66 protein-coding genes (2 of these 66 only partly in view) are annotated in these 57,671 nt (G+C 45.2%); 7 read left to right on the forward strand and 59 right to left on the reverse strand.

The annotated features are described in order from the left end of the window. Positions 1-576, reverse strand: the 5' end (the start) of a protein-coding gene (locus ACYP03_RS13835; protein WP_459780440.1) for an ABC transporter substrate-binding protein. Its footprint begins 1,083 nt before the window's first position; the window shows 576 of its 1,659 coding nt (coding positions 1-576); its start codon is at positions 574-576; the stop codon falls past the left edge of the window. 83 nt (positions 577-659) lie between these two features. Next, entirely contained in the window at positions 660-1,271 is a 612-nt protein-coding gene (locus ACYP03_RS13840; protein ID WP_330959363.1) for an outer membrane beta-barrel protein, read from the reverse strand. A 416-nt stretch (positions 1,272-1,687) separates the two neighbouring features. Between ACYP03_RS13840 and ACYP03_RS13845 the strand changes: the two genes are divergently transcribed. The 4 genes from ACYP03_RS13845 to ACYP03_RS13860 all read left to right on the forward strand — a co-directional run bounded on the left by ACYP03_RS13845 (position 1,688) and on the right by ACYP03_RS13860 (position 4,893). Next, complete coding sequence (locus tag ACYP03_RS13845) at positions 1,688-2,395, forward strand: CDP-alcohol phosphatidyltransferase family protein (protein ID WP_248140496.1); 708 nt, start codon at positions 1,688-1,690, stop codon at positions 2,393-2,395. Then, on the forward strand, positions 2,388-3,320 hold the full coding sequence (locus ACYP03_RS13850; RefSeq protein WP_459780443.1) for a phosphatidate cytidylyltransferase: 933 nt from the start codon (positions 2,388-2,390) through the stop codon (positions 3,318-3,320). Before ACYP03_RS13845 ends, ACYP03_RS13850 begins: the two co-directional genes overlap by 8 nt. Positions 3,321-3,327: 7 nt before the next feature. Beyond that, on the forward strand, positions 3,328-3,990 hold the full coding sequence (locus ACYP03_RS13855) for a lysophospholipid acyltransferase family protein (protein ID WP_248140498.1): 663 nt from the start codon (positions 3,328-3,330) through the stop codon (positions 3,988-3,990). Between the two features lie 138 nt (positions 3,991-4,128). Further along, positions 4,129-4,893, forward strand: coding sequence for a DUF4344 domain-containing metallopeptidase (locus ACYP03_RS13860; RefSeq protein ID WP_248140499.1), 765 nt, complete (start codon positions 4,129-4,131; stop codon positions 4,891-4,893). A gap of 104 nt (positions 4,894-4,997) precedes the next feature. Here the strand turns inward: ACYP03_RS13860 and ACYP03_RS13865 are convergent, their stop codons facing one another. The 11 genes from ACYP03_RS13865 to ACYP03_RS13915 all read right to left on the reverse strand — a co-directional run bounded on the left by ACYP03_RS13865 (position 4,998) and on the right by ACYP03_RS13915 (position 13,496). Continuing rightward, a complete protein-coding gene (locus ACYP03_RS13865; RefSeq protein WP_459780445.1) occupies positions 4,998-5,549 on the reverse strand; it encodes a GNAT family N-acetyltransferase in 552 nt (183 codons plus the stop codon). Positions 5,550-5,847: 298 nt separating this feature from the next. Continuing rightward, positions 5,848-6,204, reverse strand: a complete 357-nt coding sequence (locus ACYP03_RS13870; protein WP_459780447.1) for a hypothetical protein — start codon at positions 6,202-6,204, stop codon at positions 5,848-5,850. A 145-nt stretch (positions 6,205-6,349) separates the two neighbouring features. After that, positions 6,350-6,814, reverse strand: coding sequence for an EthD domain-containing protein (locus tag ACYP03_RS13875; protein WP_459780449.1), 465 nt, complete (start codon positions 6,812-6,814; stop codon positions 6,350-6,352). A 314-nt stretch (positions 6,815-7,128) separates the two neighbouring features. After that, positions 7,129-7,488, reverse strand: coding sequence for a ribonuclease E inhibitor RraB (locus ACYP03_RS13880; RefSeq protein WP_459780451.1), 360 nt, complete (start codon positions 7,486-7,488; stop codon positions 7,129-7,131). Positions 7,489-7,665: 177 nt separating this feature from the next. Then, the gene (locus ACYP03_RS13885; protein WP_459780452.1) at positions 7,666-8,265 is read right to left on the reverse strand and encodes a rhomboid family intramembrane serine protease; all 600 of its coding nucleotides are present in this window, start codon (positions 8,263-8,265) and stop codon (positions 7,666-7,668) included. Between the two features lie 68 nt (positions 8,266-8,333). Continuing rightward, entirely contained in the window at positions 8,334-8,666 is a 333-nt protein-coding gene (locus tag ACYP03_RS13890) for a hypothetical protein (protein WP_330959355.1), read from the reverse strand. Positions 8,667-8,793: 127 nt separating this feature from the next. Continuing rightward, the gene (locus tag ACYP03_RS13895) at positions 8,794-10,419 is read right to left on the reverse strand and encodes a hypothetical protein (RefSeq protein ID WP_459780454.1); all 1,626 of its coding nucleotides are present in this window, start codon (positions 10,417-10,419) and stop codon (positions 8,794-8,796) included. Positions 10,420-10,962: 543 nt separating this feature from the next. After that, the gene (locus tag ACYP03_RS13900) at positions 10,963-11,331 is read right to left on the reverse strand and encodes a VOC family protein (RefSeq protein ID WP_459780456.1); all 369 of its coding nucleotides are present in this window, start codon (positions 11,329-11,331) and stop codon (positions 10,963-10,965) included. 193 nt (positions 11,332-11,524) lie between these two features. Then, a complete protein-coding gene (locus ACYP03_RS13905) occupies positions 11,525-12,151 on the reverse strand; it encodes an RraA family protein (protein ID WP_459780459.1) in 627 nt (208 codons plus the stop codon). Between the two features lie 113 nt (positions 12,152-12,264). Next, positions 12,265-12,714 (reverse strand): hypothetical protein, encoded by a 450-nt coding sequence (locus ACYP03_RS13910; RefSeq protein ID WP_459780460.1) that lies wholly within the window; start codon positions 12,712-12,714, stop codon positions 12,265-12,267. Positions 12,715-12,878: 164 nt separating this feature from the next. After that, a complete protein-coding gene (locus ACYP03_RS13915; RefSeq protein ID WP_248140510.1) occupies positions 12,879-13,496 on the reverse strand; it encodes a class I SAM-dependent methyltransferase in 618 nt (205 codons plus the stop codon). A 439-nt stretch (positions 13,497-13,935) separates the two neighbouring features. Here ACYP03_RS13915 and ACYP03_RS13920 point away from each other — a divergent pair, with 439 nt between their 5' ends. Continuing rightward, positions 13,936-14,250, forward strand: coding sequence for a YceK/YidQ family lipoprotein (locus tag ACYP03_RS13920; protein ID WP_248140511.1), 315 nt, complete (start codon positions 13,936-13,938; stop codon positions 14,248-14,250). An 89-nt stretch (positions 14,251-14,339) separates the two neighbouring features. Here the strand turns inward: ACYP03_RS13920 and ACYP03_RS13925 are convergent, their stop codons facing one another. The 21 genes from ACYP03_RS13925 to ACYP03_RS14025 all read right to left on the reverse strand — a co-directional run bounded on the left by ACYP03_RS13925 (position 14,340) and on the right by ACYP03_RS14025 (position 33,792). Then, positions 14,340-14,753 carry a GFA family protein gene (locus tag ACYP03_RS13925; RefSeq protein WP_459780463.1) on the reverse strand — a complete coding sequence of 138 codons (414 nt, stop codon included), beginning with the start codon at positions 14,751-14,753 and terminating at the stop codon, positions 14,340-14,342. Between the two features lie 257 nt (positions 14,754-15,010). After that, positions 15,011-15,550 carry a SanA/YdcF family protein gene (locus ACYP03_RS13930; protein WP_459780465.1) on the reverse strand — a complete coding sequence of 180 codons (540 nt, stop codon included), beginning with the start codon at positions 15,548-15,550 and terminating at the stop codon, positions 15,011-15,013. A 37-nt stretch (positions 15,551-15,587) separates the two neighbouring features. Beyond that, entirely contained in the window at positions 15,588-16,031 is a 444-nt protein-coding gene (locus ACYP03_RS13935; protein ID WP_459780466.1) for a hypothetical protein, read from the reverse strand. Positions 16,032-16,596: 565 nt separating this feature from the next. Next, on the reverse strand, positions 16,597-16,938 hold the full coding sequence (locus ACYP03_RS13940) for a hypothetical protein (protein ID WP_459780468.1): 342 nt from the start codon (positions 16,936-16,938) through the stop codon (positions 16,597-16,599). 526 nt (positions 16,939-17,464) lie between these two features. After that, the gene (locus tag ACYP03_RS13945) at positions 17,465-17,884 is read right to left on the reverse strand and encodes a GNAT family N-acetyltransferase (protein ID WP_248140515.1); all 420 of its coding nucleotides are present in this window, start codon (positions 17,882-17,884) and stop codon (positions 17,465-17,467) included. A 341-nt stretch (positions 17,885-18,225) separates the two neighbouring features. After that, positions 18,226-19,485, reverse strand: coding sequence for a DegT/DnrJ/EryC1/StrS family aminotransferase (locus ACYP03_RS13950; RefSeq protein WP_459780471.1), 1,260 nt, complete (start codon positions 19,483-19,485; stop codon positions 18,226-18,228). A gap of 12 nt (positions 19,486-19,497) precedes the next feature. Beyond that, positions 19,498-20,856, reverse strand: a complete 1,359-nt coding sequence (locus ACYP03_RS13955; protein WP_459780473.1) for an NAD(P)-binding protein — start codon at positions 20,854-20,856, stop codon at positions 19,498-19,500. Between the two features lie 38 nt (positions 20,857-20,894). Then, the gene (locus ACYP03_RS13960; RefSeq protein WP_459780475.1) at positions 20,895-22,085 is read right to left on the reverse strand and encodes an MFS transporter; all 1,191 of its coding nucleotides are present in this window, start codon (positions 22,083-22,085) and stop codon (positions 20,895-20,897) included. A gap of 455 nt (positions 22,086-22,540) precedes the next feature. After that, entirely contained in the window at positions 22,541-23,035 is a 495-nt protein-coding gene (locus ACYP03_RS13965; protein WP_459780477.1) for a GNAT family N-acetyltransferase, read from the reverse strand. A 37-nt stretch (positions 23,036-23,072) separates the two neighbouring features. Next, complete coding sequence (locus ACYP03_RS13970) at positions 23,073-23,510, reverse strand: GFA family protein (protein ID WP_459780479.1); 438 nt, start codon at positions 23,508-23,510, stop codon at positions 23,073-23,075. A gap of 85 nt (positions 23,511-23,595) precedes the next feature. Beyond that, entirely contained in the window at positions 23,596-24,021 is a 426-nt protein-coding gene (locus tag ACYP03_RS13975; protein ID WP_459780481.1) for a hypothetical protein, read from the reverse strand. Positions 24,022-24,220: 199 nt separating this feature from the next. Beyond that, a complete protein-coding gene (locus tag ACYP03_RS13980; RefSeq protein WP_459780483.1) occupies positions 24,221-26,863 on the reverse strand; it encodes a hypothetical protein in 2,643 nt (880 codons plus the stop codon). A gap of 121 nt (positions 26,864-26,984) precedes the next feature. Further along, positions 26,985-27,911: a hypothetical protein gene (locus ACYP03_RS13985; protein WP_459780485.1), complete on the reverse strand. Its 927-nt coding sequence runs from the start codon at positions 27,909-27,911 to the stop codon at positions 26,985-26,987. Positions 27,912-28,184: 273 nt separating this feature from the next. Then, positions 28,185-28,721 carry a 2'-5' RNA ligase family protein gene (locus tag ACYP03_RS13990; protein WP_330959336.1) on the reverse strand — a complete coding sequence of 179 codons (537 nt, stop codon included), beginning with the start codon at positions 28,719-28,721 and terminating at the stop codon, positions 28,185-28,187. 271 nt (positions 28,722-28,992) lie between these two features. Continuing rightward, positions 28,993-29,280 (reverse strand): hypothetical protein, encoded by a 288-nt coding sequence (locus ACYP03_RS13995; protein ID WP_459780488.1) that lies wholly within the window; start codon positions 29,278-29,280, stop codon positions 28,993-28,995. 27 nt (positions 29,281-29,307) lie between these two features. Next, positions 29,308-29,565 (reverse strand): hypothetical protein, encoded by a 258-nt coding sequence (locus ACYP03_RS14000; RefSeq protein WP_459780490.1) that lies wholly within the window; start codon positions 29,563-29,565, stop codon positions 29,308-29,310. A gap of 76 nt (positions 29,566-29,641) precedes the next feature. After that, the gene (locus ACYP03_RS14005) at positions 29,642-30,238 is read right to left on the reverse strand and encodes a DUF6624 domain-containing protein (RefSeq protein WP_459780492.1); all 597 of its coding nucleotides are present in this window, start codon (positions 30,236-30,238) and stop codon (positions 29,642-29,644) included. Positions 30,239-30,296: 58 nt separating this feature from the next. Then, positions 30,297-30,854, reverse strand: a complete 558-nt coding sequence (locus tag ACYP03_RS14010; RefSeq protein WP_459780494.1) for a nucleotidyltransferase domain-containing protein — start codon at positions 30,852-30,854, stop codon at positions 30,297-30,299. 215 nt (positions 30,855-31,069) lie between these two features. After that, on the reverse strand, positions 31,070-31,828 hold the full coding sequence (locus ACYP03_RS14015) for a hypothetical protein (RefSeq protein WP_459780496.1): 759 nt from the start codon (positions 31,826-31,828) through the stop codon (positions 31,070-31,072). A 247-nt stretch (positions 31,829-32,075) separates the two neighbouring features. After that, positions 32,076-32,558, reverse strand: coding sequence for a hypothetical protein (locus tag ACYP03_RS14020; RefSeq protein ID WP_459780498.1), 483 nt, complete (start codon positions 32,556-32,558; stop codon positions 32,076-32,078). A 736-nt stretch (positions 32,559-33,294) separates the two neighbouring features. Continuing rightward, positions 33,295-33,792, reverse strand: a complete 498-nt coding sequence (locus ACYP03_RS14025) for a hypothetical protein (RefSeq protein ID WP_459780500.1) — start codon at positions 33,790-33,792, stop codon at positions 33,295-33,297. A 335-nt stretch (positions 33,793-34,127) separates the two neighbouring features. On the opposite strand from ACYP03_RS14025, the gene ACYP03_RS14030 reads away from it, so the two are divergent. After that, positions 34,128-34,364, forward strand: coding sequence for an RNA recognition motif domain-containing protein (locus tag ACYP03_RS14030; protein WP_036747821.1), 237 nt, complete (start codon positions 34,128-34,130; stop codon positions 34,362-34,364). A gap of 828 nt (positions 34,365-35,192) precedes the next feature. On the opposite strand, the gene ACYP03_RS14035 is transcribed toward ACYP03_RS14030, so the two are convergent. The 8 genes from ACYP03_RS14035 to ACYP03_RS14070 all read right to left on the reverse strand — a co-directional run bounded on the left by ACYP03_RS14035 (position 35,193) and on the right by ACYP03_RS14070 (position 46,549). Next, positions 35,193-35,858, reverse strand: a complete 666-nt coding sequence (locus ACYP03_RS14035; protein WP_459780501.1) for a hypothetical protein — start codon at positions 35,856-35,858, stop codon at positions 35,193-35,195. Positions 35,859-36,434: 576 nt separating this feature from the next. Beyond that, positions 36,435-37,028, reverse strand: coding sequence for a hypothetical protein (locus ACYP03_RS14040; RefSeq protein ID WP_459780503.1), 594 nt, complete (start codon positions 37,026-37,028; stop codon positions 36,435-36,437). Positions 37,029-37,261: 233 nt separating this feature from the next. Next, on the reverse strand, positions 37,262-38,779 hold the full coding sequence (locus ACYP03_RS14045) for a hypothetical protein (protein ID WP_459780505.1): 1,518 nt from the start codon (positions 38,777-38,779) through the stop codon (positions 37,262-37,264). Positions 38,780-39,175: 396 nt separating this feature from the next. Beyond that, positions 39,176-39,709: a copper-resistant cuproprotein CopI gene (gene copI / locus ACYP03_RS14050; RefSeq protein ID WP_459780506.1), complete on the reverse strand. Its 534-nt coding sequence runs from the start codon at positions 39,707-39,709 to the stop codon at positions 39,176-39,178. 112 nt (positions 39,710-39,821) lie between these two features. Continuing rightward, the gene (locus ACYP03_RS14055) at positions 39,822-42,950 is read right to left on the reverse strand and encodes an efflux RND transporter permease subunit (RefSeq protein WP_459780508.1); all 3,129 of its coding nucleotides are present in this window, start codon (positions 42,948-42,950) and stop codon (positions 39,822-39,824) included. Continuing rightward, on the reverse strand, positions 42,947-44,656 hold the full coding sequence (locus ACYP03_RS14060; protein WP_459780510.1) for an efflux RND transporter periplasmic adaptor subunit: 1,710 nt from the start codon (positions 44,654-44,656) through the stop codon (positions 42,947-42,949). The genes ACYP03_RS14055 and ACYP03_RS14060 overlap by 4 nt, the downstream gene beginning before the upstream one ends. A gap of 19 nt (positions 44,657-44,675) precedes the next feature. Then, positions 44,676-45,983: a TolC family protein gene (locus ACYP03_RS14065; protein WP_459780573.1), complete on the reverse strand. Its 1,308-nt coding sequence runs from the start codon at positions 45,981-45,983 to the stop codon at positions 44,676-44,678. Positions 45,984-46,138: 155 nt separating this feature from the next. Beyond that, positions 46,139-46,549: a hypothetical protein gene (locus ACYP03_RS14070; protein ID WP_330959324.1), complete on the reverse strand. Its 411-nt coding sequence runs from the start codon at positions 46,547-46,549 to the stop codon at positions 46,139-46,141. A 228-nt stretch (positions 46,550-46,777) separates the two neighbouring features. Here ACYP03_RS14070 and ACYP03_RS14075 point away from each other — a divergent pair, with 228 nt between their 5' ends. Then, complete coding sequence (locus ACYP03_RS14075) at positions 46,778-47,311, forward strand: hypothetical protein (RefSeq protein WP_459780512.1); 534 nt, start codon at positions 46,778-46,780, stop codon at positions 47,309-47,311. 36 nt (positions 47,312-47,347) lie between these two features. On the opposite strand, the gene ACYP03_RS14080 is transcribed toward ACYP03_RS14075, so the two are convergent. From ACYP03_RS14080 to ACYP03_RS14160, 17 genes are all read right to left on the reverse strand, one after another. Next, complete coding sequence (locus tag ACYP03_RS14080) at positions 47,348-47,761, reverse strand: DUF6559 family protein (RefSeq protein WP_248140541.1); 414 nt, start codon at positions 47,759-47,761, stop codon at positions 47,348-47,350. Between the two features lie 123 nt (positions 47,762-47,884). Continuing rightward, positions 47,885-48,364, reverse strand: a complete 480-nt coding sequence (locus ACYP03_RS14085; RefSeq protein ID WP_459780514.1) for a PaaI family thioesterase — start codon at positions 48,362-48,364, stop codon at positions 47,885-47,887. 147 nt (positions 48,365-48,511) lie between these two features. Next, a complete protein-coding gene (locus tag ACYP03_RS14090; protein WP_459780516.1) occupies positions 48,512-49,216 on the reverse strand; it encodes an aspartate/glutamate racemase family protein in 705 nt (234 codons plus the stop codon). A 133-nt stretch (positions 49,217-49,349) separates the two neighbouring features. Continuing rightward, positions 49,350-50,000, reverse strand: coding sequence for a glutathione S-transferase family protein (locus ACYP03_RS14095; protein ID WP_459780518.1), 651 nt, complete (start codon positions 49,998-50,000; stop codon positions 49,350-49,352). Between the two features lie 151 nt (positions 50,001-50,151). Beyond that, on the reverse strand, positions 50,152-50,571 hold the full coding sequence (locus ACYP03_RS14100) for a DUF6174 domain-containing protein (RefSeq protein WP_459780520.1): 420 nt from the start codon (positions 50,569-50,571) through the stop codon (positions 50,152-50,154). 143 nt (positions 50,572-50,714) lie between these two features. Continuing rightward, positions 50,715-51,209: a GNAT family N-acetyltransferase gene (locus tag ACYP03_RS14105; protein WP_459780522.1), complete on the reverse strand. Its 495-nt coding sequence runs from the start codon at positions 51,207-51,209 to the stop codon at positions 50,715-50,717. 52 nt (positions 51,210-51,261) lie between these two features. Then, positions 51,262-51,549 (reverse strand): contact-dependent growth inhibition system immunity protein, encoded by a 288-nt coding sequence (locus ACYP03_RS14110; RefSeq protein WP_248140546.1) that lies wholly within the window; start codon positions 51,547-51,549, stop codon positions 51,262-51,264. Positions 51,550-51,639: 90 nt separating this feature from the next. After that, complete coding sequence (locus ACYP03_RS14115) at positions 51,640-52,023, reverse strand: hypothetical protein (RefSeq protein ID WP_459780524.1); 384 nt, start codon at positions 52,021-52,023, stop codon at positions 51,640-51,642. Between the two features lie 85 nt (positions 52,024-52,108). Continuing rightward, positions 52,109-52,666: an SRPBCC domain-containing protein gene (locus ACYP03_RS14120; RefSeq protein ID WP_459780526.1), complete on the reverse strand. Its 558-nt coding sequence runs from the start codon at positions 52,664-52,666 to the stop codon at positions 52,109-52,111. A gap of 65 nt (positions 52,667-52,731) precedes the next feature. Next, positions 52,732-53,103: an MmcQ/YjbR family DNA-binding protein gene (locus ACYP03_RS14125; protein ID WP_459780528.1), complete on the reverse strand. Its 372-nt coding sequence runs from the start codon at positions 53,101-53,103 to the stop codon at positions 52,732-52,734. Positions 53,104-53,240: 137 nt separating this feature from the next. Further along, complete coding sequence (locus ACYP03_RS14130; protein WP_248140550.1) at positions 53,241-53,651, reverse strand: LIC_13387 family protein; 411 nt, start codon at positions 53,649-53,651, stop codon at positions 53,241-53,243. A gap of 217 nt (positions 53,652-53,868) precedes the next feature. Continuing rightward, on the reverse strand, positions 53,869-54,429 hold the full coding sequence (locus ACYP03_RS14135) for a hypothetical protein (protein ID WP_459780530.1): 561 nt from the start codon (positions 54,427-54,429) through the stop codon (positions 53,869-53,871). 300 nt (positions 54,430-54,729) lie between these two features. After that, the gene (locus ACYP03_RS14140) at positions 54,730-55,038 is read right to left on the reverse strand and encodes a hypothetical protein (protein ID WP_459780531.1); all 309 of its coding nucleotides are present in this window, start codon (positions 55,036-55,038) and stop codon (positions 54,730-54,732) included. Positions 55,039-55,265: 227 nt separating this feature from the next. Then, positions 55,266-56,165 carry an MBL fold metallo-hydrolase gene (locus ACYP03_RS14145; protein WP_459780533.1) on the reverse strand — a complete coding sequence of 300 codons (900 nt, stop codon included), beginning with the start codon at positions 56,163-56,165 and terminating at the stop codon, positions 55,266-55,268. 234 nt (positions 56,166-56,399) lie between these two features. Continuing rightward, positions 56,400-56,588, reverse strand: coding sequence for a hypothetical protein (locus tag ACYP03_RS14150; RefSeq protein ID WP_459780536.1), 189 nt, complete (start codon positions 56,586-56,588; stop codon positions 56,400-56,402). A gap of 135 nt (positions 56,589-56,723) precedes the next feature. Then, on the reverse strand, positions 56,724-57,245 hold the full coding sequence (locus ACYP03_RS14155) for a hypothetical protein (protein WP_459780537.1): 522 nt from the start codon (positions 57,243-57,245) through the stop codon (positions 56,724-56,726). A gap of 210 nt (positions 57,246-57,455) precedes the next feature. Next, positions 57,456-57,671 carry the 3' end of a hypothetical protein gene (locus ACYP03_RS14160; RefSeq protein ID WP_459780539.1) on the reverse strand. 240 nt of this gene lie beyond the right edge of the window, so only the last 216 of its 456 coding nucleotides appear in the window; its start codon lies beyond the right edge, outside the window — the gene reads right to left on this strand; the stop codon is at positions 57,456-57,458.

The raw sequence follows: 57,671 nt of genomic DNA on the forward strand, positions 1-57,671 counted from the left end.
ATGGCGTCTGATATTTCTGCGGATCCACAGCGTCACGTCGTTGTCTTCAGTCTCCCAGGCGTGAGCAATCCCCGGCAGCAGTCTGCCCTGCTGATCCTGAATCAGTAAGGTGTCATACACACTTTTGATGACTTGCAGTTCAGCAATCCGGTAGGTTTTTGCCGGATCAATCGTATCAACCCAGGGATAACGTGTAATGAGCAGCTGGTTATTGGCTTCATTCCAGGCGTTCTGTTTCTCGGTCACCTGGGATAACGCCCGCACGGCTGTAGCGCCATAGAGCGACAATAACTTAGACACAGAGCCAAAGTGACCACTCGCAATTTCCGGTTGCAGAACGCTGCAAATCGCCTCCTGCAACGACACTTTCACCATGAGTGTACTTGCTTTGCTTCTTCCGACAGAAGGGAACCAGTCGATCCAGCCGGCTTCGCACAGCTTGCTCATGATGGTCGACGTATTGCGTCTTGACGTGGACAGCACGGCCTCTAATTCTTCAACGACAACAGAATAGACCGTCCGATATTGATATTTGGAAAGGAGTTGGTTCAACCTTCTGAGATTCGCTTCACTCACAACATTCTCAGCCAGAGATACTCAAGGGGAATGCATCATAAAGCAAAAAGCCCCCAATGGGTATGGGGGCTCTTAACCGATGATCAGAAATGGTAGCTTAAGCCCAAAGACAATTGCTGAAACTCAGGCTCAACTGACAGTGATGCACCGGCAACATTCAGCACCTCCAGTTCCGGCTTCAGATAATCCCAGTTCGCACGGACTTTCAGATGCTCATTGAAAGCATATTCAGCACCCAGACCAAACATCAGTGTCGTGTCACTGGTGGAAACCGTTGTATAGCCAGAATAACCATACACGCTGTTTGATGCCGTAAAATCGGCACTGAAGTGCGCAAGGCCTGCTTTTGCAAACACAGCAAACTGCTCGGTCAGCGGCAGTGACAGTTTCGGCTGAACCGCGAAATAGGCCATGCGGTCAACGGTGAGGGTTTCCTCTTCAAGCGCGTCAATACCACCAACCGTCACTTCTACCCCAATATACGAATTGAAGTTATAACCGGCGAACAGGCTGCCGCTCACCATGCTTTCATCTGCATCGTACGACTGAGAGCCCGACATTCCGAGAATATTGCCGCTGATATCAACGCTGTTGATTTTTGTCTGACCGAGACTTGCCCCGATATAAGTTTCTGCCTGTGCAGAAAAAGAAGACACACAAACTGCAAACACTGCGAAAGGAATAATTTTTTTCATTTTTCATTGCCCTGTTTATTTTGATGTCTATCCACTGCGCTTCCATGGGCAATTCAATGACAAAGCTCCGTTTGCTGAATAGGGGCGCAATCATGCAGAAAATGAACAGGGGAAAACAGGAAAAGATACGGCGTTTTTTTTCTCGTTTTTGTCAGTATCCTTTTCATAATGAAACAAAAGGTTGCGGAAATTTTTTCTGCCTGGGGATCACTTCCTCTTGAAACCAGATCAAAAAAGCTTACTCAATCGCTTGATATTCAATCCGGTTAATTTATGTTGTTCTCTTACTCTCAAAATCCGAGCCATACGTTTCTTTGTGAGGCTCACAGCGCTTCCGCCGGGATGTACCGCCATGATTCTGCATTTGGCTGAGTTCATTTCCAGGCAATTGAAACTTTTACAATTATGATGGATTTATGAATCTCAAAAATCAGCCTGAATCCGAAGCGAACCGTCGTCCGTTAGCGGTCCGGGACGTCGCACTGACCAAACGTATTGCGGTGTGGTTAAGCCGTAAAAACATCACGCCGAATCAAATTTCACTCATGAGTATTGGTTTTGCCGTGATCGGGTTCGCCGCCCTGCTCTGGTATCAGGACGCATCCAACGCTGTGCTTTTACTGCTGGCGGCTGCCTGTATTCAGCTTCGTCTGCTGTGCAATCTGTTCGATGGCATGGTCGCTGTTGAAGGCGGCAAAAAAACACCCGCCGGAGAACTGTTTAATGATGTACCGGACCGCATTGCCGATCCGCTGTTTATCATTGCAGCCGGATTCGCAACCCATTCAGATTTCGGGATGACGCTGGCCTGGAGCAGCGCTCTGATTGCAGTACTGACCGCCTACGTCCGTGTCTTAGGTGTCAGCATGGGTTGCCCGGCCGATTTCCGTGGCCCGATGGCCAAACAACACCGGATGGCACTGCTCACGGGCAGTTTCATTCTGCTGTTTATCAGCCGTATCTTTGACTGGCTGCCGGATATCCTTGGCTATACGCTCGATGCCGCACTGGCAGTGATGCTCATCGGCACCGTGATCACCACCTGGCGCCGTCTGGCAGGCATCTATCACTTTAAAGCCAGTGAGCACCGCGCTGAAATGACCGGAGACACGCATCATGACTAGTATTCCTCCGCATTCGCTGCATCTGATGATCGCCATTCTTGGCGTGCTGGTCCTGGGCACGCTGGTGTATTTATGGAAATCCCGCGCCCATCCGGACCGGGATTATCTGGAACTCAAACTCCGTATCCGATCCTGGTGGTGGATGATTGGCATCGTCTTCTTGGTGCTCTATCTGCCCCTCACCTACACCCTGTTTTTTGTCGGTTTTCTCAGCTTCATGGCACTGAAAGAGTTTCTCTCAATCGTGCCGACCCGAATGACCGACCGCCGGGTGATTTTCTGGGCATATTTGTCGATACCGTTTCAGTACTACTGGCTGTCCATTGGCTGGTACGGCATGTTCATTATTTTTATTCCGGTCTATGTCTTCCTGTACCTGCCGATGATGATGGTCCTCATCGGAGATACCAAAGGCTTTATCCGCTCGGCTGGGATCATTCACTGGGCGATGATGCTGACCGTATTCTGTATCAGCCACATGGCTTATCTGCTGGTCCTGCCGAGTAAAAATCCGGATGCCGGTTCAATGGGGATGCTGCTGTTCCTGCTGGTCTTTACGCAGTTCAACGATGTTTGTCAGTATGTCTGGGGGAAATCCTTCGGCAAACACAAAATTGTGCCCAAAGTCAGCCCGAACAAAACCTGGGAAGGTTTTCTCGGCGGCAGCGCTACCGTGATTCTGGCTTCTTACTTTGTTGCACCATATCTGACTCCCCTGACTTCGTTCCAGGGACTGGTGGCCGGGATGATCATTGCGCTCAGCGGATTTATCGGTGATCTGGTGATTTCTTCTGTAAAACGAGATCTGCAAATCAAAGACACCAGCCAGTTCATTCCGGGACACGGCGGCATTCTGGATCGCATCGACAGCCTGATGTTCACAGCACCGCTGTTCTTCCATTACATCTACTATCTCTATTACTGAGGAAGCTATGGCTCACTTACTCAAGGTGTTGTTCGTTTTTTTCATTGTAAAGCCCCTTGTGTTTGTGGGCTTAGGGCTGAATATCATTCAACGGCAGAACCTGCCGGCAGACGGTCCGGTTGTTGTCGCAGCCAACCATAACAGCCATCTGGACACACTGGTTCTGCTGGCCCTGTTCCCGATTTCAATCATCCACAAAGTCCGCCCGGTTGCCGCGGCGGACTATTTTCTGGCAAACAAGTTGGTAGCCTGGCTGTCACTGAATGTCATTGGCATTATCCCGCTGCGCCGCTCTCCCTCCCCCAGCCAGCGTGAAGCGGTTTTACAGGAATGCCATCAGGCACTGGAACGCGGTGAAATTCTGATCATCTTCCCCGAAGGCAGCCGGGGCGAACCGGAAATCATGAGCGGACTGAAGAAAGGCATCTACCATCTGGTGAAAGACCATGAGCATTGCCCGGTCACACCTGTGGTCATGCGTGGACTGGGCCGCTCCCTGCCCAGAGGCACCGCAATGTTCGTGCCCTTCAATTGTGATGTCGTGATTGGCGAACCCATCGCACATTTCCAGGATGCCGACGACTTTGTCAGCACGATGCAGAATCAATATCAGGCCCTGGCGAAACATTGCATCACACAAACTGGCGAAGATCATGAGAATGCGGAATAAACCACGCAACAGACTGGCAGGCTCTGATTGCTTTTTGAACTAAATTCGGGAAAAATCTGGCGCCTGCCCCTGTCAGAATCAGAACACCAAACGGTTTGTGTTCTGGGATAACTTCTCCGATATCAATAAGGAAAAAGCGTGAAACTCCCCGTTGCCGCAGTACTGGCCTGCTTATGTACCACGCAAGTGATTGCAAAAGAAAACATTCATATCGAACTGCAGCCACCGCAAACACGAGATGAAAAACAAGCGGCCAGTGAAATCAAGACCAGTCATGTGAACCAGACGCTGACCGAACTTTCCGATCACTTTTTTCCATTCGAAAAAACATTGAATATTGTCTACGGCAAAGATGAAGGGCCTTTATACAACCCGGAAAATCATACGATTTATATTCCCTATGATTTTTATACAGAGTCCCGCAGCTATTTTTCTGAAAATAAGTACGAGAAGAAATACGGAAAATCTGCACAAGAAGGTGCACTGGATACACTGTTGCATACCCTGCTGCATGAAGTGGGACATGCCTATATTGAGGACAAGCAGATCCCGGTACTGGGTAAAGAAGAGGACGCCGTCGATAATTTTGCGACAATCATTTTGCTGAACTATGTCGATGACGGTGATGAAATTGCTATCAGCGCCGCAGACATGTTCGCATTCGAGTCGGCGGATCGCCCCGATTACTATGATTTTGGTGAGTATATTGATGAGCATAGTTTTGACTTACAGCGTTATTTCTCAACACTTTGCTTAGTCTATGGCAGCAACCCGGAAAAATTTCAGTATTTACTGGACGAAGTCGAAAAGGATTACCTGAAAGACCGGAAAGAATTCTGCGTCGAAAATTTTGAGGTGGTGAACGATAACTGGCATCGCTATTTACCGTCAGACGAGCAGTAGTCTGCCAATCATTGTCTCCGAGTGAACAACAGCATGTGACCCTGTCTCTTCCTTCCGGGCAAAGACGTGGTCACCTGCTGGAAAAACATAAAATAGTTCATTGACTAACTTTCAAAAGAGACACACGAGCCACGCTGTTCCCATTCACTTCGAAGCACACCATACTTCACAGAATCATAATATTCCCCCTGGAAGTAACGCACTTTACGCAGTCTCGCTTCTTGCTGAAACCCAAGCTTTTCAGCACAAGCCATCATCCGGGGATTTCCGGACCAGGTTGTCAGGCCGACCCGTTCAATTTCAAGCGCTGAAAACAAATGGCTGATCCATTGAGGTAAAGCCAGAGCAGCCAATCCTTTTCCCCAGTCATCAGATTGATAAATGATCACACCCATTTCCAGCCAGCGCGTCAATTCACATTCCCAATAATAACTGACAGAACCGACAGGCCTACCACTCATTGCAATTAACTGCATGGTCTTTCCCTCGCACATGCGTGAAAAGGTACTTTGGGCAAATTCAGTGAAGGATGGCGTGGTATAAGGAAAATATGGCCCGTTAAACTGTGTCCAAGCTTCATCTGAAGTCACTAAATGATACAGCTCATCTAATTCACTGAGTCTTGCCGGTCGAATCGTCACTTCGTTCTGTGTCATTTCACGTCCTGTTTCATCAAATTAAGCTGATATTGCAGATGTCACAAATATTACCAGCGCTATTTCGCCGCAGTATTCAATCCTGACAGCGGCATGGCGTAGCACAAATTCTGTTCATTGCATGGCCTTTGCTCAGCGTCTCAGCAATAACAGTACTACTGATGTACCAGCCACCAGAGAATTCACAGCAATAGAAAATACTCCGTCCTTGGGCTTTATCTGAAACATACTGCGCCAAAGTAAGCGCTTTCACGGGATTGGAAGGAATACCATCACCACGGAGATAAATATTCGCCAACTAAAATTTAGCGAACAGTGCGTCACTATTTTGATTAAAGTACCCCAGTTTCCCCATGGCCCCAACTTGCAAGCTGTTCACCCACTCTCCTTCAGACTCCTGAGCCGCAACTTTTTCATACCGCTGAATCGCAACCGGTATATCTTTCTCTACACCTGAACCCAGTTCATAAGCAACTCCCATACGAAGTTGTGCCCAGGGTTCACCGCGTTCTGCTACCGGTTTTAACACTTCAAACACCGTCTCGTAATCATACTTTTCCCAAGCGACATCCACAGTACGCTCACCCGGGTTGGGATTTGAACCGGCACAGGCAGTCGGGCCAAGTATTGCAGTCAGCATGCAGATAATTTTCATCAATGTCCTTATTGATGGAAAAAGTAACTGAAAGAAATGGACGTTCGTTTCCTTATCGGCTCAACGTGATTCACAAAAACACGCCAGGAATTCAAATGCAGCGGAAATCGCCCCTGAAGCATCCGCTGCATGTCAAACCGATGGCTCAGAATTCGTGTTCTTCAACAATAAATGCTGAAGATTTATCATGGTCAATGAAGTTTTTCTCATCTTCAAGCAAAGCCGCACTTAACTTCTGGCCTTCGGGTGAACTCATCCCCGCCATCAGCGCGTCAATCGACTCAAACCAAACCTCGGCAACCCCGTCGTACTCAGGCCGCATCCCTCTGGAATCTCTGAGCATCTCATTGAGTGGTGTCTCTAACAAATGTGATTGCACGTATCGTTTGGCGCCCATCGCATCAGCATTTTTCATAAAGAACGGACCATGCTGATTCATCCAGTAATCCCTGAATGCCTCCCGGGTCATCTCTGGATGTCTGGTAATACACATCACAAACTTAATCATCGTCTCCGACTCCTCTGCGGATAAGATATGGATACGCAAGCTTGCTGCAGGAAGTATCACAATAAGATCCGGCATACAGCGTGAATCACGACCGTCATCCACCGCGATTTATCCATGGCTTCCATGACTTTTCAGGCAGTCCAATCGTATTAACTCACCACACTAAACGATGCGCGTGACCTGCCAGGTCGCCGTCCCACAAGTCACATCAAGTATAGTGAACGTGATTTGAACATTTCAGAATGAGCCTGTTGCTTATTATCTACAGCCTCGGAACGACGATGCTGCAAACTAGCCTGATACATCATCATTGCACTTTCTGCCTCCTGAGCACCGCACATGTCATGAATGATCCTTTCCGTAGCCCAGATTTAAGCCATGTGTTTTACCTGTCAGGCTCTGGCAGGTTGAACACGCTATTTCCCGGCAGGCCCAACGTCCATACCGTCATATGAGTCGAGACCAAAATCACTGGCGAACCGGTAAAACTCATGGTTACGCTGAAGCAAACTCTCGGGGGTATGCGTTTCTACTTTCTCAACATGAAGCCAAAACAAATCCGGCTCGCTCGGTTCTCCTTTCTCAGAAAGATAAATGCCAACGAAACGATATCCTTTTGCAGCGAGAGCATCCTTCGCCCTCTCAAGGCCGGATGGTTCATGATGTGTAAAATAATATCCCCACAACATGTCGCCAGAGATATCCCAATCCGTTTTCTCTGAAATATCGGAGAACATTGCCTCCAGCTGTCCGAATTGAATCCGCTGATCCGGCACGCCTTCACTTCCGGGAATGCGTCTATTGAGCAACTGAGAATGAACAAGGCAATCAAGGTTTTCATCAAGTTGTCAGCAAATAACATGCATTTCCTGCCTTCATAGCAATGAGCAAAACAGATTTCTCTCAACCGGTTACACCAGTTTTACGCAATCTCAGAGTGCCTGGCGTTTCGTTCACTTCACTGGAGGTTTTCGGACATAAATGGCGGCAATCATCAGTCCCGAAACGAAACTGACAACATGTCCCAGTTTTGGGAGGTGATTTTCTGCGTAGATTATATCTAAAACAAATGCCGGGAAAATCACCAGACCCAGCACGAAAGCCGTCATTTTATGTCTCAGCTGACCCGACGCATACAGCACTGTTCCAACAGCTGCGAGGGCCAAGATCCCCTGAGAACCGCCAGTTCCAAGATTCCAGGGAGCTGGTACCGTCAACGTGCTGACAAACGTACCTGCAGATCCCCCCAGAAACCAAACGAGTGCCAAAACAAAACGTCCCACCCGCGATTCAAGTAAACAACCTAACGCAAACAGTGAGAGCACATTGTAAAACATATGAAACTGCTTCACATGAATCAGCTGTGATGCGAATAGCCGCCATAATTCAAAATTGACAAGATGCTCAAGCGTATAACCACCAAAGGGTTCCAAATCAGGCACTTTTATCTTTCCGATGAGAGTGCCTGAAATTGTATAGTTCACCGCTAAAGACACGACAAATGTCAAAATGCACAGAATGACAGTGAGGTATGGGAATCGGTGTATCTGCATCTGTTATTCCATTCTGACAAAAGCTCAATAAGCTTATTTACTGAACACTGTCTGCTCAATCACAGCGTCTAGCAGGCCACATCACCCACACAGATATAGTCCACATCGGCTGAATTTCCCCATGCATTACATGTATCCAGGTAATTCACTCTGATGGGTGATTTCGAATGATAAGCAGCAAGAACCGCAGATAATGTCGCCGGATATCTCGGTGATGTACTGTCCATTGCAAACCGGCCTGTTGTATTACATCCCTGAGCAACATTATTATTCAATTGGAAAATAATAATTTCTTTTTGCTCATGTGAATATGGGATATACCCGGATATTACACCGGATTGAACAGATGCATTCACCGAAAATGATGTCAATGCAATGAGTGTTGCAATTCGTTTTTTCATCTCAATTCCTTTTAAAGTCATGATACACAAATAAAAAAAATAAAACGGAATCAATATATTCCGTTTTATTTAAATGTCATGTTAACTCATACTCAGACAATTGAGCATCATTTTGTATTGCGTCATCTTACTTCTTAAAGATAACTTCATCTATGACAGCATCTTCAATCGATTCCCAGTTCCATCCCCATGGTGACTGAAGATACGCAATGAAATCTGGTATTTCAGTGTTCACTTCAATTTGACCAGAACCACCAGCACCAGATGATTCATGGAGATAAAAATCCGTTCTGGGATAATCTGTACACACAGATTTCATACTGCCACAATTGAAGTTTAAATTTGTCCAATGTAAAGTTTCTGATGCATCCAGCTGAAGTGATTTACCGGTATAATCTTTGCCTTCATATAAGGTCACACAGTTTGTATTATTATTTTCGTTCATCATTAGTGTTGGTGCATCTTCTCCAACTTTTAAAAAAGTAAACGCAAAACTTTCAATTGCTGTTTGTGTAAGACTCCGGTACGCAGCCATACCAACGATGGCATACCCTTCTCTTTTGTATGAACAGACAAGACTTCCATAATCATCGTGTGTTCTGATAATCTGATCATTGCTTAACACAAATAATATATTCTGACTCTCTCCATCAAGAGTCATCCCTTTATGTACTCTGATCTCTTTAATATATAAAGGGCTGATATTCCCAGAACCATTTGTAGGTTTACCGGCTTCCGCTTCCCCCGGATAGCCTGTTGTTGCTTGCTCAGTATTCACCCAAAATAAATTATAAACAGCCGGGTTATCAAAATCGTGCATCATCTGCCAACGAATGTAGTCAATATTTGAAACAGGCGTATTCATACTCCCTTTGTTCACACAGAGTGTTTTATGAATTTCGCTGTTCGGTGCAAGTAGAGAGTCTACATAATATGATTCAAGTGAACCTTGAATTGCTGACCGTCCTGAGACAAGATCGTGTACATAAGCAACAGGGAAATTCGCCACATCTACACTATAATCGTGACCATAGAAATCACTGAAGTTTCCATTCAAAGCATATGCAATCTGATTAACAACTTCGCGTAAGTTTAAGCTCACCCACATTCTAAGCTGTTGAAATTCGTTGATGTCATTGATAGTAGAAAAAATGCTGTGCATATTTTCTTCAATAAACAAACAATAATCATTTGCGTTTATTAATAAGCTTTGTAAATTGGTTAACTGACCTCTTAAAAATGACTCTTCAAGAGAAAGGGTTTCTGTATATTTCTGGTTAATCCAATAAGATGCCACCATTGATATCCAAGTAGAATAAAACCCAGCAGTGTATGCAGCCGATCTGATGTCATTTTCAAAACTAAATTCTTGTGCAACCCCAACCATTTCCATTGAAATATCTTTATACCTGACATAAGCCTCTTGAATATTCCCATCAGCGATTAAGGCATCAATAGACTTGAATTTTTCTTCGTATTTATTGATTTTGTTATCCAGGGACTGACAAATGGTGTCTAATATTTCTTTTTCTATATAGTTTTTTGCTCTACATAAAAATAAATTATATAAATTACTATAATCTGGATTACTCTTAGGCCATATAATGTTAATGATTTCTGATAGTGGTTTACCGACTTCTGGGATCGCGCCTGCAGAAATGACGAATACCTTTTTCAAGGCATTTAAAGCATCGTAGTGAGCATCAACATTTATTTGTTCACATCCTAAATCATAACTGTATTTTTCATTCATAATTTTAACCTAGCTTTATGTTTGATGATGTCAGTCAAGTTTTGTGAAGAATTTTGAATCTGCTGTGATGAAAAATGTTAAAAGATTAATTACAGAAAACGTTTTTACAGTAACTGAGCGAGAGAACAATTAAACTTTCGCTCAGATAGTTCTTTATTCATCACTAACTTCACAAAATTTATGGTAAATCTAAATTGCAAAACAGAGCATACCTCTGCAGATTCATGATTACAACCACATCAGATCTCATTATATAATTGTTGATTCACTAGATAGCCATGCCAACAGAATTAAAAATTCATTCATCAATAATATTACTCAAAAGTCAGAACATGAACGGTGTTAACTCTGTTTAAATTGAACCTTCAATATCAGGTTATGGCTTCTCAATAAGTCCAGTGATATTTTTTATTCTCTTCATTTCAAACATTCAATAAACCCAACTCATGAGAACATGCGTCACAATTCGTCAAACTCTCAGCCTCTATTTCTTTTCTCAACTTTCAGCATGAAAAATTGCGACGCTTGCTTCAAATTGAAGGGTTAAGCTTCAGGGCTGTGACAAACCACTTCGATGTTATGCCCGTCAGGACCAATGACAAAAGCAGCATAGTAGTTCGCGTGATAATGCGATCGCAGACCTGGCTCACCATTATCTTTGCCGCCTGCCGCCAGCGCAGCCCGATAAAAATCTTCAACTTGCTGACGGTTTTCAGCCGCGAAAGCTAAATGCAGATGTGACGGTTTCTCATCCGTCTGAAATAAGCACAGTGACGTTTTATCGTCTGCACTCAGCTCAATTCCAAGCTGGTTCTCTGCAACAATGACGACACCAAGCGGTTCAAGTGCCTTGAGGAAGAACGCTTTACTCTCATCATAATCACTGACGCCAAACACAACGTGGTCAAACATAAGGTCTCCTTACCCTTGAAAAATCCTAATCAACCGATAACCATGCTCGCTTAGCGAGCGCAGCCATTTCATTTACTTCAACTTCGCGAAAGACGAAAAGTCATGTCTTCAACTGGAAGCTTTCACTGTCTTCCTGATTAAACTCATCCCTCATCGCACTGATGTCACTTTTGATAACTTTGCGGAATCCAGCTCAGACAGAGTGATTACGCTTTTGGGCCACTTCAAGCGCTTTTTGTATTTTGATTCGATGATTCGCTTCCCATTCGGCCAACTGCATACCACGTTCTGCATCCAGTTTTTCTTTTGCCATCTGGTACACTTCATTTGCTCTGGATTCCGGAATCGCAACAATGCCTTCCATATCAGCGACAATCATATCCCCGGCACTAACCCTCACCCCACCACAAACAATCGGCATGCCTGGCTCAAAAAACTGCTGCTTTTTACCCGGGACAGGAAACACGCCTTTGGCATACACAGGAAATACCATCTTGGTTATCTCACCCAAGTCTCGGATCACACCGTCAATAATGAAGCCCTGAATACCGCGTTCTTTTGCCACTGCACAGACATTCCCGCCCGCGACTGCATACTGACAGTCAACACCGTCTACAACCACAATGGAGCCTTCAGGTGCACTGTATATGGCTGAATGCAACATCAAGTTATCACCAGGCGCCAATTGCACTGGGTAAGCGGGTCCGGAAATTCGCTTCATATGCTGCCAAAGCGGACGAATCGAGAGATCAAAAAAGTGTTCGCGACTTAACACATTTCCATAATCAGTCGTCGCCAAATCAGAGAAATTCAGTTCCATCTTTTCTTCCTTTATGTCCTTCAGTTCAGACAAGACGAGCATTTCCAGAAATAGATCTAATGCAATCGCCCAATCTTTCTCCGTTTTATCAATACAAAAATGAATTCATGTGTTCATTCATGACGGGCTTGCCATGTCGCTCTTCGGCCAAAGCCAGCTTCGCTTTCATGAACCGAGAAACGCTGCCCACAAGCTGAACATTGACAGTCAATCTCTGATTCAGATGTCTTTTGATTTGAATTACATGCTCGTATTTTCACCCATCCCCGCTCTGCTTCAGCATAAACAGAATACGAGCAAATGAAATACTTTGAGCAGCGGCATCCTGTTTTCTGAACCCGCTCTAAGAAGCGCACGATTCGGTCAACTGAAATAAGGATTTTCTGCTTCTCTGCAAGTCCATCCCAAACGGATGACCTCGACAATGACACAATATTGACCAGATGATGGGCAAGTTCAACAAGAACTTGATTATCCGGTATATTCAAAACCCTGTATGACAAATCCGAGATTTCTCTTTCATTGCCAGAATTGAGAGACAAGAGCAGCGATTCAATATTCACAGACAAAACCTGATATGAATGAGGTTAATGCAACTAAATATAGTTTCACTCCCGTGCCAGCAAGTATCAGCGCTGTCACTTATTTGTGATTTTCAAACATCAGATCATTTGGAAAATAAACACTTTCCTTCTGAATGGTGAACAATCAAAACCTGCCCCATGGATCAATACAGGTCTCTTACACGACGCAAACAATACCAATGCTCGTCCGGACGAAGGACCCATTCCAGTAAGGGCGGCAGCTTGAAGAAAGACGGCTCAACGCTGGTGATCTGCCAACCGGCAAATGCAGTCTCGATTTCTTCACGATCGACGCCACGAATCAACGGACGAATACGTCGCGGCCAGCATAACAGGATCACAGTGGCATCCGGGGTAGCCAAAGCATCCACACATCGAGCCATATCGCGCTGCTGTTCAGTGTTGAAATCGTGAAACGTACCGGTGTCCAGAATCAGCCGGAAGCCAGAACCCACGTCAGTTTCTGAAAGCCGGGTGACGTCTCCCTGTACTATCGTCATCTCCACACCCTCAGCCTGAACCCGCTCACGTCCTCTTTCCAGCGCCTTCTCAGCAAAATCCACACCGGTCACCTCCCAGCCACGCTTGGCCAGTTCAATTCCCCAGATAGCACTGCCTGTGCCAATATCCAGGGCACGCCCGTATGGCGGCTCACGATCCTGCTCTGCGCGAACGAGCTGCAAAGCTAAAGATTGAAAAAATTCCTGATCGGTATCCTCCCAGGGATGAAAGCCGATCGCATATGCAAATTTCCAGTTCATGTGCCCTTCCTTACACCGCCAGAAATCACATGTGCCAGCGCAGAGGCAGACGGTCACTGTCGAGCGTCTGGTCAAACAACATGTGAGGCATTGCCCTCTGGGCTCAAGGTGATTTCGGATAGAGATGGAGCAGCAACTCCGGTTCCAGAATTTGTCGCGCAATGCCGCTGTAATGATAGTAGTCGTTTTTTAACCGCCACTCATTCAATCGGTTCATTCACCGCCCATGGCATGCAAAAGAAGGATTGGTTCGTTACAGCTCCCTATTGCTGAAACCGCAAAGGTAACCGGATCACAATTCATGCTACCTGTTCATTGCTGTCTGAAACTGAGCTTAAATAAAACTTAAACTTATCAATAAGTTTGAGGCTTTACATTTCACTAAATATCTGTGTATAAGAGTCGCCTTTAATCAGCAGTCCTCTTCAAAAATAAAACCATGAAAATACTTTATATCATCATACTCGCCATTTCGATTTCAGGCTGTTCCAGTATCATTGCCCGAGTGGGTGAGAATCATCAAAATGGGAATGAATATGCTGGCTTTGATTACGCACTGGAAAATGCGGCTAATTGCAATTTTTCGTTATTTGTAAATGCTCCGCCGGCAATCGTCCTCATGCTCCCGATATCAATCGCTGATATCCTTTCGTCTGCAATTCTGGACACATTGCTTTATCCGATAGATGCCTTAATTGAAAATAATAACCGGTACAAATCAGCACTATGCCGGGCGTCTCTGCACTCAAGATAATTTGGTTTATTCACCAGATAAAGTCAGTTGACTCCGTTTAAGTTCACCGAAAGATGGAGCATCAGTGGCATAAATCTGGCCCCCGATGCTTACGATGATCTTTTGCTGCCCGGGGCTCGCGTTTCCAATTGGGGAAGCGAATCGGTGATTTGATACCAGGGCGCTTTAGACGATACGAAAATATGAGACTGAGGCGTTATTCCCGGATCGCCCTGAACTGTCCCGAGCGTGATGCTTGTAACCTGGCCATCTTCCGTCCCGGCCAGAGTCGAGCCGCACGCTTTACAAAAGCACCATCCATTGCCTTGTGGCGTTTCGTAGACCTGCAAAAATTCTTTCCCATCCACCCAATGAAAATCAGTCGGATTTACATCTGCATAAGTCGCAAACGCTGCGCCATGTTGTCGCCTGCACATTGAACAATGGCAGTTACTGGCTTCAAGGAGCTGCCCTGTTACCTTATAAGAAACGCTGCCACATAAGCATCCACCTTTGACTCCCATAGCCACATCTCCCCTATCTTTCAAACCAATGGGCGGGGCCCGCGCTGATCCTCTGACAGATAGAGAGCGTCGCTTTGAACCCGGATCCAGTCAGCATTTACTGTGGTGTCTGTAACAGATTAAAGATGGCAGGAGAAACCTTAGAGGACAAACGCTGTATTCAGTCTGTGCTGGATCCAACGAAAAGACAGCACAATGATCCCATCAACACATGTACCAAGGAAGCGCGCAATCGGAGCGGTTCAACATCGCTGCAGTCATAATCCTTTCATCCAGTATTTCAGCCATGCAGGCACTTCACGGACGTATGAGTAAGTATCGCGCAGCTCAGTATAATCAGGCGCATAACCGTAAACTTCATCAAATCCTGCATGTTTTAATGAAAGCTTTGCGCGAGAGAGGTGGTAGCGTTGTGAAATTGCAACAACCGACATCCCCTGCCCGAACTTAGACACCGCATGCAATGAAGTTAAATGTGTATTGATGCCACTGCTATCAACATCAATATCCTTTGAGGGGATGCCTTTCACAATCAAATAGTCTTTCATTACCATCGCTTCATCAAAGCCTTCCGGCCCGGTTCCGCCACTGACGAAAATGCTTTCAATCTGATGATGCTGATACAGGTAAAGTGCTGCGGCTAACCTTGCTTCCAGCCTGTCCGATGGCGAGCCATCAGGCTCGATTTTATTGCCATAGACAATACCAACATCCGCGACGAAATTTGTTTTACCATGTGAATCGACATAAATCGCCAGGATGCAAAGAGTAAAAATGATGCTCAAAGCACCTAACATTCCGACCATCAAATGTGGGACTGAATCAGGATATGGATTATTCATATTCAAATATGACAACAAAGTTTTGTGCGATTTTTTTATCCTCTTCAGATAAACCAGAAACAGGAAATGGTGCTAATTTTTTCAATTCATCACTTGCAACATCAAACATTTCATTACGACCTGACGATGAAATAAATTCAGTGCTTTTAACAAAACCGTTATCATCCAAAATAACTCTCATTTTAAAATGACTATTTTTAAATGATTCTATGTGGATAAAATGATTATCAATTCTGTTTTTAACTAGAGCTGCCCAAAGATTCAATTTCGTTGGAACTGCATGTTTACTTTCAAGGCGTCCCCTATATTGATTTAATGTCTCGAGCATTTCAAGGTATTGCTTGACGCGATTGTTTCGTTCTGCAATTTGTTCTGCCGTTGGTGTCATCTGACAACCAGCCAACAAAGCAATTATAAATAAACAGATTACCTTCATCGGTGATTTCCCCTCAAAACACAGAGAAGTAATGATGTTCTTCCGTCAGGAAGAAGATATTCATACACTGATTTCTCAATTTTCATCAACAGCAAAATATACAGAAGTAATATTGCTACTGCTCTTCTTTTACGTGCTTTGCCAGATAATAGTCTTCTGAAAAAACTAAGCTAAGCTATTCTTCTTTGCTTTTAAAGCAAAAATCAGAGGATACGCTTGACTAAAAATCAAATCACAAGTACATGCCTTGCGTTCAACTCAGACGCAAGTGACGCAGAAAAGATCAGGTCTGATGAGCCAATTTTACCTACTTCATTGCTGTCAGAATGCCAAAGAGGATGGCATTCAAAATCCGAGATGACTTTAATTGCTTTCATTCTCTCTTAGTACAAAGCACATATCATTTATAAAATAGCCAAACCTAACTCAACAAAACTGGCCACTTTACTGGAGTAATACTCTGCAAGAAATCGCCAAAGAAATCGAATTTATTTGATTAATTTGTGATATATCGCCCTAGAAATGAAAATATTTGGTTTTGAGTGACCAAAACCATAAAAAATATTTATGTGCTTGATTGAATTTTTTTAATTTTAATCCAGAAAGATTCTTGGCACTGATTCGTAAATGTTTTTTTCTTCGGCGTAATTTCCATCTCTGCCGGTTGGGAAATGATTTCATAGCTGATCCAACACTCAGGACATGCTTGTTCACTATATTTATTCGTTTGATCGCGTTCGACCTGATTTTTTAATATCACACCATTTTCAAACTTCACAACCAATTCTCTTTTTTCAATCATGATGTCTCCGTCTACAGCCGTACTCTGATGAAATTCTTGCTCCAGAACTGACACGCCATTCACTTTCTCTTTAAGAGCTAAAACATATGTAAATAGAGAATTCATGTTATTTCATCCTAAAATTAATATAATATCCTGTCTCTAGACCCCAGTGGCAACAAACCAAATTCCTGTCGCTGCGATCAAGGTAAAAGGGATTGACGAACCGATGATGCATCGTTTATTGAATCGTTTATGAAACAAAAGCATCAAACATAAATATGGCATCCAAACCACCGCTGAATACAGCAATGTAAAGCCGACAACATAACGTCCTTCATAGCCTACTGGGTTAGACCCATCATAATATGCTGAAATTCCTATCGTATTAAAATAACACAGGCCGACCATAAGCATGAAAAGGCATACAACTGCGATCTGGAGTAATGACTGACGATTCATTTAAAAACCACTTGGTGGAAGCAGAGACAAACATAACCGAGTTCCCGGCATGCGAATATACATCACCCAATTCTACGCATATTCAGCATGCCATTCAGAAAGATAGACTTGATCGCTAAATACTGCTCACTCGCTACCGAAATCTTCGGGTTTCAGTGTGTTCCGGCTTGCTTTACTTGCTGTGCTCATTTTAAGCCAAGCTCTTTTGATAGAAAATTTTATCAACCCCAATTTTCGGAAAGTCTGTATATCGGCCAACCTCTTTAAAGCCAAGCCGTTCATAAAATCCGGGTGCCTGGAATGTATACGTATCCAGGTATATGTTTTTTACACCCAGACTTCTGGCTTCTGACTCAACAGAATCAATGAGTTTGCTTCCAAGACCTAACCGACGGATCGGCTCAGATAACCAAAAATAGTTCACATGAAGGCTGCTCAAGATGACCTTCCCGACTAAACCACCAAGAATTTTGCCATCTTCATCCCGAATGAAAGCACCAAAACCTTTCTCATCAAGATCAGGAAAATGTGGTTCATTATATTCAACTAAACCACGATATATTTCAGATATCTCATCTTCAGATGGTGAGACAGTAAAATCTAAATTCATCTTAACCTCAGATTGAACAACAACTGACATGGGACTTGACGCTGTCAGGTCTCAGCGATGCCTCTGTATTGCTGATTCCGGCATCTTCAAATACATCCCAAAGAGCGACCTGACGGATCTGCACCAGAACAGACACGCTACCGCTCTTAACACTGAAGTTACCCGGCAGGTCTGTTCTGAAAGAACATCGCATGATATTTCGATATGGGACAGATTTCACCATTTGGCGTCTTTTTGATTATATATCTGTGGCTTAGGACAAGCTTCAGGGCGGTAAAAAATCGCCCCCAAATCAAGGAGGCGATTTTATTCACTTCAAACGTTATTGCATCAGCGCAGAACTACTTCTTGTAGTACTCATAAACTTTGTTGAATGCCGCGGCGAAAAGCGCCATATGCTGTTCTGAATAGACCGGGTGCGTATGGAAGACGATGGATGTATCACCCAATTGTCTTGCCGCCGGGCAGTCGGTTTGCGTGTAATCAATCTGACGATGCGCCGGGTCATTAAACGGATAATTATTGGTGCCAAATCCATTTTGTTTCTGGAATGCTTCTTCGTTATAAACTTCCGGCCATGGCACCGGATAACCGGGTACGCCTTCTGCTTCAATTGCTTTGATGAACGTTTTGAGATCGCAGTTGAGCAGGCTGATATCAAGCACAAATGGTGCCCACCAGAATGAGTTTACCCGAACCTCATCATCTGCCGGAGCGTGCAGAACGAGAGGATGCTCCTGAAGCAATGCACTCAGAAAACGGCCGTTTCGGATACGCTGATCCAGTGCCGTTGCTTTGAAACGGGACAACTCGCAAAGACCAATAGCAGACTGAATCTCAGTCATCCGGTAGTTGAAACCAACCTGCGTGTGAATATAAGGAAGTTTCTGAGCAATTTCGAACAGACCCAGTCTTTTGGCAACGTCATAGCCATGATCGCGGAAAGAACGACATTTCCAGACCAGATCTTCCGAGTTCACATAGACGGCACCGCCCTCACCGCCGGTTGTTATGTGCTTGCTCTGGCAGAAACTGAAACAGCCGGCATCGCCAATCGTGCCCAGATAAGCATCTTTATATTTAGCCCCTAACGCCTGTGCACAGTCTTCGATGACCTTCAGGTTGTGCTTTCTGGCGATAGCCATGATGGCATCCATGTCAGTCGGCACGCCAAAAGTATGCACAACAACAATCGCTTTGGTTTTTTCGGTAATTTTACTTTCGACGGATTGCGGGTTCAGTGTATGGGTATAATCAACATCAGCAAATACCGGCAAAGCTCCCGCCTGGAGAATTGAAAATGCAGTGGCGATAAAAGTGTAAGACTGGCAGATCACCTCATCGCCCGAACCAATCCCCAGCGCAGCAAATGCCGTGTGCAGTGCAGACGTCCCGTTGGTTGTGGTGACAACATATCCGTCGCCCAGATAGGCAGCTAATTCGGTTTCAAAAGCCATGCCCCGTTTACCGGTCCAATAGTTAATTTCGCCGGTTTTCAGGACAGATTCGATCTCGGTCATCACAGAGAGGTCAAGACTTGGCCAGGCAGGCAAAGCTTCTGAAATCACTGGGGTGCCGCCTTGAATTGCAAGTTTACTCATGATTTTTCCTACTTAAAGATGTGAGGCAAGCCAACGGGAGAGAGAACAAATCGTTAATGCAGGGTTCGCAATACCCAGCCGGGGAAATGCCCCGGGCCCGATGGCATACACGCCCGGCATGGACGTAAGCTCCAATGATTCGGTCAGTGCAATATCACCGCTGCCGCCAATGGGATGCGTGCAGCTTTCATGCTCATAAGCGCCATAAGGGAATACAAATCGTGTGTACACATCGGCTTTTTCAGTTTGATTCAGCGCATCCAGTGCCTGATCAAGCTCGGTTCCTTCTGTTGCTCCGAAGAATGCGCCCGATTGCTCTGTGAGCGTGTCAAACAAAGGCACTAACTTTGTGTTCAGTTGATCACTGGCAAAGTCCACGATCCGTCTGGCAAGCTGGTTATAATTCTCAACCGCGGCAGCAGCATGATTCGACTGGATTTCCAGCGTGGTTTTCCCTTCACTGTATCGACAGTGCAGCTCACTGAATTCAGACTGCTCCGGGTTTTGCTCCATCACCGCCATCAGTAATATCAGGCGCTCCCCACGCTCGAAGTTCGGGCGTTCAACGACAAAAATATTGGCATTGAGATCGTGATGCTCACTGAAACCATGCCACAGCATTTCATGGCGATAATCAGCAATCCGGTCGCCGCCTTTGGTTTTCACGGCTATCCCCAGGCAGTAGTGATCAGTCACCCGGGCGGTCGTTGAGTGTCCCAGCGATTGCGTAATAATCTTGTTATTTACCAGTGCCGAGGCCGAGAGAATGCATCGCTCAAACGGCACTTCATTCATCGTCTGGCCTTGTTCGTCAATCAGATAAAACCCTTCCGGTTTCTTGTCTACTCTGGCAATGGTGGCACGCTCAATGTTGATCACCCCGTCCCGGACAAATGGTTCAAGCTGATATAAAGGGCTGTAAGACGAAAACGCAGCATGCTCCCCGACAACGGCCGCCTGAGGTGCATGCTTCAAAGGCATGCTGACCGTCTGCTGCCGGGTCATTTCCGGATATTTCTCGTTGAATTCCTGCTGCAGCTGACGATAGAGTCCACCAGCACCGTTCAGGCGTTTTTGCCAGACTTCCGGCCAGCTTTCCAGCGCTTGGGGTTCAAGTGGCAGCATGACACCGTGATAGCACAGCGAGCGACCGCCCAGGCGTTCACTGATTCCGCCAATGGCCCAGTGTGCATCTGCTGTCCAGTGCACTTTCTTTTCGTCACCCGCCAGCACCCGGGTATCAAAATGAACATGGCCTTTTCGTAGATCTGGCCCGGCTTCATAAACCACAATTTTGTTCCCCTTCACGGCGGAATGAAGCGCGAATTCGAGACCCGCAAGCCCTCCTCCGACTACACAAAACGTCGACATATTTTCTCCCTGATTAAAAGTCCCTTTCGGGTTTAAAATTATCGTCTGTCGGCGAGGTAAAGAATCAATAACCCCAACAAACCGACAGCCGAAGAAATAAAAATGGTTTTTCCGATATCGAAGAAATAATTACCAATAAAGTAGACAATCGATGAAACAGATGAAGAGATAAAAAATGAAATGGAAAGTAATGAACTGCCGATACCAGGCCGCCCTTCAGCCAGTGATTGTAAAAAACCAATCGGAATACTGATTAAACAAGCGGCCCCCAGCGCGATCATGGGGATTAACAGATAAACATGAATAATATCCTGCGTGACGGACAATAACATGGTAGAGACAGAAAAGATAAATGCACCCGTGATAATGACCCCGGATGTTTTCTTGCGCTGTGCCGTCTTCGACCAGTAGAAAATAAAGAACACTTCGAACACTGCAATACAGGCTTCAAAGATACCGATATCCGAATACTCTCCCTTAACCTGATTCACAATAATAAAAGGTACCGTTGCATCCAGCGTAAACAGCATGTTGGTGACCAGAGAAACACTCACCAGTTTCAAGATATTTTTACGGTGAAATACCTTGGACACAGGCTCTGAAGACAGCTCAGATTGATAGCTTTCATTCACAAACTTTTCTTTCAGATAAAGCGTAAAAATGAGACAGCACATGATCCCTGAAAACAGCCAAATGAAGATCAACTCTTCTTTTTGTAAGGCCAGCATGCCAATCATGCCTAATGTCAGCACATATCCCATGGAATAGGTTGATCGAAGGGCCGCATTTTCATGATGAGCATTCGCTGCTCCTTCCACATTCCGTTTGGCCGCGGCATACCCAAAAATCAGTGAATTCAGCACACAGAATACGGGCAGCAGCAGACAGTTCGCTAAAAAGTAGGTCAGCGTATTCGGCCAGACATAAACGGCGATGTTCCCTAAGATCCCACAAACGCTGCAAAGCACGATGAATTTGACAAAACTCCCTTCTTTATCCGACTTCATGCCAAAGTAAATGCTGAAGAAGGTAATAATGACGCCTGAGAATAAAATCACCAGACTGTAATAAATCTCAGGTAATCCGATGACATCGACACCAAATATATTTTTATAGGGGTTCACCGCCGCATTTGCACTGGCAAACAGTAAAATCGCAAACACCTGTTTATTGAAGAATAATGAAGTGGATGAATCTGACCGGCCAAGTGACTTTAAAATATTGAACATAATATGCCTTTGTCTCACATACACAAATGAGAACATCATCAAATAAGGATTATTTGTATTCCTGACTATAAAGAGAAAGGTCAGTTGGCGAGAGCGTAATGACAGGTAAAACTTTTTTAAACGACCGAAATAAATTTACTCGAGTGACTTTGAATTCCCTTTAGAAAACATTCAGCAATCAGACAGTAAAATGTGAGCCAGATTTTCCAAGGTGTTTAAAACACTCATAATATCACGCTGATAAAACATTCATTTAATTCCGAAATACTCGCTGATGAACCAAACACCCTGAATGATTCACTTCTATTTGCATTGTAACTGATACTTTATTCCGTCACCCCCTGATTCCTCTTAGGCAGCATCCAATTCGCCATAAGACGGCAGCAGTGTTGGGAGGTTGATCTGTCAGACGGCCTTGGAAATGGGTTCAGGACATAAATGTTTTCTCTCAGAAGTCATGGGCCCTTAGCCGATATATTCCTTAACCGATAACCCCCTTCCTGCTGGTCGAAACCCAGTCTCTCAAACAATGCGCGTGAACGGGCATTTCGCCGGTCAACATCTGCATTGAGCGTCCTGATGCCTTGAGAGAATGCATAATTGATCAGTAACTGAAGCGATTCAGACATATATCCTTGCCGCCAATACGCTGCATTCAGCAGGCAACCCAGCTCACACGATAAACCGCATGCACTAAAACTGTGAATACCACAGGTTCCGATAACTTTATTTGTCGATTTCTCCACAATTGCCCATTCGAATGATTCCTCAGATTGCTCAAGCCGAATAACACTCTCGATCATTTGATGAACTGTTTCCACAGCGCTGAACACAGGATCGGAAGCAAAGGCCATCACCTGTACATCACCATAGATTTCGAACAGGTCCTCAGCATCGGCATGATGAATCGTCCGTAATAAGACACGATGACCGACTAAATCAGGCTTCATGACTCTCCTTTTCGAACTGGCAATTTTTCGATGCGCTTTATCCCGGAAATTTATCAAATTCGGGATAATTTAATCCGGCCCGGTGCCACGCCGTCTGCTCTGAACAAAAAATGCGGGCATCGACCTTTTTCGATGGTTCATCATTCAGGCTGCCGGCCGGCACAACGAGGTTCTTGCCACTTTTTGACTGATAGGGCAAAGCGGAACCACACGCCGTACAAAACACCTGGGTAAAGGAACGCACCGGATCATCGTAACGCTTCAATTTATCCTGCCCATGAAGCCACGTGATATTTTCAGGTGATGTGAACAGATTCGAAGCGTGCGCAGAACCCGTCATCTTTCTGCACTGTTCACAGTGACAAAAGTAGAAACTGCTGAATTGATCTTCCAGCGTATAGGCAACGCTTCCGCAGCAGCAACCGCCAGTCAGTATCTTGCGCATTGAAACCTCCTTGTTTTCATCATTTACCATGGACTTTTACGGCAAACTCAAAGCACCCTCCTCATGTCGTATGCTTTGAGTCTGCATGTCAGCCTGATCATTCAAAGACAACAGCTTAACTCACGCATTCCTTCGCCGTCTTCGCTTTTTCCATCCCCTTTTCAATCAGCGCCATCACATCTTTATCTTTGACTGATGACAGCACTTTATCCATCAGGCTTTCTGCCGTTGCCTCTGAGGATGAATCAATGAAACAGCGATACGCATTTGCAATTTGCTCTGTTGCAGCCATGAACGCGGTAGGATCGCTCAGATCGGTTTCAGCCACTTTCTCCACTGAAGCGGCAAAATCTTTCGCCGACTGCGCTGCGTCACCTAACCGGTCAAAATTCATCTGACTCAAATCAACCGATTCAACTTGTTTCTGAAAGCCATCCACGGCCTTGCTGGCAGCTTCTTGCGCCTGATTCATTGCATTCGTTGCATCCCCACACCCAACTAAAGCAGAGATCAGAAAGAATGCCGTGATTGTTTTTTTCATTTTTCGCCCTTTAAGCAGAGAATTGCAGGTGGGCCATACTAGTTCAAGGCAGAGCGGCATAGAACAAAAATACCGTAACGGAGTGTTTACCGGAACAAATGTGCCAGCCACGATCAATAGACTTTCACGCTGACACCAGCCGATAAAAAACCCCGCATCATGCGGGGTTTTGATAGGATTCTGTCTCTTTGCTCTCGCCTCAGATAAAGCTCAGGAATTTCTCCTTGCTCTCTGTATTCAGTAGATCGACTGCAGCGGTGATTGCTGCTGCAATCTTCTTCTCCCGTGCAGCCAGCATCGGCGGCTCATCAGGGTCAACTTCATCTTTATGGCGATAAATATTGAGCATTGTCTGGTACAGACGCTTGAGACCATTGTCGTCACTGAAGTCTTCCAGATCATCCTCATACTCGTTGGTCTGATGCACCACTAAGATGCGGGACAGGAAAACATACTTCTCGTCCATTTTGAGTTCAGACAGGACATCACAGAAAGCTTCCACCTCTTCTGCGGTCGCATCGCGGCAGAACTGGTCGCCCGCGGAGAATTCAATAAAGCTGAGCAACAGGGTTTTCGACGGGAACAGCTGCAAAATCAATTCATACAGACTCAGCAGTTGCTTCTTCTGTGTTTTTTTTGCCACCCGGGCCGCATACAGCACGGAAGCCAAAATCATGCCGATCTCATCAGACACGAAGAGTGACGTTCTCTCCTCCTCATCCTCTTCCTCTTCCGCTTCGCCCGAAATGAGCAATTCACGGGCAAAGTGAAGCGCCTGATCACTGGAAACAGCTTCATCGGCCTGTTCCTCCTGAGCCGACTGCTGCATGAAACGGGCAAACAAACCGCCGGAGGCTTTCGCTTGTGAATTAATATAGGCTTTGATGCCGGCTATCAGTCGCGTGGCTCTATCCCTATCTTCATCGTCAAACGAATGCCTCAACGCATTCAGGTTTTCCAGTTCACGATAGCAACTCTGGAAAAGATGCTTGTGATAAAACGCCCATAAAGGTTCCAGCGCCGGATCAGCAAAGAAGCCATTTGATTCCTGAGACAAAATATAGGCGACCGACAGCAGCTGAGCCCCTTTTGCATATTCGGCCTGATTCAGCGAAGGAACGACCGCCAGAAGATCCTTGGGGGTATCTTCATACGCGCGCAGAATAATATCGTTGAGTATCTCACCGAAATCAGCTTTATCCCGCTGATAAAGTCCGTGGATCTCCTGAAGGCGTGTCAGACCGAAATGGCTCACCAATGGTTCGTTAATCAGGTCGTAAAGCCTCTGCCGAATCTCTGCAGCACTCAGCGCTCTGATGGTAAAACGGGAAGCCGCTTCTTTTTTACTGCACAGCTCAAAGTCATCCGAGATAATTTTCAATTCAGTGCCACTGAGCTCTTTTTTGCCCATCAAGCGCACCAGCACATCCAACGTTCGCAGGCACTTGTCGTTCTGTGCCGCTTCACCGTCATCGTCAATGTAGAAGCTGTCCGGATTCTGATAGGTCACCAGGAAGCGCTCAATAATGTCTTCCAGGGTCACATCCTGCTCCAGGTCAGATGACAGCCGCATTCCGTCGGAGCCGAAATATTCAAAACGCTTGTAAATATAGTGTTTGTGCTCAAATGCCAGCTTTCTGAGATTGACCGGCTGTAACTGTTCCAGAATTTCGGGGTGCTGATTCTCTTCAATGTAAGCCAGAATCTGCTCGCCATTCTCGAAGCACTTCAGAAAAAAGCTTTTGTTGGTCTCGTACTCGTTATACTCGTCGTATTCCTGATAGAAAGGGTCATCCTGAATATCGGCCAGCGTAGTTGTCTCATCATAAACGGGCTGATCGTAATACCAGAGATCTTTCAGAGGCACATCTTTGACCGCTTCGTACATCGCCTGACGCAATACCTCGCGCTCCTCTGCGATGGTCCGGCCATGAAAGTTCAGATCATCAAACTCACCCTCGGCTTCTTCCCGCGAGATCAGCTCATCTGCAAACTCGTCGTCATCATCATAAGCATCGCTGACTTGACTGAAACCATGTTCCATCCGGACAAAGGGATCATCATCCGCAATATTTCTTGGCCGGCGTTTCAATGCCTGAATCAGGGCCTCTTTGTAATATTGATAACGGCTTTCGTCGGCTAAGAAGCAATTCAGCAGATCGGGGACAAAATTTTCCGATTCCATGTAATGCGTCATGATACAGCCAAACATCCCGTCAAAATGACAGCTGGCGTACGCATCCAGCACCAGATTACTGTACCCATGCTGATAGAACAGATACGCCATATAATCAGCACCGTGATACATGATCTGGTTAAAGTCACTGTCTTCCGGATAATACTCGCCAATCAGATAAGCATATTCCGGGTATTTTTCCGCCAGTAACACCAGCAGGTAAATACCAAACAGCATGCTGGATGAGAAAAACAGTTCGTTGGAAGCATTCACCCGCAGGCTGAATTCCACCAGTTCTTCACAGAACGCTACGATCAGGGGTTTCAGGTCTTCCTGTTCTAATGCGTGCTGAAACACCACCATGTGGGAAAAACGCAGGTACGCATCATCTTTGCTGAGCCTGACGAGCGCTTCATCCGTCAGGGCTTCCACGGGTTCGGACTCAAGCTCGTAGTCACTGCGCAACAGGAAGATCGCCTTAAACTGATCTGGGTTGAACAGGTCGCAAGGCTGAAACTGCTTTTTATCGTGGGAAATAAAACCACCGACTCGATGAATCAGTTCACCGGTTTGGTAAGCATACCGCAGTTGAGATTGAAACGTGAAAATGGCTTCTTTTAATGAATTTTTATCTTTTAAATTGACCTGGATAAACTGCTGTTCCATGACTGTCCCATTCATGCTTTCTGGAAAATCACATCATTCAAATACTCAGGGCTGAATGACTTTGAAAACGGCCTGTCCTGGATATCCGGCTCTGGTTATCCAAAACAGGCATGATCTCAAATTAATAAAAAGTAACCGACTCCAGCCGATCCAATGAATCCCCCATGGTGAAGGTAAACGGCCTGCCTAATTGAGCCGCCATGTTGCGGCACCTTTGATCAAGAGAAGAACTGGTTGAATAATCAACCTTGCCATATTCGTGGCTGACTGTACCCAGTGAGCCCAGCTCGATCTCTAGCTGGTTCATGCCCCCTCTCCCCTGGATGCGCCGGAGGGACTCACGCGGGGAATTATTGGTGATTTCAGTGGAAAGCAGAATCTGATGATTATCCAGTTTGGCCTGCAGATGAGGATATGCGAACCGGATATCCGTAGGCACGGCATAACGACTTCTCACAACGGACATACCGACAGGCTTCTCATCTTTATGGTCCACGACAATCGCACTAAATGGCAACGCTGGAGACAGTGTCATCGCAACCGTGCAGAACGCCTCTCCCTCAGTCTGTGTTGTGCCTTGCATCGCCATCAGAAGCGAATCCATCATACTGTAAGAAATGCCAACCATAACTTCCTTCACGGTCAGCTCCGTTGTGAATTCATTTTTCAATCTCGCTGCTTCCTCGCGATATTCCGTTTTTTCTGTCTCCATATCCTCGGGACGAAGTAAAAAGCGAACATTCATCGTGCTTTTTTTAACCGCCAGAATTTTTTCGAATGCACTTTGAATCGAAGCCTTTTGTGTTTCAGTGATCTTGTTCTTCTCGGATGTGCTTAATAGCAGGCTTCTCACATTACGTTTTTCATCATCAAAATGAATCTTCACGACCTCTGGCGCGATACCAGCCTCTTTTAATATTTGATGCAGCCCATCCAGATAAACCGGCTGAATCTTCTCGTCATCATTCAGCGAGAAACCATCAGCAACCGGCCGATCAAAATTCAGCCTTGCGACGTTCACATCATTTCCGCAGCCGCCCAAAACCAAAGTCAAACCAATGATCCCAATGTGAGAAAACTTGTACATCTAATCCCTTACACTCAAATAATGCATTTAGTTGAACAGCTTAGGCGGCAGTGGATACATGAAAGGGAAAGGAAACGCCCTTGTTTGGGACAACCATCACATGAGTCATTTGAGTGATCGTTTTGGAGTCGTTATTCAACCAATACGGGGATTATGCCCGGAATAAAGACAAGAACGGTTGAGGGACAGAATCAATGAGTGAAATGAAGTAAGTGAGGTGAAGTACGAGTTTTATCATATGTTTCCCAAAGCAAAGGTTGCAACATGGCTTAACTGTTCAGAATCAAAGTCATATTCAACAACTTGTAAGCTTGAGATATTGCCAGAAATACAAAAATCTGTCCGATTCCAATGGCCAGCCATTTCCTGGCACGCCTTTGGATTCAAACTATTTCCGATGCCGATGTGAGGAATAAAATCTATATCTAAACGCAGGTTTTCTGAAAAAGCACCTTCGTACAGCCTGTCATGTAATTTAACCAGATGGCTATATCCTTCATCAGGGACAAGAAAAACATGATAGTAATCGTTGAACGCATCCTTATTGATGGTAGAGCATCGTATTTTGAATTCGAATGGTATGAATCCTCGAGCTATCGACGCCACTTCTTGCGTAAATGTCTCAGTAGCAATATCGAAAACAGGAAAAACCAGCGTGAAATGGGGCTCAACCACGGTATAGAACAAACCATCATGTTTTGCTCTGTAAGCTTGAATCTTGTTGTAGTCTTGCTCAGAGATTTCCGGGACAGCAATAACCAAAAGCGCCATGATTCCTCCTTTTCACATCAGGCCAAGAGCAAAGATAAACATTCGCACAACCGGCCCTGAAAGTGATGCTGCAATAAGAATGGAAAGCCTCATTCAGATTCATCGGCAGTCAGCTTCCCTGAAATCTACCCGCGGCCAAGAACAGGGCAAATGACCACAACACGCCCCAAACACAAACCTCAATACAAACCCATGATGGTCATTTCAGCCATAACATGAAGGAACGCGTCTTAAAGCACATACCAGATCCAATTGAAGATCTTGCTAACTTTTAATACTGAGACCAAAGCTTATTCGCATCAATTGATAAACTTATATCTCTTGCTGAAAGCATTAACATGTGCTGAGAACCTTTTTGACCGAAGCTAATCGAAAGTTTTCTTTCTCCATCCTTTGATAAATACCCATCAAATATTGAAAATACCTTACCTGAAACATGAATGGTTTTTTCAACTTTTAATTTTTTATACTTCCGGTCAAGAACATCAAATATTGATTTCAATTCTATTGAACAAGCAGATGCATCTGGAAAATATTTTTCGGCACTAATTGAGTACACCTTTTTATTTGATTCGATTATTTGAACTTAAATTTCATCAAATATTTTTATCTCTGAAAAATCCAGAACATTAAGTGTAATTAACCTTGTTGGATAATCATTTTGAGCCTCACCAACAAGCTCTTGCGGCAAAGCAATACCGATCGGATATCCCAAAACATTTTTAAGATCAGCATCAAACGCAAAGGCTTGACCACTAAACAATGCTACTACCCACAAGTTGGCATGTGATAATTTCACATTTTTCTCCATGAAAGCTAACGCCCTAAACCAAAACCAGTTCATACTGTTCATCATCCTGAACAGAGGAGTCTGAACCCGCATGAATTGGTGCTATTAACATGCTTTGTGATCTGCATTTTTAATTCAAATCGATATCTGGATGGTCTTTGAGACCGTACATTTCTTCTAAGAGCTTTTTATAAAATTCTAGCGGTGGCATTCCCATCTCGGCTCTTCTCTCATCAACTGTCTCAGGGTTTTCGATGGGCTTGAATACAATTGCTCCGTCACTCAAATTGGCCTGGGTACCATAAAGTTGTTTGTGACCTTTGTCTATACGTACGCGGTCAGTCAATAATGCGACCTCTTGCCCCGTCACACCTTCCCGATTCAAGTAAGATTGCTCCAACAACGGAAGCATTTTCTCCTGGAAATCAATATCCGGTGAATGTTGAACAATTAACCATGCTGAGTTAATCCCTTCCTTACCCACTTCTGCTGCTGTAAACCAAGAACGTCCATTCAGAATGGATTTTAGTTGTTGAGTGTTTCGTTCATCTATCAGCAATGCCTTTTCCTGTAACGCCTTTGACGATTTATGCCAACCAGATTCACCCAGCTCTTTACGGATTTCCTGATCAACTTTCGCCATTTCTAAAAGTTGGGATTGTAAGTCTAGGTTTATTTCTGCTGAGACATAACAAGGGATGATTAGCAATAAATAAAGGATTTGCATGTTTGAATGACCCAGTTCGCATAGAACAATCGGTTTACCGAGAAAATTTCTGATACGGTTAAATTTTATCTGATAGCTTTTTTAGATAAGATTTTGCTAACTCATGATTGTCACGACTCAGCCATTTTATGCAATCGAAAAGTTCCCAGATCAGACCTTTGTCACCATTCGTATAAGCCGGAAAGTCTTCGTGTTTTGGAGCCGGTTTGTCCGTTAGTCTGGTATTTACGACATCCGCCTTATCAAATAGCACCTTGTACGGTTTAGAGATTTCAAAAGGCTCATTTAAATCCAGGCAATGGATTTCTGCACTGGTCAAATCGTTAAAAATGTATTTTTTAAAATACGCATTTTCACTGTGAAAACCGTCGAGACAATAGAAGATCTCTTTACCCGATTCGAAGGAGGAAAAGCAGGATTCTGCCGCTTGATGAAAACCATTTTGTGTGAAAACGAGGATGTCAGCATCTGAAACACGGTCCCCTTGGCCTGAAGCCAATGAGCCCAGTAAAACCGCTGCAACGACATTTTCTTCTGGTAAAAATGCTGAACATACCGACTGAACTAATTCATATTGAAGCGGCAGATGTTCAAATGTTAAATCGTCCTGACTCAAAATTTTCTCCGTTTGTATCAGACCTCATTCAGGTGTTTGCAATACCATCATGAAACCGAATCCATTGCACCGCTTTCAACTTAAATTCTAGTGAATATTTCGGTGTATTATTCCCGTTTCATATGCTGGCATATCAACTTCCTCAACTTCTTATGCGCGTCCACTAAAACGGGACTGGTCCTCGGTCAGTTGCATGGTTTCGTTAAGTGGAAATTTTACAATCCAATAACTTTGAGATATTCCATTATTTTTTCTAAAACATACTTCTGTATATGGCCTGTTGTTAAAGTATTCTGAGTTCGTTTCCCCTCTCGTTCAATACCAGTTGTTCTCCAGGTTGGTTCTAAACAAATAATATTTCTTTTATCAAAAATAATTTGAATGTCTGGCTGTAAACTATATTCACCTAAGTTTCTTTTTTCTGAGGTTACTTTACAACTCATACCAAAATCTTGCAACGCAGAGGTAAAAGCATTTCCTAAACATTTATTGAATTCATGATCTTTACCTGAAGCTAAAACTTGAATCCTATTGTATTCATCTTTGGTTTCTTGTGATGTAGATCTAGCTGAAATTGTACCCACTTTTTCTGGAACAGTTAACACCTGAAAAATTCTTAGTTTTTTTATTGCATCCACAGTATTTGATTCAGTTTCAGACTTCTTAATTAAACTAATTTTTATTGTATCATCACCAAAGCATCTTATTGATGCTAATGCCGCATTTGGTGATAAATCGAATAGTCTCACATCTAATTGTCGCAATAGAAAAATTGCATTATTTCTTCTTTTCCGCCATTCTGATAAATATGCTGAATTATTAGAATTATCATCTAGATATTCTATAACTCGTTCAGCATCAATCTTATTTTTTGTTCCCTGTGTCAGTGCTCTAACGGTTCTTTCTATTTCAACAGAATCATCACCAGCCAAGACAATCCATACTTTAGGTAATAGTTTTTCTTGCATTTCCACTTCAAACGTTTCAATATGCTCCGCTGCTTTTGTTTCAAGAACTGAATAAACTCTCCAATTGTCTCAGAATCATTAATTTCGTCTTTTAATGATTCTTTCAATAACCCATAACTTTCTAGACCTTCATTGTTGAGTGATTGTGATGTTATATCAGCTGTTTCCCAATATTCTTCCTTTTTTAATCCATTAAAAGCCATAATTCCTTTTGTAGAAGGTCGGACTAAACTATCTCGGCCAATATCCCATGCTATTCTTGATATTTCTTAGCTTTTTGGTCATCAGTTATTGGCCACAACACAAGAACATTGCCATTTCTTGTTCTGAAAACTCTACGTAAATTTTCAAACGCTTCTCGTAGCTCCGTTTCAGTGTCGGTAGGATTATCTCTATCCGTTAATAAATAAATATCTGTGATATTTTGTTGTATCTTTTCCTTACCTTCTATAAGTTGTGATAATTCAGTTAGCTTACGTGAATGCTCAAATATATTCACTTGTACATTTGAATAAAATAAAGATAAGCTTTTCACAAATGTAGTCTTACCTGAACCAGACTTTCCATTTATTAATTCCAACTTACCAACATTTCCAATTGATATCTCCCTTAATAACTGATCTATATGTTTACTGCTTTCTGGTATCTTTTTTATTATAGATGATAAAGAGACACTATTTTTATCAGCAACATTTTCTAGAATTTCATATCTCTTTGGTAATATCAAACTATCCATTTTTTACCCCATTCCACAAAATAAATGACATAGATTCCACTTCATCAGGCTTTGCCACACTTGCTAAGTGTGATTCCAGACTAGCCGGAGGCCACCATGTCACAATCTACTTATGGCATTGATTGAGCTAAACATCGCTTCAGTATCCACAGAGAGGCGAACCGAGGCAAGGTGTTGATCCACAAAAGAATATCACGTTCAAAAGTTCTCTCAACAATTGCCAATATCCCACCCGCGATCAACGGTATGGAAGTCTGGATGCTTCTCACTACTGGGTTCGAGAGTGAACAAAACTTGGACACATCCCTGAGAGCATGGCATCAAAATATGGCACGCCTTTCAACGCGCTTCGTCAGAATCAAATCGCCCGGTCAATAAGCGATTTTACTGCTGCATCGTGCCCGTGATCATTGGTTTCATGAGCGGACGGCATTACTGAATCAAATTCATTCTGTACGTTAGAGTGTCTGTCCCGATACTTTTTTAAAAACCAAGGGCGTCTTCGCCAACGAAACCAGCTTGCTGAAACTGCTCTGTACGGGGATGTTGAAGGCATCCGAGAAGTGGACATGGAACTATGACTGACGCTGACACAGAACAATGAATACCCACCTTCTTAGCGACATCCGTACCTCACTTTGATCCACAAAGATCAGGAGGTACGAATGCACTCTCTTCCAAACCATTTCAAATTTGATCTAAAGTCATACTTCTGACTAGATCCAACAAATTCACGCTAATCAGTCGGACACAAATACGACCCGACCAACGGCACTTCCACTCTTTCAGCCGTTAAACTGCCTTCTACTTCAATGTTCAAAGGATTCGATGAAATTCTAGATTCTTCCACCGGCACGATCGAGTTTTGGATGTGGTATTGATAAATACCTTCCTCTTCAGGATATGAAAACTCCATTCCGGATAAAGTTTCGGTTTCTTCTTGTCGGAGTACAAAACGACTGCGAACTACAAAGTGATCAGCATGCTCTTCAACGTGTTGTTCAAGCAATTCAGCAAAGTCTTCGTAGCATTCAAACAGCAACATCTCATAATCGTATTGTGATCGATTGTCTCTGTTCAGTAACGGCTTGAAATATACATATGGCTGGCAACGAGTTTCACCTTGATAAAGCAATTCGATACCTTCTTCGTTTTGCTCAGCGATGCTGAAATCACTTTTGCTAAGAATTAATGTTTGATCAAAATTGATCAGGGTAATGGTTACATCATCCATCGTTCATCTTCTTCTACTTGACCGGTTTAAATTCGATTGTTTTGACGCCGACCACTCTCGGCTACTCACCAGTAGAAAGGCTTTCCCACACTTGGAAAGTCTGATGCCAAACTAGCCGGAGGTCACCATGTCACAATCTGTTTATAACATTGATTGATCCAAACATAGCTTTAAAAGTGTCTGTCCCGGCATTCCTGACAGTTCCTCTGGAATTGCCTGCTATGCAATTGGTTGCCATAAATGCAACTATTTGGTGTCAAAATCAAACTATCGCTTGGTGGCAACTGTCTTTATTGAGACAATCCTCACCGTTATTTCTATACCAACGGACAACCATGAAACTCTTAGTTCGCAACCTTGCACGCACGACAACCGAACACGACATTCGCAAACTGTTTTCTGAATACGGTGCAGTCGCTGAATGCACTCTCGTTTTAGATCAGGAAACTGGTTTATCGAAAGGCTTTGCTTTCGTCGAAATGCCTGACGATTCAGAAGCAAAATCTGCGATTGCAGCACTGAATCTGACAAGCGTTGCCAAAAGCAAGATTCGAGTCAAAACAGCTCAATAAAACAGATTCTTAAACCAGCTGAAAATGCTGGTTTTTTATTGCCCCAAAACTGCGTAACGCCTGGCAAAGGGGCTGGCAACACATGACCATTCAACTCAAACACAACAACCCGAATCACCGCTATTCAAAGCGACGGGAAACACCAGCCCTGACAGTCCCTTTTGAGCCGGTGCTGTGTGTTTACTCTACGTATTCTTGTTCAAACACTATCCCGTTAAATGTATGCGTACAACACTTACAGAATGGTCGTAATGTTGACTCGTTTACTTCAGGATTAGTCACTTTCAGAATACCCAGTTCATCGACATATAAGCCACTGTAATAACTACTTTCGCCAAGACGAACTCAATTTGTGGAAGCCCTTTTAAAAACGCAACATCTACATTGCATTCGCTATCAATTTTTACGTCTAGCTCTATCTCATATGAGCAAGCAACTAAGAATAAACCGACGATGATTACAGAAAAGTAGTTAGACATACGTAACCTATGCATAACGAATTGCATGGACTCCCTCTACTCAGACTTTGCCACAATTGGAAAGTCTGACTCTTAATCACCGGAGGTCACCATGTCAACATCTGTTGATGGCATTGATTGAGCCAAACAGAGCTCCAGTATCAGAGGTGAGGATCACCGAGGCAGCGTATTGATCCACAAAACAATCACCCGGTCTAAAGTCCTTGAAACTTTTGCCAATATTCCACCCGCGATCATCGTTATGGAAGCCTGACAGGGCAAAGGTGCCTGTCCCGATATTTGCAACCAGCAGCGGCCGAGTGAAACGAGGTCCAGCCCCAACTTGTTGGGGCGAGGCTGGCTGGCCTTGTTAGCTTTTATTGAGCTCACCCCATAGTTGCAACACATCATTAAATGGTAAAAGAACATCAGCATACACCCAACAAGCTAAGGCTAGAGCACTACAAAACCAACCAATATGTACACAATGATCATGAGTAAATTTAGAGAGACCTTTCCCGGATGAGATTTGTGATGACGCCATTCTCAACATAAACGTAAATAAAAACATTAATCCCGGAATGAGTAACGCTGCTAAGTATCTGAAATTCCCTTCAATGCCAAGATACAAAACCATACCTAAAAATATAGAGCTTGTGCCGAGCATAAAAATAATTGGTTTGTTCGTGAACCACTTTAGCTTTGGTATAAACGGAAGTGCAGAAAAAATAAAATCCCTTTTTTCCGGTTCTAGATCAAACTTAAGCAGATAAAACTGAATGCCAAAAACAAGAAACATTGGTACACAACCCCCAATGAGAGTTTCAAGCCACCAACCTTCGATTGATAACAACTCTTTAGCAAACGGATCTAGATTCTCATACTTACTAAAATAATCTCCGTCAATAAGGAAGCCCGTAATCCAATAGCCTAAAAGAGTTAATACTCCTATGACCAGTACAGCAGTAACTCTAAACTTATATTTAATGATTGTTTTTAAAATTGTTGCTGAATCTTTGATTACTTCTACGGTCACAAAAGGATCTCCGTTGTTGAAAGCTAACGAATGACATGGACTCCCCGCATCAGGCTTTGCCACATTTGGAAATGTCTGACTCAGTAATCATCGAAGGTCTCCATGTCAAAATCTGTTGATGGCATTGATTGAGCCAAACATCGCTTCAGTATCCACGGCGAGGATCATCAAGGCAAGATGTTGATCCACTAAACAATCACGCGTTCTAAAATCCTTGAAATTTTTACCAATATTCCATTGGCTATCATCCGACGATTCTCAGGATTGGGCCCGGAGTTGGCAAAACTCGGACACATACCGAAGATCATGGCATCAAAATATGTGGCGCCTTTCAGAACCGGGGCCAAAAATGATCTCAATGACGCCGTAGTATTTTGTGTTGCTGTCGCCCGTCCTTCAACGCGCTTCGTCCAGAACAATTCGAGCGTTCAACAAGCGATATTGCTTCAGCATCGTACTCGTGAGTATTGGGTCATGAACAGGCGGCATTAATGAATCAAATTTGTGCAATACCTCAGAGTGCCGTACCGATATTTAATTCTATTAAAATGCATAATGCACTAAACAGCGGCAAAGTTAAGTGCCCGACTGATTTGAACCGTTAGAGTTATTGTTTTCTTTTAATTCTTTCACTGTTTTAAACGCGTAAAGCTTAAACCTATAACTACGCATTTCGCAAACTTGCCATATTTTAAATGACAAACAAGTTAACATAATAATTAATATGAATTGTGCAATAGCAATTTCAAATGTCTTAAAACATGAGACCGGAATAAAGATTGACGATAAAAACAAATTTAAACAAACCCCTCTTGCTATCCGATCTCTGCTGCTGCTTCTTTCAAATTCATTAGCAAGATCATTATTATACAAACGGATATATATTTTAGCGAAATCCAACTCAGGCAAATAACCAAATTTATTTTCAAAAGACACATTAATCTGTTTTCTAATATCACTTTTTAGATTTAACTTTGAAGTAATAAACCCGCAAAACATATCCAACATTAATCCTAAAACATAGGTTATTGGAATGCCTATTAAAACCGCATAATGCTTGAAATATTCTAGTTTTAGTTGGAAGTCAAATAGAAAAATCAGAGGTATCACCCATACAATAGAAAATCCCCCTGTAATTAAATATTCAACTAATAGCGCTGGAATATTCACCATAATCTCCTTATAGCTCATTATGAATGGTATAGACTTTCTTTCACTTGCTACACTAGATAACTCTGCACCAAAATCCTTGGAGACACCACATGCTGATTACTAGGGCAGACGGCTTAAGTACCTTAGAGTGTCTGTCCCGGTAATCTTGTTCCGGCACATACTACGGAGAGCGATTTTGTGTAAACTGGAGCGTAACAGTATGTGTCCGCGTGCAGCAATTTGTTAGGTGATTACCAGCTTATGTACTGCGAAGATAGCTTTTTAAACTCACTATCCAAGACACATTTTCCATTTGCTTCTATTTTTGATATCAAATAATCCAGACACTCAATTAGTCGTGCATTTACAACACTTTGTTTAATAATTTCCAACGCCTGCTTGCCTTGATTTCTACAAACAGAAGACCCTAACTTTCTCTGTATCTCGTAATGAGTGAGAACTGTCATAGCGTGAGGCGCGTACTTGTCACCCAACTGAGACAGTACATGATCATAATAATCTTTACCTCTCGGAGAAACTCCGTTGCAATAAGTAACCCCTCTGCCAATTCGACACATCATTATGACCTTCACAAGCTTTTCGGCATTATTAGGAAGAATGTCATTTTGATCTTGAATATAAGATGCGACCGAATCTGCAACAGGTGCCTCGTGATGGAAATTATCCCAACCATTGTGCTTTTCAAGCAGTTTATCAAGTAATGTGTCTACATTGATGGCTCGCTCATTGGGAGATCTAAATGGATTCCCGCCGACAACCTGAAAAAACTGCTCTCCTAACTCGTATTTTTCACGGTGGAGATTAGTATTGTAACCTTCTAGAATTATCCCCAGTTTATACTTTGGTTCATCTAAGCAATTAGCCCATATAGTTGGCGATATTACGGATATGTTTTTTCTGACTTGCGGGTCTGTTTCTGGAGCAACATAAATTCCGAAAGTAGTTCTAAGAATGCTCGCAAGATGATGACTTGGTAATTCAGAGATTTTTGATTCAATCTGCCGCTGCGTAGCGGAATCAATTGGTGCATTGTGGGACTTTAGATTCCTTATGAAAGCTTGGACTTGTAATGCTGCCTCGGTAGGACGATCGTTCAGTACGTCCTGTATGCAGGTTTGCAACCAACCAAGTAACTCAAATGCGTTGATTGTATAGTTGGTTGGATGAGAGATCCCAATGTCATTTCTCATCTCCAAGATGTGTTTTAGCTTATTATATGTGGTATCAGAAATTAGCTCTAATTTTCTGCAAGTATCGAGTAGTACTGCATCCTTCAATGAACCAAGGTCATCTTCAGTTTTGTAGAATTCCCTATTTTTGCCACCTCCTACTGCCGAATCATAAAATATATCAATCCCATAGGTGATAGCTTTTTTTCGTAAGTCTAAAACCACCTCATTCCAAATGGCATTTAGCGAATAATCAAATAGACCAAATCCAGCGCCCACTACGAATTTTGAGAGGTACCGGGCATCTCTTTTAATTTCAGGTGGTAAAGATTCGATATAAGTAGGAAGGTTTTGCCCAATAATAGAACGTTCCGATTGTTCCGCAATGATGTTGTCAGCAGGGAGCCCTATTTGTTCCAGAAAATCCACAACTCGCTGTGCTTGAGGATCAATTAGTTCTGTATGAGTATTCTTTGAAACGAAATTGGTCATCTTTCCTCCTTTATATTTTTCCAAAGAGCTTTCTGCCGACTCACCTGACATTTTATTCAACGACATCATATCGTATAACCCTGTCATATATCCTCACAAACCAAAATAAGCATAAGCAACTGATAAATAAAGATATAGCCAAGATTATCGCATCACCAACTCAATCAAATAAACGACATCATGTCGTGTATCTCATTTCAGCCCATAATCATAACTATCTGTTTTTATGAACTTTTATAACCATCCGGTAAAACACCCCAATTCAGCGACATTGAACCATCAGCTGTTGATCCCTTTAACCCACGCTACCGCCCTTAACACTAAAGTTGAGCTATTCTGCCGCAGCCATCCTATTCAGTTATGGGACAGGTTTTATTAAAAGATAAATTGCAGGTTGCATATCTGTGCTTTGGGGCAAGTTCTGCGGCGAAAAAAAGGAGGCCATGCCTCCTTTGTCTGTATCATCGGTGGATTATGTGTGGCTTACTGCACCACCACGCTTTTCACCATACCAGCTTCGGCGTGGCCGGGGATGTTGCAGGCGAATTCAACGTTCGGTTCACCGTGGAAGTGCCAGAGCAGTTCCTTGGCTTTGCCCGGTTTGACGGTCACGGTCGAGCCGCTGTCGTGGTCGTGACCAGAGGTCATTTTGCGCATCATCTCGCGGTGTTTGAGTTGTTCTTCCATCGAGCCAATGGAGAATTCATGGTCAATTTTGCCGGTGTTCATCACCACAAACTGCACAACGTCATTGGGTTCGATGTTCACTTCTTTCTTGAAACGGATTTTCATGTCATCCGACAGCAGAACATACACCACTTTGTCTGGCTTTGCGCCTTTGGCCGGCATACCGACGGCAGTCATGCCTTCCATATTCATCATCGAGTGATCCATTTTAGCATTATCCATTTGTGCATGCCCCATTTGGGAATGACCCATGCTGCCGTGGGCTTTCCCATCCGCCAGAACCGGGGTTGCGCTCAACGACATGAGCAATACTAGTGCTGTCTTTTTCATTGAATGATTCATTCTGTTTTCCTTTTTAATTTACACGTCTGAGTTGCTTATCTTGCTTCGTTGTATTGGATTCAATCCAGCTTCTGCTCACAGAAGAAACCGGTTCGAACGTTTAGTTTTGGGTTTGAATTTCTCTGCGTTTCCAGAGTTTGAATATGGCCGGAATCACCAGTAGGGTCAGTATCAGGGCCGACGCCATGCCGCCAATCATCGGGGCAGCAATGCGCTGCATCACTTCCGAGCCGGTGCCGGAACCGTACATGATGGGGACCAGACCAATAATGACGGTACTGACGGTCATCATCACCGGGCGAACCCGCAATCCAGCGCCTTCGCGGATGGCATCGGTCAAATCTTCCGGCTGCAACGATTGCTGTGTTTCTTCTGCCTCCAGCTTGCGGCCATACCAGGCCTGATTGAGGTACACCAGCATGATCACGCCAATTTCGACCGCAACCCCGGCCAGCGCGATAAAGCCGACGCCGACCGCAATAGAGAAGTTGTAGTGCAGGACATACATCAGCCAGACACCGCCGACCATCGCTAACGGCAGCGTCGCCATAATGACCAGCACTTCACCGAAGCGCCGGAAGCTGAAATACAGCAGCAGCACGATGATCATCAAAGTGATCGGCGTGACCACACTCAGCCGGGCTTTGGCCCGTTCCATATATTCATATTGCCCGGACCAGGTTAGTGAGTAACCGGCGGGCAGCGACAGTTCCTCCGCCACCACTTGCCGGGCATCGGCAACGTAGGAGCCCAAGTCACGGCCTTCGATATCGACGAACACCCAGCCATTTGGCCGTGCATTCTCGGTTTTGATCATCGGCGGGCCGTCTTCGTAACGGATATCCGCCACATCCGCCAGTGCAATACGGGCGCCGTTCGGCGTCACCAACGGCAGGTTCTGCAATTTGACGACAGAGTCACGATAATCCTGCGGATACCGGACGTTGATCGGATACCGTTCCAGCCCTTCAATGGTTTCTCCGACATTCATCCCGCCGACAGCCGACGCGATCACTTGCTGAACATCCCGGATGTTCAGGCCGTACCGGGCCGCCTGTCGGCGTTTGATATCCAGCGTGACATAACGGCCACCGGCCACACGCTCGGCGTACACCGATGCCGTGCCCGGAATCCGGTTGAGGATTGGTTCAATCTGAGCACCGATCTTTTCAATGGTCTTCAGATCCGGTCCGGCGATTTTGATCCCGATGGGGGTTTTGATCCCCGTCGCCAGCATATCAATCCGGGTTTTGATCGGCATCACCCAGGCATTGGTCAGGCCCGGAAACTGGACCAGCGCATCGAACTCTTTCCGCAAAGAATCTGTGGTCACACCTTCCCGCCACTGATCCCGGGGTTTCAGCTGAATCACAGTTTCGATCATGGTGAGCGGTGCCGGATCGGTCGCAGTTTCAGCACGGCCGATTTTGCCCCACACGGTGTCCACTTCCGGCACGGTTTTGATCAGCTTATTGGTCTGCTGAAGCAATTCGCGCGCCTTCCCCACGGAGATCCCCGGATAGGTGGTCGGCATGTACATCAGGTCGCCTTCATCCAGCGGCGGAATAAACTCACTGCCCAGTTTTGACACCGGGTAATAAGCCGAGGCTAACAACACCAGTGCCACCACAAGCACCGATTTCGGGTAGTTCAGGCTGAGGTTGAGCAACGGACGATACAAAGCCACCAGCCCGCGGTTCACCGGGTTCTTGTGCTCGGGCAGCACATGGCCGCGAATGAAGTAGCCCATGAGCACCGGCACCAGCGTAATCGCCAGACCGGCCGCGGCGGCCATGGCGTAGGTTTTGGTGAAAGCCAGTGGCGAAAACATCTTGCCTTCCTGCCCTTCCAGCGCAAACACCGGCACAAAGCTCAGGGTGATGATCAGCAGCGAGAAGAACAGCGGCGCACCGACTTCCTCGGCCGCTTTCCCGATCACCTGCCAGCGGTTTTTGTCCGTGAGCGGCGTTCGCTCAATGTGCTTGTGCACGTTCTCAATCATCACGATCGCGCCATCCACCATGGCACCAATGGCAATCGCAATCCCGCCCAGTGACATAATATTGGCGTTGATCCCCTGCCAGTGCATCACCACGAAAGCAGCCAGAATGCCGACCGGCAGACTGAGCGCAATCACCAGTGATGAGCGGATATGGAACAGGAAGAGTGCACAGACAATGGCGACCACGATGAACTCTTCCGCCAGTTTCTTCCATAAGTTCTCAACGGCGGCATTGATCAGCGTGGACCGATCGTAAGTCGACACAATCTCAACCCCGTCCGGCAGGCTGCGCTGAAGTTCGGCCAGCTTGGCTTTCACCGCATCAATCACCTGACTGGCGTTTTCGCCGTAGCGCATCACAATCACGCCCCCGACGGCTTCCCCTTCGCCATTCAGCTCGGAGATCCCCCGCCGCATCTGCGGGCCGATATTGATGTCAGCAATATCCCCCAGCAGTAAAGGCGTGCCTTTCGCCGTCACTTTCAGAGGCAGTGCTTTGAGATCGTCAACCCCGGTCAGGTAACCGGTCGTTCTGACCATATGCTCGGCCTCGGCCACTTCAATGACCGAAGCACCGGTTTCCTGGTTGCCGAACTGAATGGCCTGATTTACCTGCTGAAGCGTCAGGTCATAAGCACGCAGCTTGGCCGGATCGATCTGCACCTGATACTGCTTCACCATGCCGCCGACCGTGGCCACTTCAGACACCCCGTTCACGGTTTGCAGTTCATACTTCAGGAACCAATCCTGCAGACTGCGCAGCTCCGCCAGATCGTGCTGACCGGTTTTGTCCTGAAGCACATAGCTATAGACCCAGCCCACCCCGGTCGCATCCGGACCGAGTGTCGGTTTGGCGTTTGACGGCAGTTTCGGCGCGACCTGACTGAGATACTCCAGTACGCGCGAACGTGCCCAGTACATGTCGGTATCATCGTTGAAAATGATGTATACGTAGGAATCGCCGAAGAAGGAATAACCCCGGACCGTCACTGCACCCGGCACCGCCAGCATGGCTGTGGTGAGCGGATACGTGACCTGATCTTCCACTACCTGGGGTGCCTGTCCCGGATAACTGGTTTTGATGATTACCTGAACATCCGACAGATCCGGCAACGCATCCACCGGGGTATTTTTCACGCTGTACAAACCACCCAATGTCAGAAACAACGTGGCGATCAGCACCAGAAAACGATTCTTCAGTGACCAGCGAATCACAACCCCGATCATTGTTCACCCCCTGCTTTTTCTAACTGCCTCAGGGTGTATTCACCACCATCACGGGCGATCAGAAACCGGACGGTCTGACCTTCCGAAAAAGCGGACAGATCAATGTCGTCACCAACGGTGAAGTTCATTTCACCCGGTTGCCACGACCACTCCGGAACAGCCGGATAAGACAGGGTGATCATGCCAAAGTCTGCCATCAGCATAGAGATATCACCCGTCACCCAGACTTCACTGGCGAGTGCCTGATCCTTCACCTTGTAATCCATGATCTCGTACTGACCTTCATCGGTTTTGGCAATCTCGAAATCCAGTGCCTGTCCTGCTTTCAGATCCGACATTTCCAGCGTGTCTGCCAGGGTAAAATTCATCACCATGCCCGGCCAGTTCCATTCGGGGACCGGCTGGTGATTGATGGTCAGCATCCGGTGCCCGGCCATGACTTCCGTAATTTCTCCGGTTGCCCAGACACTCTCCTGCGCGGCTTCAACCCCGTTGATCCGCGACAGATCCGCACGCTGACTGGATTCCGAATCCAGCAGGAAATGCGCTGAAGTCACCACACGGTCCTGCGATGTCAGTCCCTGTCTGACCTCAACACTGCCGTTGGCTTCACGGCCGGTCTCAATGCGTGCGGAACGATATTTGCCTTCGCCTTCTGCAAGCACCACACGAGCCATCCCGCCGGAACGAATCACCGCAGAAGCCGGGATCGTCAGCACGGCATCCTCGGTCACCGGTTCCAGGGTAATGTTGGCAAACATATTCGGCTTCAGCGCACCGGCTGCATTGTCGAAGGTCAGCCGCATTCTGAGTGTTCGCGTCTTGGGATCGAGGATCGGATAGACATAGTCCACTTTGCCCTGCCAGCTTTTTCCGGGAATAGCATCCAGCCGCATACTGGCCTGACTGCCCTGACGGATCCAGTGCGCCTGACGTTCAAACACTTCCGCATCCACCCAGACGGTATTCAGCGGACCGGCACTAATCACGGCCTGTGCCCGTGACAGATAAGCACCTTCCCGGACATTCAGTGTGGCAATCACCCCATTGGCCGGGGCTTTGATTTTCACCGTCTGAACCGCTTTCCCGCTGCGGGCAATTTCCCGGATCTGTGCTTTATCGACGCCCAAAGCGACCAGTCGTTCAAACGCCCCTGTGATCAGGCCATCCCGCTTGGTCCGGTACGCATTGAGCAATTCTTCCTGCGCTTTCACCAGCGCCGGAGAATACAGGGTGAACAGCACATCCCCCTGCTTGACCTGCTCACCAACCGCATTGATATACAGCTTTTCAACCCAGCCGCTGACCCGGACATTGATCTGCCACAGATGACGCTCATCAAAGGCGATATACCCCACTGTTTCAATCCGGGGGGACAGCGGCTGCACCTTGGCCTGCTCTGTTTTCACGCCCAGATTGTTTTCAACCGACGGATCAATCCGGACGGTACCCGGCTTGTTTTGCGTGCTGCCCGCGTCCTCTTCGTACACCGGAATCAGATCCATCCCCATCGGAGACTTTCCCGGCTGATCACGCTTGTAGTTCGGGTCCATCGGTGCCACCCAGTACAGGGGTTCTTTCTTACCGGACTGTTTGGTCTCGCTGGCATTCACGGCCATGGCGTGCTGATTCAGTGTCTGGCTGCCCAGATAGCCCAGACCGCTGCCGATCAGGAGTGCCAGTACGGTGATTGTCATTATTTTCATTGTTGCTCTCCTTGCGAATTCAGTCTGAGAGACCAGGGGTCATCAGCGACGGCGCAATCGCCCGCAATGCCGGTCCACCCAGCAAAAATGCCAGATTACTGCTGGTCTGGTTCAGGTCGGTGGTTAAACGGGCCATCTCAATTTCCAGCGCCAGCACATCACTGGCTGCGGAAATCACATCGCTAAATTGCGCGGTATTGTTCTGATAGCCCCGCTCCACCGCTTTGGTCCGTTCTCGTGCCTGCGGCAATAAGCGGGACTGATAGCGGGTGAACCTTTCCTGCAGATTCACCCGATCGGCAATCAGCGCATTCGCTCTGGCGTTCATCTGCGCAAGGAGGAGATCTTTCTGTGATTTGGCCGCACCAATCTGATACTGGGCCGCGGCATGCTGACGATCCTGTCGATTGTCAGTAAACAAAGGTAAATCAACGGTGAGATACGCGCTGAGCAAATCCGATGCCGGTTCACCTTTCATGTTTTTTGCCTGTCGGTAGGCATACATGACTTCAACCCCAAACTGAGGCTGATAGGCTTCTCCGGCAATGTCGGCCTGCGTCTCACTGGCTGCAATGGCGGTGTCGGCCACCTTCACCATCGGATGCTGATAGAGCAGTGCATAATACTGATTCGGCTTCGGCTGAGAACGCAGTAAGGTATCCAGATCCTGCCAGTTCAGGCTGTTACTGGCAGTGAACGCGGTGGTTTCTGAGAGCCATGCTGATCCCAGCCACTCCGACATCTGGGCACGCAGCTTGCGCTGCATCTGCTGGTTGGCCTGAATTTTGTCGTCCAGTTTGCTGACCTGAAGCTGTGCCTGCAGCAAGTCCTGCGCTTCATTCTGACCCACCGAATAATTGGTCTGAATATAGCCAGCCAGCTCTGACATCAGCCGCTGGTTTTCCCGCAACAACCGTTCGGCCTGCTGCTGATAGCCCAGCTCCAGCCATAACTGGGTCAGACTGTTCGCGACTTCGCGCTGTCTGACCTGACGCTGCCAGTCGACACCTTCTGCCTGCTGGCGCACTTTTCGGGCCTCAAGCGTCAGGGTATCCCCCCGGGCGAACTGTTGCATCAGCCCGACGGAGATATTGGTCATGGGGTCTTCGTCAAACTGAAAACTGTCGACAGGCAACCCGCCGACACCCACTTTCAGTTTCGGGTCCATCTGGGTAGCACTGGCAATCGCCGTTTCCCGCAACGCATCAGACTGCGCGGAAAGGCGTTTCTGACTGGCATCATTGCTGAGTGCCAGTGCGATGAATGTGGGTAATGATACGGGCTGAGAGACCGCCTTCACAGGCAGTGCTGTCGTCTCCGCTGCCATCAGCGGCGACGCAAACAGCCCGAGCGCACTCAATGAAAGTGCGAGTAAGCTCGATTGTTTTTTCACAATGAAATCCACGGTGACTGCCGTTCAACGGCAGAGTAACAACAGTCACCGCACTTCTGTCACGGTGACACGACGTACAAAACGTGGATTTAAGCGATCGGAGGGCGGAACAATGACTGAGCCGTATGCACCGCAGCAACAACAGGCTCCGCAGGCCGCACCGCGAACCGGCTCTGGAGGGAAGAAAATGAATGGTACGAAGGCAGGACCATGGCTGTCCCGCAGGCAGCGGTGCAGCAGGTATGCATGCTCTGATCATGCGAACAGCCGGCTTCAGGCTGCTGCGCAACACTTTGATGATCGGCATGGCTGTTGTGGGACATTTGCGCACAGGGATTGTGGTCAGCAGACATGCTGTCACTGATCATGGCGTCATTGTTCATGACGTCACGGATCATGCTGAACGTCATCACGGACGTACTGTTCGCCACACCGGACACAACCAGTGCCAGCGCAGTCAACACAGCAATCCACATTGTCCGAACAGATTTCCGACGCATAACCAGCCTTCAATTTACAATCCCGGCCACCATAAAGCTTTCCCTAAGGGGAAGGTCAATATTGATGGAACAATCTATATCAAAAATATGTGACGGATAAAAAAGGTCAAACACAAAAGTACCACACACACCGTTTATTCCCGTTTGTCTTATGATTGCGACAATCGCTGGCCATCTCACCGGGACAAGACGGTCATACTCAACAGGAAGTTTCAACGGAGCCGGCGCATGCGAACATGGTCTATCCCAACATGGCTGGTGGTTGCTATCGGGTTATTGCTCAATATCATTTCGGCGTTAATGACCAATTTCTACATTGATACCGCCACCATGGATGCAGGCCAGCTACTCCAGCAGCAAAGTAGCAATGACAAACTGATCAGTCTGACCTGGCAGCAGATTGAATCAATCGAGCGGAAACGGGAAGTCACCCTTTCGCTGCTGACGCTGAGTCAGTCCAGCCAAACACAGCTGCCTGAAGCGGTACAAAATGAGTTACTCCGGGAACTCCACGCCTGGCAAACAATGCGGTTTGAGACCCTGACGCTGGACGCCCTGCCCGACATCATGACCGCCATGAACCGCGAACAGGAACAACTCAGGGAGAAAATCAATCAGCTGTATATCGAGAACCTCACCCTCGGGGAGCAATATACCGGGCTGATGTCTGATATCTCCGGCCTGAGAAACCTGGCGCTTTTTCTGCAAATCATTGGCCTTGCCATGGTCCTGGCGCGGGATTTAAGCCGGAAACAGAACTGAGCGGACAAATTTAAAATTGCTGTTGTGAGATTGGTCTTAATCACCGCCGCCAGAACAACCACCACCACCAAAATCTCCGCCGCCATCATAACTGCCTCCATCATAACTGCCACCAGAACCATATTCGGTTTCCAGTGAGCTGAAGGTAAATTCCGATTGTCCACCAAAGACAACTTCAGAAATTTCTCGTCTCATTTGGTGATAATCATGATTTGTATCAGTTGAATGACAGATTTGAGAGAATTCCCGGGGAGAACAATACATGGCATAAGCGTAGTAGTCATTGGGTGTGATATTTCCACTTGAATGACGTAACCTCTGCCTGATTAAGGCACGATCAACCTGAGATTTGGAATAATGTTTCTTTTTCCCGTATCGCTTCTTTAAATCTCGAGGCAATCTTTTTGCGTAGCTTTTTATTTTCCTGTTTTTTAAAAACCGTCCAAACATGGCGAATCCTTCTGCAGTCAAACCTTTCTGTTAAACATTCGGTGAAGATGAAAAGCACGCACAAACCAAGCGCCTGTAATGTGTCATAAGCATCTCCTCCTTCAAGACGCAGTCAATTGAAATCTAACTGACATCCTCGAACCAGCGATTTGATACTTTGACCGCAGTCACCTGCCCCTGACAACAAAGTTCATTCTCTGAGTAAAGGTCACAACTTAACGTCGTCTTATGCTCACTCAGACTTTCAATCACAGCGACTAATTCAACCTCTTGGTCAATTCGTACGGGTTTAAAATAGCTCACTTCCAATTTTCCTGTCGCATACCACACAGCTTCTCCACTGCCAATCTCCCGGTTGAGTTGCTGATACCCTTTCGCAATTGCCGTGCATATACAATGGCAATCAATAATGGTTGAAATTATTCCGCCATTTAAGAACTGCGTAGGGCCCGCGCTGTGGTGTGGCGCGGGGACAAACGTACAGGCCGATTTATCTTCTCCTATCCAATAACTTTTGATTTGCAAACCAAGTGTATTGTTTGGACCACAGCCAAAACAATGGTTATTGGGGACCTGATCCTGAAATGCTTTTTCACGTCTCATCATAACTCCTAAAAACGAACGCTTGGTGAAAGGCCAACACGTGACAACAAAACATAGCGCTATCAATACGAAAACTCAATTTTGTATCGACACTACCTACTTTGCATCAACATTGCCTAGCATGAGCCGTGCACCGTCATCCGCTTATTATATTCCGCTATCTGATAAAGCGAACTCGACCCCCTGATTCGCATGAATTTCTGTTGTGTCATACAGGGTTACTTTTGTGTCGCTTTGCTGAACCAAAAGAGAAATTTCAGTACACCCTAAAATAACAGCCTCAGCGCCACGGGCATGAAGCTGATTGATAATATCTAAATATTGAATTTTGGATTGTTCGCTGATGATCCCTTGACATAACTCGTTGTAAATCACGTCATGGATAACATCTTGCTCATCTGCATCAGGAACAATAACCTGAATGCCAAATTTTTCCGGTAAACGTCCTTTGTAAAAATCTTGCGCCATTGTAAAGCGAGTGCCCAATAAACCTACTTTAGCCACATGATTCTGTTTTAATAACTGAGCCGTTGCATCAGCAATATGAAAAATAGGGATCGATATTTCAGATTCAATTTCAGGAACAACTTTGTGCATGGTATTCGTGCAAATCATCAGAAAATCAGCACCACCTGATTCCACAGACTTTGCTGCCTGAGAAAGAATTTTTGCTGTTTCAGACCAATTCCCTTCATGCTGTAGTTTTTCAATTTCCTGGAAGTTGACACTATAAAGACAGATTTTTGCTGAATGTAAACCGCCAAGTCTTGATTGCACCGCTTCATTGATCAGCCGGTAATAACTGGCCGTGGATTCCCAGCTCATTCCACCTAAAAGACCAATCGTTTTCATTTCATCTCCTATATCCTTTTCATTGTGTTCAGTGAACACCCTATACACGGCCTGTCACAGCGAAATACGTAAAAAGGACTGAGCTGTATTGACCTGCGCACAGCCAGCATGTTCGTTCATGACAAGCAACTTATCAGTGCTGTAATCTGTTCTTGTAAACAGCGAGCTGCGCTGCAAAAGCGCGCTGATATGCAGGACGAGCCTCACCACGGTCAACATAAGCTGACAGGTTCGGATATTCCTCCAGCATGCCCGATGATTTCAGCCTCAGTAACACAGAGATCATCAGCAAGTCTCCGGCGCTGAATCCATCCTCCAGCCACGCTGCATCACCCAAAGATGCAGAAAGCTGATCCAGGCAATTGCGAATGCGTTTCTCAACCAGCGGCAAACGCTCTCTGGTCCAGGGCTTGTCGCTCTCCAGCAGCCTGGCCGTTACGAGTTCAAGTATCGGCGGCTCCACGGTATTCAGCGCTGCAAACATCCACATGATCGCCCTCGCACGCGCATTGGGATTTTCCGGCAACAAACCTTCATGACGCTCGGCGATATGCAAGACAATGGCGCCAGACTCAAACAAGGTCAGATCGCCTTCCTCATAGGTCGGGATCTGGCCAAAAGGATGCAGCATCAGATGTTCAGGTTCTTTCATCGCGCGTAATGATAAAAGGCGAACTTCGTAAGGTTGACCCACTTCCTCAAACGCCCAACGCACACGCGTATCACGCGCCAGCCCTTGACCACGATCGAGTGGCTGTTCAAATGCAGTGATGATGTGTGTCATGCTGTTCCTCCTGAACGATTGCCGGTAACAGACCATAGTCGAATGAGAAAAGGACAAATCGACAGACGTTCTTAATATGATGGCTTAGTATTGACCTGCTTTGTTATCACTCCACGCCCAGAGACTGACAACACATGATGTGCGTTGTTACTTATTGCACAACAAAATTGAATACTTCAAACCCAGCCCCTTCGCTTCCATACGATTCATTATATTTAATTGGGTAAGCGTTAATTTTCTCATATTCCACTAAAGTAATGTCGCATTCTGGTTTTGCCTTGCACTCTTTCATTCTTGTAAATAGCTCATCAATAGTTGGTGCTGTTTCTGCACTCAGCACAGCTTCAGGAGTTCCAGTTCCCGTATAATTTACATAAATAACTTCACCATCAGCGACTTGAATTTCCCAAGCATCGCCTGCTATGGGTGTAAACCCTGTTTCTTTATACTCGAAGCTATAGGATTGAATGTTTTTGGCTTGCCATTCTTTTTGAAAAGCATCTTTGCTTGAAGTGGACGAGTTACAACCTGCAACGAATATACTGAGACAAAAAATAACGTCTTTTTTCAAAATCGTCTCCTGATCTATAAAATATGATGGCTGTCTAAATGGTGAACTGACTTTATCACCGAACGGAACCGAAAAAACCATCAACAATGTGGTTTTTTGAAACAGGAAATACCATGAATTCCAGTTTTACTCTTACTATTTTTTTAAAGACACTTTTCAAAGTAATTTACGGGCATGTTCTCAAATAGCCCTGAGCCCCGGGGTTGAAAACCAAGCTGTAACAATATATGTATTGATGGGGCATTTTCGGATTCCGTCAAAGCCCACACACTTGGACAACCCATTTGCTTTGCGTAACTCAAAACTGCTGTACTGGCTTCAAATGCATACCCTTTTCCCCTCGATTGTGTCCTTATCCGATAACCGAGTTCTACGACATCGTTCCCTTGATGCTGAAATGTCTCAATCCCACAATAACCAATGAGTTCGCCTGACAGCTTTTCAACCAATGCCAATTTTCCAACACCAAATTGTTCATAAGCGGTGAGCAATTTCTGAAACTGGCATTCTGCCTGCTCATTTGTCATCGCTCCTGTGGGTGAATACACCATAAATTCAGGATTTTTTAGTAACGCAATTGTATATTCTCTGTCGGTTGGCTCAAACTGTCGGAGTAACAATCTCTTTGTTTCTATCATTCGTGCTTCCCTGCTTATCACTCACTGAAACATTGAATCATACGATGCATCACTACTGAAGTTGCGTTGCAATCAATCCTCGGATGTATTCTAACCAACGACAAACATCTTGCTCTGGCCCTGGGCCGTAGTAAGACCCCATCTCAATAAGGTCTTTTATTCCAGGTTTAGAGAGAGCTGCTGTTTCAAGTTCCATATACAAGTTAGTTGTTAATTCTTTCGTCTCCGAACTGACAAAATCACAAACAACCTCTTCCAGAGAAGCTCCATCAAGCGCATGCTGATATAAATATGCTTCTAAAAAGTAACCAAGTGAGGTTAAATGTTTTAGTCCACTCACAACAACCTTACCGAATAGATTAATTTAATATTCACAAAACGCTCCTAGCTGGGACACAAGGATACGTGTTCAGCTCGAAGGTGATGCTGTCTATGCTGCATTGGCTACTCTGAATTGTATGAACCAAATGGCCCATAGACCACCTTGCCAGAAGCAATACTTTTTTTCAAAATCGCTTTGACCAGGCAGGTCACTTACATATGCTTCCCATAAGTCATTTATATGAACTGTCCAATCAGACACTTGCATCTCTTGGATTGGCTGAAGAATTTCTTCAGGGTGTAAACCATCGTCCGCCAGTTTTCGAAGCGCACTCTTCGTCGCATCAATATATGTTTCACCAGCTGCATAACAGCTTACATACGCACCACACAAATCTGGAGGCATTATCGAGTTTTCAAGTGGCTTTACATGGAAAGGAATAATGAAGACTTTCTTTGAACCTTTCTTTTCAGCAAATAGTTTCTTAAACATACTCATTCTCTGGGCACCGGCTCATTACACCCTTGTCATATACAGACAAAACACACCGATAATCTGGCTGTCATACGTGAGCTTGTCATGCGCCATGGGCAGCTTTGCTGAGTGCGGCGATCAAACGATCAATGTTTTGCTCGTTTGCTGTGCCAGCCCTTTGTTTGACAGCTTGTGCTGTTTCGGCGTCTTCAAAAACTTGCTCCCAGATTAAATCTGTCCCCTCTTTTTCAGGCGTGAGTTCAATCGTCAGCCTGAAGTTTGGAGGGCAATCGTGATGTATGACGATTCTGGAATCTGGTACAAGCTCCTTGAAGAAACTTTCATTAAGATAGCTTTTTCCGTCAGGGCCGTGCATCACAAACTTCCACCGTCCGCCCGTCGTAAATTCAAAAATTTCAAAAGTGTTAGAAAAGCCTTCGGGGCCCCACCACGATGCCAGTAAATCAGCCGATGCAAAAGCACCATAAATTTCTTTCGGCGAAAATGGCAAAACTCTTGATGTGCGTAGTGTTCTTTCTTCAATCATGACGCTAACTCCGATATCTGTCTGTTGAATGCCACATAACAAATGACATGGGCTCCACTTCATCAGGCTTTTCACACTTTGGTCGTCTGATTCTAAGCCCTTGGCGGCCACCATGTCGCAATCTGTTATGGTATGGATTGAATCCAGCACAGTTTCTGTATCCACTGTGAGAAGCAAAGTTAAGGGTTGAGGTTCTGTATACCCAGTTCTTTTTGTTTTCGCTGACTCAAACCGAGTGCCACAATACGATAAGACTCTGATAAATAATATTTTAAATCTTCATCCAATGGGCCTGAAGTTTCGACTTGTTGAATCCACTTCATGCCACGATTGGCAAAGTAAGGCGCAGGAATATACCCCTCTGACACCCGCAAGAATTCAAAGTTTAAATCCGAGGTTTTGAAGGTAAATGCAGGCTCGCCGCTTTTGCTCTGAGTTCCAATCGCGAAAACCTTCCCCCCAACTTTCCAGACATGGGAATTCCCCCACTGAACCACATACGTTGTTGCTGGGAAAGAGCGACAGAATTGATTGAATCCGTTGTGATCCATGATTGATTTCCTGATAACTCATCACGATGACATGGATTTCATCTCTTAGCGGAACTGACAGGCACAAGAGATCATGGCATCCAAAATTGCTTTTTGGGGCGGTTGTCGATGTTTTGCCTGTGTCCACTTTAAATGAGTTACATATTGATCAGCCAAGCCGAAAACATGAAACAACAGAGCGACATGATTACGCCAATGAAAGGGATTTTAAACCAGTATTTGTAAGCTAAAATCAAATAAGCAAAACCAACGATGACTGGTAAGACAGACAACCAAAGTGAACTTTTCACGACTTCAAAATGGTAAGTCGCGAGTGATATATAGACAGCAGCGAAAAACATAACGCCTAAGCTGTGACTGGCATTAAACCCTACCCATGCTCTCCAAACCGTCGTTTCCTTTGTTAAACGTGGTGATGTCGCTTTCATTGCCTCAGTGACTGACGCATCAAATGGCGTAAATTTTTCTGTGAAAAACGTATAAAACAAGTGAATTGTTCCGAGTAATCCCAAAATCGATAACCCAACGACGAGCAACAATTGATCCATATTTATTCCCTTCTCTGTTGAAGACGACTTTTACAGTCTCATTCGCACACATAACGTTCACGCTGTGGCGTAAACAAAGCGCAGTGTAATTTGTATCCGAAAATTCATGTTCTGATATGACTTTAAAGTGACTTTCCCGGCTTTGCCATGAATGAGGGCGATAAGTAGACTTGAAATTTCGGGATTCAATGAGTCCCGACTCATCCCCACATGCTGATTAGCCCTGCGACGTTTTCGTCGCGTTAAATCTGGCCTCAGCATCTTTAAAAAGCGTCTTCACTCTGTCGACATTCCAAGGCCGCTCAATCAGCGTTTCGTGATCCCATTCGCTTCTCGGAGTCTTAGGTTCAAAAAAGTCGCCACCGTATACATGAAGCGCGCAAGTCATTTTACCAATTGGATTCAGGACTGAATGAATCACCGAACTATCCAGGATTGCAACGTCTCCGGCCCCCAGAGATTTTGCACCCACGGCTTCAATCGTGTTCTCTTTTCGCTGCCAAAAAACGTTATCTTCTCTGCCGCAATAGATACCAACCACTGAAAACATCTGGTGATTATGCGGCATCAGGCTCATACATGGCGCCCAGGCAAAATTGATAATGGTTAGATTGGGTGATCGGTAGAGCGGAAAAAGACCTGCGTGCTGAGGTTCGCCAAGCTCAGACATTATCCCGGCGCCATCAGAAACGGCGTCTGATACAACCTCATTCACGGCCTCACGACCTTCAGCTATCGCTCTGATACAGTCTTCTATGAATTGCTCCTGACGAAACATGACTTAGCCTCCCACTCGATGGCCCGCCCGATCATATACAAGGAGCAAACATCCCGCGGATGCGCGTTGACTTACACCTTGGCTCGGCCTCTTGTTGAAACCACGAACGCTCACATCAACTCCCGCCAAAGATTTCAGGGTCATGTAAAAAGTGTAGTTCCTGGCCTGTCACTTTTTCAGGTCATGTTTTCATTCGCATTTCAGCTGAACGACTTTATATACAGATACGTGGCAAGCTGTTGAAATATCGTGAAGTCTGACCGCCTGTATGATTTTAGCTCTTGAAGCCAGGTCATTGATTCAGCGGACTGTTTCACTCAATGCTTTCACCCATTGTTTAGGTTCTGCAATGATGAACTCGTAAACTTGCTCACTGGATAAAGTGATTCGAATTGCATCTCTCGTGACCGGCATGATGCCGCCTCCTTTCCCGAAGCACTGCACTACGGAAGCAATTTCATGCCGGCTGAATCTATAGGGGCCCAATCCAAATTGTTGGTTAAACGGTACAAAAGTAACGTCTGAATCCGTGATGGACAATTTGCCATCAGCTCGAGCCACACCAATCTGAACAGTTGCTACCGAGGATTGAATGATTTTTTCGGACATAGTGCCCCCTTATTCATGATTTACGTTTGTAAACTAACGAAGCAGTAAGCTGCGACTGAATGGATGTGGCTTCAACGGGTTAGAACCTGCCTCAATCAGAGCTTGGATTGTCTTCTGATTCAGAGCCGCATTCGGCAAAATCTCCGAGGCATAGGTCGTGCCTACACCCAAGAGTGCGAGTAATGAAATAAAAAATCTGCCCATGTGTTTCCTTGTAATTTAACGTTTCAATCATCCGAGGTATCAGTGGTCGGCTGTATTGATTTGTTAGCACTGTCCGAATCGCTCATATCAGGCACCTCTTTAAGTTTTTCAATGGCTTGTTTTTCTTGCTGTTCTACAAACCGAAAAATACTTTCTCCATCAATAAATGCGTTTGGCGATCCGACCTTTGTTTTTCTATCTCGATTAGCAAACAAATTATTTTTATGTGGATGATTCGATAAATTAACCGTAACTGATGGGCTTTCAGCAGCCAGCTTCTTGATTCGGGCCATACTCGCCAAAAACGTCTTTGCGAGGTGCGGCTTTTGGAAATTCGCTCCGTGTCCCCCCACGACAAATGCCCGATAGAACTGGCCATTATCTTTCACCATAAAGTCGATGGACAGATCGCCCTCTGTATGCCCTGGCGTAATATAAAATTTGAACTCAGTATCACCGACCAATATCTTGGAGCTGTCTTGGGCGAACGATTTTACATCTGGGGGCAAGAATTTATTATTGCCCCTACTTTTATTTGCTTGCTCTATGGCTAACTCAAGTCCTTTCTTCGTCATCATCACTTTGGAACCATACATAGACTGGAGATACTCTGCGCCCCCAACGTGGTCGGAATGCCCATGCGTGACGAAAATATGGGTTACTGGCTTATCCTCTAATCCCAGCTTTTTAAGGTTGGCGGGTATCCACTTGCTATATGGAAAATCAAGAGAGTCTATAATGACCAGCCCGGATGATGTGTCGACAGCATACGACGATACCCACTTATCACCGACGTAGTACAAGTTTTCAAACATTTTAAAAGGCTCAACATACCCATTTTCGTCACTCATTTCTGGTGCTTCTACATTTGCCAATGCTTTTAACGAAATGAAAAGGAGTACAACAACCATCAGTTTATTCATGTAATTTCCAAAATTGCGAACGCTTCGCTAAGGGATGAGCAATGCAATACCGAAGCCTCTGCAGGCTACCTTAAACACAAAACGCAACGCATAGTAAAAATGCCACGCATTGCGAATCACTCTTGAGTAATTTGTTATATGCCGTCTACTTTTTCGTACACCCAATTCTCTTTTATGTTATTACGGCTGGCAATGCAGCCGGGAGGCATAGCCGCTATCTCGTGAAGAGAACCATCAAAGGATACCGCTTTGTTCCATACTTACAATCAATGTATCTGAAGGATTACTAGTCGTACCACACATGAAAGCCCACGAATGATCATCTGAATAATGAATCACTTGTAAAATAGGTAACCCCTGTTCTACGACTTGTTTAGTTATCAATTCTGCTACGTTTTTCTCTTGAACGAAATTCCAAGTCATAATATTTCCTTAGGCATTTAACACCACATTAAGGTGTGAGCAACGCTGCCACTCAACCTAAAACATTGTGACGTAAACACTAAGCTAGTCCAAACAAAAAAGGCCAAGCATTGTGAATCTCTCTTAAATGTTTTGTTAGTTACTGGTAGCCAAAGAGTTGGCGTACCATTGTTTATTAAACTCCGCAAAATCTTCCATTTGCTTGCCTAAAACTCCTAACATCCCACCAGTCCAGGTTGGAAATGCTTTTGTTCCATCAAGGTTATATACATTTTGAGCGAGTGTTCGTAACGTATACATAGGATTTTGAGTTCCGTATTCTTGTCCCGTCGACCTGAAGAAATCGCCTTCCAACATGAATTTTTTTCTTCCATTATGTGAAAGTATTACTCTCTGAAAGCTGTTGTTTTTTAGGGCCTCTGACGATTGCAGTAACACCCGTGACACATCCATTGCACTTTTTTCCAATGGAACTTCTCTTATATCAAATACAATGCTGCTTGGATTAACAAACCATTCATAATGTACGTAAACTTCAATACCATCATTTCGATTATCTGAATTTATTTTATTAACTACTTTACTTTGCAAAATAAAGTAGTTAGCAAACCCTATAGACAAGATCAAAGTAAAACAAATTGCTAATATTTTCTTCATGCATTAATTACCATCATATTATTACTCTAAGGGGAACTTAGTACTTTTTGGAATATCATGACTTAATGTTGATATTTATTAGAGTAACTAACGCCCTGTTAAGGGGTAAGCAACACAAACCAATGTAGCCGCATACCACCTTAAACACCAAACGCAACGCATAATAAAAATGCCGCGCGTTGCGAATCACTCTTGAACAGTTTGTTAAGTTTATTTATGCGCCACTTCGAGTTCTTTCAATTTTCTTTCTAGCTCCTCAATTTTATTATCATAATTTGGACCATCTTTGTTATCACTTACACAAATTAAAGCTTGCAATAGGAAATATAGAGAGAACATGATGCTTATGTCTGTAAATATATCTATTCGGCTACTTAGAATGTAGCCAACTAGTAAACATATAATTGCTTTTAAAATATTTGCCAG

The organism is Photobacterium sp. R1, from assembly GCF_054600795.1.

What these genes read in the sequence shown, in the direction of transcription:
- ACYP03_RS14020 (WP_459780498.1), bottom strand. Translation starts at nt 32,558, where the DNA reads ATGGATAGTTTGATATTACCAAAGAGATATGAAATTCTAGAAAATGTT.
- ACYP03_RS13885 (WP_459780452.1), bottom strand. Translation starts at nt 8,265, where the DNA reads ATGCAGATACACCGATTCCCATACCTCACTGTCATTCTGTGCATTTTG.
- copI (WP_459780506.1), bottom strand. Translation starts at nt 39,709, where the DNA reads ATGAAAAAGACAGCACTAGTATTGCTCATGTCGTTGAGCGCAACCCCG.
- ACYP03_RS14000 (WP_459780490.1), bottom strand. Translation starts at nt 29,565, where the DNA reads ATGAACTGGTTTTGGTTTAGGGCGTTAGCTTTCATGGAGAAAAATGTG.
- ACYP03_RS14090 (WP_459780516.1), bottom strand. Translation starts at nt 49,216, where the DNA reads ATGAAAACGATTGGTCTTTTAGGTGGAATGAGCTGGGAATCCACGGCC.
- ACYP03_RS13870 (WP_459780447.1), bottom strand. Translation starts at nt 6,204, where the DNA reads ATGAAAATTATCTGCATGCTGACTGCAATACTTGGCCCGACTGCCTGT.
- ACYP03_RS14155 (WP_459780537.1), bottom strand. Translation starts at nt 57,245, where the DNA reads ATGAAGAAAATATTAGCAATTTGTTTTACTTTGATCTTGTCTATAGGG.
- ACYP03_RS14075 (WP_459780512.1), top strand. Translation starts at nt 46,778, where the DNA reads ATGCGAACATGGTCTATCCCAACATGGCTGGTGGTTGCTATCGGGTTA.
- ACYP03_RS14095 (WP_459780518.1), bottom strand. Translation starts at nt 50,000, where the DNA reads ATGACACACATCATCACTGCATTTGAACAGCCACTCGATCGTGGTCAA.
- ACYP03_RS13865 (WP_459780445.1), bottom strand. Translation starts at nt 5,549, where the DNA reads ATGACACAGAACGAAGTGACGATTCGACCGGCAAGACTCAGTGAATTA.
- ACYP03_RS14130 (WP_248140550.1), bottom strand. Translation starts at nt 53,651, where the DNA reads ATGGATCAATTGTTGCTCGTCGTTGGGTTATCGATTTTGGGATTACTC.
- ACYP03_RS13990 (WP_330959336.1), bottom strand. Translation starts at nt 28,721, where the DNA reads ATGGCGCTTTTGGTTATTGCTGTCCCGGAAATCTCTGAGCAAGACTAC.
- ACYP03_RS13915 (WP_248140510.1), bottom strand. Translation starts at nt 13,496, where the DNA reads ATGAACTGGAAATTTGCATATGCGATCGGCTTTCATCCCTGGGAGGAT.
- ACYP03_RS14145 (WP_459780533.1), bottom strand. Translation starts at nt 56,165, where the DNA reads ATGAATAAACTGATGGTTGTTGTACTCCTTTTCATTTCGTTAAAAGCA.
- ACYP03_RS14120 (WP_459780526.1), bottom strand. Translation starts at nt 52,666, where the DNA reads ATGGTGGCCGCCAAGGGCTTAGAATCAGACGACCAAAGTGTGAAAAGC.
- ACYP03_RS13970 (WP_459780479.1), bottom strand. Translation starts at nt 23,510, where the DNA reads ATGGTAAATGATGAAAACAAGGAGGTTTCAATGCGCAAGATACTGACT.
- ACYP03_RS13950 (WP_459780471.1), bottom strand. Translation starts at nt 19,485, where the DNA reads ATGAGTAAACTTGCAATTCAAGGCGGCACCCCAGTGATTTCAGAAGCT.
- ACYP03_RS14065 (WP_459780573.1), bottom strand. Translation starts at nt 45,983, where the DNA reads ATGGCAGCGGAGACGACAGCACTGCCTGTGAAGGCGGTCTCTCAGCCC.
- ACYP03_RS14060 (WP_459780510.1), bottom strand. Translation starts at nt 44,656, where the DNA reads ATGAAAATAATGACAATCACCGTACTGGCACTCCTGATCGGCAGCGGT.
- ACYP03_RS13975 (WP_459780481.1), bottom strand. Translation starts at nt 24,021, where the DNA reads ATGAAAAAAACAATCACGGCATTCTTTCTGATCTCTGCTTTAGTTGGG.
- ACYP03_RS14150 (WP_459780536.1), bottom strand. Translation starts at nt 56,588, where the DNA reads ATGACTTGGAATTTCGTTCAAGAGAAAAACGTAGCAGAATTGATAACT.
- ACYP03_RS14030 (WP_036747821.1), top strand. Translation starts at nt 34,128, where the DNA reads ATGAAACTCTTAGTTCGCAACCTTGCACGCACGACAACCGAACACGAC.
- ACYP03_RS13965 (WP_459780477.1), bottom strand. Translation starts at nt 23,035, where the DNA reads ATGAAGCCTGATTTAGTCGGTCATCGTGTCTTATTACGGACGATTCAT.
- ACYP03_RS13935 (WP_459780466.1), bottom strand. Translation starts at nt 16,031, where the DNA reads ATGAAGGTAATCTGTTTATTTATAATTGCTTTGTTGGCTGGTTGTCAG.
- ACYP03_RS14125 (WP_459780528.1), bottom strand. Translation starts at nt 53,103, where the DNA reads ATGGATCACAACGGATTCAATCAATTCTGTCGCTCTTTCCCAGCAACA.
- ACYP03_RS13890 (WP_330959355.1), bottom strand. Translation starts at nt 8,666, where the DNA reads ATGAAAAAACGAATTGCAACACTCATTGCATTGACATCATTTTCGGTG.
- ACYP03_RS14055 (WP_459780508.1), bottom strand. Translation starts at nt 42,950, where the DNA reads ATGATCGGGGTTGTGATTCGCTGGTCACTGAAGAATCGTTTTCTGGTG.
- ACYP03_RS13940 (WP_459780468.1), bottom strand. Translation starts at nt 16,938, where the DNA reads ATGAATTCTCTATTTACATATGTTTTAGCTCTTAAAGAGAAAGTGAAT.
- ACYP03_RS13930 (WP_459780465.1), bottom strand. Translation starts at nt 15,550, where the DNA reads ATGTTAGGTGCTTTGAGCATCATTTTTACTCTTTGCATCCTGGCGATT.
- ACYP03_RS13855 (WP_248140498.1), top strand. Translation starts at nt 3,328, where the DNA reads ATGGCTCACTTACTCAAGGTGTTGTTCGTTTTTTTCATTGTAAAGCCC.
- ACYP03_RS14080 (WP_248140541.1), bottom strand. Translation starts at nt 47,761, where the DNA reads ATGTTTGGACGGTTTTTAAAAAACAGGAAAATAAAAAGCTACGCAAAA.
- ACYP03_RS14045 (WP_459780505.1), bottom strand. Translation starts at nt 38,779, where the DNA reads ATGACAGGGTTATACGATATGATGTCGTTGAATAAAATGTCAGGTGAG.
- ACYP03_RS14135 (WP_459780530.1), bottom strand. Translation starts at nt 54,429, where the DNA reads ATGTTTCGTCAGGAGCAATTCATAGAAGACTGTATCAGAGCGATAGCT.
- ACYP03_RS14115 (WP_459780524.1), bottom strand. Translation starts at nt 52,023, where the DNA reads ATGTTTAAGAAACTATTTGCTGAAAAGAAAGGTTCAAAGAAAGTCTTC.
- ACYP03_RS13945 (WP_248140515.1), bottom strand. Translation starts at nt 17,884, where the DNA reads ATGAATTTAGATTTTACTGTCTCACCATCTGAAGATGAGATATCTGAA.
- ACYP03_RS13925 (WP_459780463.1), bottom strand. Translation starts at nt 14,753, where the DNA reads ATGGGAGTCAAAGGTGGATGCTTATGTGGCAGCGTTTCTTATAAGGTA.
- ACYP03_RS14025 (WP_459780500.1), bottom strand. Translation starts at nt 33,792, where the DNA reads ATGGATGATGTAACCATTACCCTGATCAATTTTGATCAAACATTAATT.
- ACYP03_RS13840 (WP_330959363.1), bottom strand. Translation starts at nt 1,271, where the DNA reads ATGAAAAAAATTATTCCTTTCGCAGTGTTTGCAGTTTGTGTGTCTTCT.
- ACYP03_RS14070 (WP_330959324.1), bottom strand. Translation starts at nt 46,549, where the DNA reads ATGCGTCGGAAATCTGTTCGGACAATGTGGATTGCTGTGTTGACTGCG.
- ACYP03_RS13895 (WP_459780454.1), bottom strand. Translation starts at nt 10,419, where the DNA reads ATGAATGAAAAATACAGTTATGATTTAGGATGTGAACAAATAAATGTT.
- ACYP03_RS14105 (WP_459780522.1), bottom strand. Translation starts at nt 51,209, where the DNA reads ATGATAGAAACAAAGAGATTGTTACTCCGACAGTTTGAGCCAACCGAC.
- ACYP03_RS14085 (WP_459780514.1), bottom strand. Translation starts at nt 48,364, where the DNA reads ATGAGACGTGAAAAAGCATTTCAGGATCAGGTCCCCAATAACCATTGT.
- ACYP03_RS13920 (WP_248140511.1), top strand. Translation starts at nt 13,936, where the DNA reads ATGAAAATACTTTATATCATCATACTCGCCATTTCGATTTCAGGCTGT.
- ACYP03_RS13980 (WP_459780483.1), bottom strand. Translation starts at nt 26,863, where the DNA reads ATGGAACAGCAGTTTATCCAGGTCAATTTAAAAGATAAAAATTCATTA.
- ACYP03_RS13845 (WP_248140496.1), top strand. Translation starts at nt 1,688, where the DNA reads ATGAATCTCAAAAATCAGCCTGAATCCGAAGCGAACCGTCGTCCGTTA.
- ACYP03_RS13960 (WP_459780475.1), bottom strand. Translation starts at nt 22,085, where the DNA reads ATGTTCAATATTTTAAAGTCACTTGGCCGGTCAGATTCATCCACTTCA.
- ACYP03_RS14140 (WP_459780531.1), bottom strand. Translation starts at nt 55,038, where the DNA reads ATGTCCGAAAAAATCATTCAATCCTCGGTAGCAACTGTTCAGATTGGT.
- ACYP03_RS13900 (WP_459780456.1), bottom strand. Translation starts at nt 11,331, where the DNA reads ATGTTTGACCACGTTGTGTTTGGCGTCAGTGATTATGATGAGAGTAAA.
- ACYP03_RS13955 (WP_459780473.1), bottom strand. Translation starts at nt 20,856, where the DNA reads ATGTCGACGTTTTGTGTAGTCGGAGGAGGGCTTGCGGGTCTCGAATTC.
- ACYP03_RS13905 (WP_459780459.1), bottom strand. Translation starts at nt 12,151, where the DNA reads ATGGAACTGAATTTCTCTGATTTGGCGACGACTGATTATGGAAATGTG.
- ACYP03_RS14005 (WP_459780492.1), bottom strand. Translation starts at nt 30,238, where the DNA reads ATGCAAATCCTTTATTTATTGCTAATCATCCCTTGTTATGTCTCAGCA.
- ACYP03_RS13850 (WP_459780443.1), top strand. Translation starts at nt 2,388, where the DNA reads ATGACTAGTATTCCTCCGCATTCGCTGCATCTGATGATCGCCATTCTT.